The organism is Paraburkholderia kirstenboschensis (assembly GCF_904848585.1).
In the GTDB taxonomy this organism is placed as follows: Bacteria; Pseudomonadota; Gammaproteobacteria; order Burkholderiales; family Burkholderiaceae; genus Paraburkholderia; species Paraburkholderia kirstenboschensis.
Genome location: NZ_CAJHCR010000019.1, coordinates 57,672 through 115,342, shown reverse-complemented (window position 1 = coordinate 115,342; position 57,671 = coordinate 57,672). Strand labels below are relative to the sequence as shown.

45 protein-coding genes (2 of these 45 cut by a window edge) are annotated in these 57,671 nt (G+C 62.6%); 31 read left to right on the top strand and 14 right to left on the bottom strand.

Annotated features, from left to right (window positions below; all coding sequences use genetic code 11):
• The 5 genes from JMY24_RS32100 to JMY24_RS32080 all read left to right on the top strand — a co-directional run.
• On the top strand, positions 1 to 37 hold the end of the coding sequence (locus JMY24_RS32100) for an efflux transporter outer membrane subunit (RefSeq protein WP_128598060.1). It extends 1,472 nt beyond the left edge of the window; 37 of the gene's 1,509 nt are visible here — the last part of the coding sequence; its start codon lies off the left edge, out of view; it ends in the stop codon at positions 35 to 37.
• A gap of 331 nt (positions 38 to 368) precedes the next feature.
• Positions 369 to 2,759, top strand: coding sequence for a HAMP domain-containing protein (locus JMY24_RS32095; RefSeq protein ID WP_128598059.1), 2,391 nt, complete (start codon positions 369 to 371; stop codon positions 2,757 to 2,759).
• 43 nt (positions 2,760 to 2,802) lie between these two features.
• Positions 2,803 to 3,537, top strand: a complete 735-nt coding sequence (locus tag JMY24_RS32090; RefSeq protein ID WP_128598058.1) for a methyl-accepting chemotaxis protein — start codon at positions 2,803 to 2,805, stop codon at positions 3,535 to 3,537.
• On the top strand, positions 3,534 to 4,073 hold the full coding sequence (locus JMY24_RS32085; protein ID WP_201703563.1) for a hypothetical protein: 540 nt from the start codon (positions 3,534 to 3,536) through the stop codon (positions 4,071 to 4,073). Before JMY24_RS32090 ends, JMY24_RS32085 begins: the two co-directional genes overlap by 4 nt.
• A gap of 28 nt (positions 4,074 to 4,101) precedes the next feature.
• Entirely contained in the window at positions 4,102 to 4,467 is a 366-nt protein-coding gene (locus tag JMY24_RS32080) for a response regulator (RefSeq protein ID WP_020068625.1), read from the top strand.
• Positions 4,468 to 5,130: 663 nt separating this feature from the next.
• On the opposite strand, the gene JMY24_RS32075 is transcribed toward JMY24_RS32080, so the two are convergent.
• Positions 5,131 to 5,889, bottom strand: a complete 759-nt coding sequence (locus tag JMY24_RS32075; protein WP_128598057.1) for an SDR family oxidoreductase — start codon at positions 5,887 to 5,889, stop codon at positions 5,131 to 5,133.
• 85 nt (positions 5,890 to 5,974) lie between these two features.
• The gene (locus tag JMY24_RS32070; RefSeq protein WP_128598056.1) at positions 5,975 to 6,937 is read right to left on the bottom strand and encodes a GlxA family transcriptional regulator; all 963 of its coding nucleotides are present in this window, start codon (positions 6,935 to 6,937) and stop codon (positions 5,975 to 5,977) included.
• Between the two features lie 402 nt (positions 6,938 to 7,339).
• Between JMY24_RS32070 and JMY24_RS32065 the strand changes: the two genes are divergently transcribed.
• From JMY24_RS32065 to JMY24_RS32050, 4 genes are all read left to right on the top strand, one after another.
• Positions 7,340 to 8,278: a LysR family transcriptional regulator gene (locus JMY24_RS32065; RefSeq protein ID WP_128598055.1), complete on the top strand. Its 939-nt coding sequence runs from the start codon at positions 7,340 to 7,342 to the stop codon at positions 8,276 to 8,278.
• A 118-nt stretch (positions 8,279 to 8,396) separates the two neighbouring features.
• Complete coding sequence (locus JMY24_RS32060; protein ID WP_128598054.1) at positions 8,397 to 9,590, top strand: CaiB/BaiF CoA transferase family protein; 1,194 nt, start codon at positions 8,397 to 8,399, stop codon at positions 9,588 to 9,590.
• A complete protein-coding gene (locus tag JMY24_RS32055; protein WP_201703562.1) occupies positions 9,587 to 10,552 on the top strand; it encodes a hydroxymethylglutaryl-CoA lyase in 966 nt (321 codons plus the stop codon). Before JMY24_RS32060 ends, JMY24_RS32055 begins: the two co-directional genes overlap by 4 nt.
• A gap of 59 nt (positions 10,553 to 10,611) precedes the next feature.
• Positions 10,612 to 11,943: an MFS transporter gene (locus tag JMY24_RS32050; protein WP_128584041.1), complete on the top strand. Its 1,332-nt coding sequence runs from the start codon at positions 10,612 to 10,614 to the stop codon at positions 11,941 to 11,943.
• Positions 11,944 to 12,269: 326 nt separating this feature from the next.
• Here the strand turns inward: JMY24_RS32050 and JMY24_RS32045 are convergent, their stop codons facing one another.
• Entirely contained in the window at positions 12,270 to 12,995 is a 726-nt protein-coding gene (locus JMY24_RS32045) for a GntR family transcriptional regulator (RefSeq protein WP_128598053.1), read from the bottom strand.
• A 161-nt stretch (positions 12,996 to 13,156) separates the two neighbouring features.
• Here JMY24_RS32045 and JMY24_RS32040 point away from each other — a divergent pair, with 161 nt between their 5' ends.
• The 4 genes from JMY24_RS32040 to JMY24_RS32025 all read left to right on the top strand — a co-directional run bounded on the left by JMY24_RS32040 (position 13,157) and on the right by JMY24_RS32025 (position 19,787).
• Positions 13,157 to 14,377: a pyridoxal-phosphate-dependent aminotransferase family protein gene (locus JMY24_RS32040; RefSeq protein WP_201703560.1), complete on the top strand. Its 1,221-nt coding sequence runs from the start codon at positions 13,157 to 13,159 to the stop codon at positions 14,375 to 14,377.
• A 243-nt stretch (positions 14,378 to 14,620) separates the two neighbouring features.
• On the top strand, positions 14,621 to 15,907 hold the full coding sequence (locus tag JMY24_RS32035; RefSeq protein ID WP_128598051.1) for an MFS transporter: 1,287 nt from the start codon (positions 14,621 to 14,623) through the stop codon (positions 15,905 to 15,907).
• Between the two features lie 3 nt (positions 15,908 to 15,910).
• A complete protein-coding gene (locus JMY24_RS32030) occupies positions 15,911 to 16,696 on the top strand; it encodes a 2-keto-4-pentenoate hydratase (RefSeq protein ID WP_128598050.1) in 786 nt (261 codons plus the stop codon).
• A 70-nt stretch (positions 16,697 to 16,766) separates the two neighbouring features.
• Positions 16,767 to 19,787, top strand: coding sequence for an FAD-binding and (Fe-S)-binding domain-containing protein (locus tag JMY24_RS32025; RefSeq protein WP_128598049.1), 3,021 nt, complete (start codon positions 16,767 to 16,769; stop codon positions 19,785 to 19,787).
• 5 nt (positions 19,788 to 19,792) lie between these two features.
• On the opposite strand, the gene JMY24_RS32020 is transcribed toward JMY24_RS32025, so the two are convergent.
• Positions 19,793 to 20,710, bottom strand: coding sequence for an AraC family transcriptional regulator (locus tag JMY24_RS32020; RefSeq protein WP_201703558.1), 918 nt, complete (start codon positions 20,708 to 20,710; stop codon positions 19,793 to 19,795).
• 166 nt (positions 20,711 to 20,876) lie between these two features.
• On the opposite strand from JMY24_RS32020, the gene JMY24_RS32015 reads away from it, so the two are divergent.
• From JMY24_RS32015 to JMY24_RS32000, 4 genes are all read left to right on the top strand, one after another.
• Entirely contained in the window at positions 20,877 to 21,773 is an 897-nt protein-coding gene (locus JMY24_RS32015; protein ID WP_128598048.1) for a DMT family transporter, read from the top strand.
• Positions 21,774 to 22,051: 278 nt separating this feature from the next.
• Positions 22,052 to 24,235: an NHL repeat-containing protein gene (locus tag JMY24_RS32010; protein WP_413231285.1), complete on the top strand. Its 2,184-nt coding sequence runs from the start codon at positions 22,052 to 22,054 to the stop codon at positions 24,233 to 24,235.
• A gap of 110 nt (positions 24,236 to 24,345) precedes the next feature.
• Complete coding sequence (locus tag JMY24_RS32005; protein WP_020068608.1) at positions 24,346 to 24,603, top strand: hypothetical protein; 258 nt, start codon at positions 24,346 to 24,348, stop codon at positions 24,601 to 24,603.
• Positions 24,604 to 24,771: 168 nt separating this feature from the next.
• Positions 24,772 to 25,371: a LysE family translocator gene (locus JMY24_RS32000; protein ID WP_128584034.1), complete on the top strand. Its 600-nt coding sequence runs from the start codon at positions 24,772 to 24,774 to the stop codon at positions 25,369 to 25,371.
• Between the two features lie 21 nt (positions 25,372 to 25,392).
• Here JMY24_RS32000 and JMY24_RS31995 read toward each other — a convergent pair whose 3' ends face one another.
• The 7 genes from JMY24_RS31995 to JMY24_RS31965 all read right to left on the bottom strand — a co-directional run bounded on the left by JMY24_RS31995 (position 25,393) and on the right by JMY24_RS31965 (position 33,933).
• Positions 25,393 to 26,616 carry a winged helix-turn-helix domain-containing protein gene (locus JMY24_RS31995; RefSeq protein WP_128598047.1) on the bottom strand — a complete coding sequence of 408 codons (1,224 nt, stop codon included), beginning with the start codon at positions 26,614 to 26,616 and terminating at the stop codon, positions 25,393 to 25,395.
• A 365-nt stretch (positions 26,617 to 26,981) separates the two neighbouring features.
• The gene (locus JMY24_RS31990) at positions 26,982 to 27,257 is read right to left on the bottom strand and encodes a hypothetical protein (RefSeq protein ID WP_128598046.1); all 276 of its coding nucleotides are present in this window, start codon (positions 27,255 to 27,257) and stop codon (positions 26,982 to 26,984) included.
• A gap of 280 nt (positions 27,258 to 27,537) precedes the next feature.
• Positions 27,538 to 29,253 (bottom strand): FAD-dependent oxidoreductase, encoded by a 1,716-nt coding sequence (locus JMY24_RS31985; RefSeq protein ID WP_128584031.1) that lies wholly within the window; start codon positions 29,251 to 29,253, stop codon positions 27,538 to 27,540.
• Between the two features lie 87 nt (positions 29,254 to 29,340).
• The gene (locus tag JMY24_RS31980; protein WP_128598045.1) at positions 29,341 to 30,333 is read right to left on the bottom strand and encodes a DedA family protein/thiosulfate sulfurtransferase GlpE; all 993 of its coding nucleotides are present in this window, start codon (positions 30,331 to 30,333) and stop codon (positions 29,341 to 29,343) included.
• A 336-nt stretch (positions 30,334 to 30,669) separates the two neighbouring features.
• Positions 30,670 to 30,921: a hypothetical protein gene (locus JMY24_RS31975; protein ID WP_027779988.1), complete on the bottom strand. Its 252-nt coding sequence runs from the start codon at positions 30,919 to 30,921 to the stop codon at positions 30,670 to 30,672.
• A gap of 389 nt (positions 30,922 to 31,310) precedes the next feature.
• On the bottom strand, positions 31,311 to 31,913 hold the full coding sequence (locus JMY24_RS31970; protein WP_128598044.1) for a DinB family protein: 603 nt from the start codon (positions 31,911 to 31,913) through the stop codon (positions 31,311 to 31,313).
• A 313-nt stretch (positions 31,914 to 32,226) separates the two neighbouring features.
• Positions 32,227 to 33,933 carry a methyl-accepting chemotaxis protein gene (locus JMY24_RS31965; RefSeq protein WP_201703556.1) on the bottom strand — a complete coding sequence of 569 codons (1,707 nt, stop codon included), beginning with the start codon at positions 33,931 to 33,933 and terminating at the stop codon, positions 32,227 to 32,229.
• A 292-nt stretch (positions 33,934 to 34,225) separates the two neighbouring features.
• Here JMY24_RS31965 and JMY24_RS31960 point away from each other — a divergent pair, with 292 nt between their 5' ends.
• Positions 34,226 to 37,750, top strand: coding sequence for a response regulator (locus JMY24_RS31960; RefSeq protein WP_128598041.1), 3,525 nt, complete (start codon positions 34,226 to 34,228; stop codon positions 37,748 to 37,750).
• A gap of 19 nt (positions 37,751 to 37,769) precedes the next feature.
• Here the strand turns inward: JMY24_RS31960 and JMY24_RS31955 are convergent, their stop codons facing one another.
• Positions 37,770 to 38,171 (bottom strand): RidA family protein, encoded by a 402-nt coding sequence (locus JMY24_RS31955; RefSeq protein ID WP_027779984.1) that lies wholly within the window; start codon positions 38,169 to 38,171, stop codon positions 37,770 to 37,772.
• 102 nt (positions 38,172 to 38,273) lie between these two features.
• Positions 38,274 to 39,674, bottom strand: coding sequence for a GntP family permease (locus JMY24_RS31950; RefSeq protein WP_128598040.1), 1,401 nt, complete (start codon positions 39,672 to 39,674; stop codon positions 38,274 to 38,276).
• Between the two features lie 325 nt (positions 39,675 to 39,999).
• On the opposite strand from JMY24_RS31950, the gene JMY24_RS31945 reads away from it, so the two are divergent.
• The 10 genes from JMY24_RS31945 (at position 40,000) to JMY24_RS31900 (ending at position 51,335) form a co-directional block, all read left to right on the top strand.
• A complete protein-coding gene (locus tag JMY24_RS31945; protein WP_201703554.1) occupies positions 40,000 to 41,475 on the top strand; it encodes a sigma-54 interaction domain-containing protein in 1,476 nt (491 codons plus the stop codon).
• 87 nt (positions 41,476 to 41,562) lie between these two features.
• Positions 41,563 to 41,823 carry a hypothetical protein gene (locus JMY24_RS31940; protein WP_128598038.1) on the top strand — a complete coding sequence of 87 codons (261 nt, stop codon included), beginning with the start codon at positions 41,563 to 41,565 and terminating at the stop codon, positions 41,821 to 41,823.
• Between the two features lie 539 nt (positions 41,824 to 42,362).
• Positions 42,363 to 42,566: a hypothetical protein gene (locus JMY24_RS31935; protein WP_128584024.1), complete on the top strand. Its 204-nt coding sequence runs from the start codon at positions 42,363 to 42,365 to the stop codon at positions 42,564 to 42,566.
• A 78-nt stretch (positions 42,567 to 42,644) separates the two neighbouring features.
• The gene (locus JMY24_RS31930) at positions 42,645 to 43,844 is read left to right on the top strand and encodes a serine hydrolase domain-containing protein (protein WP_128598037.1); all 1,200 of its coding nucleotides are present in this window, start codon (positions 42,645 to 42,647) and stop codon (positions 43,842 to 43,844) included.
• A 127-nt stretch (positions 43,845 to 43,971) separates the two neighbouring features.
• Positions 43,972 to 44,262: an H-NS histone family protein gene (locus tag JMY24_RS31925; RefSeq protein ID WP_128598036.1), complete on the top strand. Its 291-nt coding sequence runs from the start codon at positions 43,972 to 43,974 to the stop codon at positions 44,260 to 44,262.
• Between the two features lie 613 nt (positions 44,263 to 44,875).
• A complete protein-coding gene (fae, locus tag JMY24_RS31920) occupies positions 44,876 to 45,400 on the top strand; it encodes a formaldehyde-activating enzyme (RefSeq protein WP_114199733.1) in 525 nt (174 codons plus the stop codon).
• A 52-nt stretch (positions 45,401 to 45,452) separates the two neighbouring features.
• Complete coding sequence (locus tag JMY24_RS31915; protein WP_201703552.1) at positions 45,453 to 46,490, top strand: aldo/keto reductase; 1,038 nt, start codon at positions 45,453 to 45,455, stop codon at positions 46,488 to 46,490.
• Positions 46,487 to 47,926 carry an NAD-dependent succinate-semialdehyde dehydrogenase gene (locus JMY24_RS31910; protein ID WP_128598035.1) on the top strand — a complete coding sequence of 480 codons (1,440 nt, stop codon included), beginning with the start codon at positions 46,487 to 46,489 and terminating at the stop codon, positions 47,924 to 47,926. The genes JMY24_RS31915 and JMY24_RS31910 overlap by 4 nt, the downstream gene beginning before the upstream one ends.
• A gap of 72 nt (positions 47,927 to 47,998) precedes the next feature.
• Complete coding sequence (locus JMY24_RS31905; RefSeq protein WP_201703551.1) at positions 47,999 to 49,381, top strand: MFS transporter; 1,383 nt, start codon at positions 47,999 to 48,001, stop codon at positions 49,379 to 49,381.
• A 352-nt stretch (positions 49,382 to 49,733) separates the two neighbouring features.
• On the top strand, positions 49,734 to 51,335 hold the full coding sequence (locus JMY24_RS31900) for a peptide chain release factor 3 (RefSeq protein WP_020068586.1): 1,602 nt from the start codon (positions 49,734 to 49,736) through the stop codon (positions 51,333 to 51,335).
• A 131-nt stretch (positions 51,336 to 51,466) separates the two neighbouring features.
• On the opposite strand, the gene JMY24_RS31895 is transcribed toward JMY24_RS31900, so the two are convergent.
• Positions 51,467 to 52,336 (bottom strand): LysR substrate-binding domain-containing protein, encoded by an 870-nt coding sequence (locus tag JMY24_RS31895; protein WP_128598034.1) that lies wholly within the window; start codon positions 52,334 to 52,336, stop codon positions 51,467 to 51,469.
• Positions 52,337 to 52,603: 267 nt separating this feature from the next.
• Between JMY24_RS31895 and JMY24_RS31890 the strand changes: the two genes are divergently transcribed.
• From JMY24_RS31890 to JMY24_RS31880, 3 genes are all read left to right on the top strand, one after another.
• Positions 52,604 to 55,051 (top strand): bifunctional acetate--CoA ligase family protein/GNAT family N-acetyltransferase, encoded by a 2,448-nt coding sequence (locus JMY24_RS31890; protein ID WP_201703549.1) that lies wholly within the window; start codon positions 52,604 to 52,606, stop codon positions 55,049 to 55,051.
• 251 nt (positions 55,052 to 55,302) lie between these two features.
• Complete coding sequence (locus tag JMY24_RS31885; protein WP_128598029.1) at positions 55,303 to 57,165, top strand: filamentous hemagglutinin N-terminal domain-containing protein; 1,863 nt, start codon at positions 55,303 to 55,305, stop codon at positions 57,163 to 57,165.
• 237 nt (positions 57,166 to 57,402) lie between these two features.
• Positions 57,403 to 57,671, top strand: partial view of a ShlB/FhaC/HecB family hemolysin secretion/activation protein gene (locus JMY24_RS31880; RefSeq protein ID WP_236597605.1) — the start only. Its footprint extends 1,411 nt past the window's final position; only the first 269 of its 1,680 coding nucleotides appear in the window; its start codon is at positions 57,403 to 57,405; its stop codon lies off the right edge, out of view.

The window sequence follows — 57,671 nt, the reverse complement described above, 5'->3', positions numbered from 1 at the left end:
GTACAAGGTGGTGGGCGGCGGATGGGAGGGCAGCTGAAATCACGCCAGCGCTGTCAGGTGAGAACATTCGGGAGGCGGGGAGGTGAGAATGTGCGTACCTGTGGCTGCACCTTTATCTTTGAGGTGAGGATATTCGGGAGCGCCGGACTCTACCTCGTGTTCCGAAAAGCAACGGACCCCCTGTAACGGCATAGCCGCCGAAAACTTGAGAAATAAAACTGCGGCTTCGAATGCGGAGAAAAGTTTGTAGTCATCGCTTAGTAACACGAGTCGGCAATACTCGGCAGCGCTGCAAGCAAAATCATGTCGCATATAAAACGCGCTGCTCCAAACGAGGGCAGACGCGAAGGCCAGAACCCGGGGTTCACATGACTATCCGTCATCGCATCACGCTATTGGTTGTTTTAATGTTCGTCGCGTTGTCGGCGATCGGCGGTTACGCCGTCTATCAAACGCGCGGCAGCGCAGCCGAAGTGCGCAAGGTCACCGAAGGCGTAGTGCCAAGCGCGCTTGCTTCCGCTGACCTCGTATCGCAAGTCAAGGACGTGCAGCTCGCTACCATGACGCTCGTCTACGCGCCCGACGGCGACGTTGTCGCGCAGGCGCAGGACGAACTCAAGAAGAAAAGAATCGCGCTCCAACAGGCGCTCGCGGTGCAAGCGAAAGACGCCGCGAGCCACGCGCAAAAAGGCCTTGTTTCGCAGGCCAGCGACAGTCTCGACAACTACTTCTCCGCGATTGCCGAGACGGCGAAAATGAAAGCCGACGGCAAGAATGAACTCGCGCAGGCGTATCTGTTTGCGAACGTCGCACAGTATCGAGATGAACTCGAGGGTATTGTCGAAACGCTGCGCGTGGAGAAGAACCGCGAGAAGGACGAAGCGATCACAGCGCTGAACGCGACACTGGCAACCACGACGACCGCCATTGCTGTCGTGACCGGCATCGCGATTATCTTGCTGACTTCGATCGGCGCTTTGCTCTACCGTCAGATCACGCGGCCACTCAGCCGCATGCAGGCCATGATGAGCGAGATCGCGTCCAGCCAGGACTTCACGCGCCGCGTGCCGGTGGGGCGGCTCGACGAGATCGGCCATTCGATTGTCGCCTTCAACGGCATGATCGAGAAGATCCAGCAAAGCTCTGCACAACTCAAACAGAAAACCGCCGACATTCAGGCGATGTTGCAGAACATGCAGCAGGGCATTCTGACGGTGATCGACGGCGCCGTGATCCACGCGGAGTACTCGGCGTATCTGGAAGACATCTTCGAGACGAAGGATATTGCAGGGCGCGGGCTCATGGATCTCGTGTTCGCGGATACCGATCTGGGCGCGGACGCATTGTCGCAAGTCGACGCCGCCGCGCATGCGTGCCTTGGCGAAGACTGCATCAACTTCGCGTTCAATCAGCATCTGCTGGTCGGCGAGATTTCGAAGCGCATGCCCGACGGTCGCGTGAAAATACTCGACCTGAGCTGGTCCGCAATTACCGACGAAGACGACACCATCGTCCGCTTGATGCTTTGTGTGCGCGACGTGACCGAATTGCGCAAGCTCGCTGCGGAAGCCAGCGAACAGCGCCGGCGTCTTGACATGATCGGCGAAATCCTCGCTGTCAGCGAAGAAAAGTTCCATCACTTCATCGAGAGTTCGGCCGGTTTTATCAGCGAGAACGAGCGCATCATCCGCAAGCACTCTGAGGCCGATCACGCCGCGATTGCCGAGCTGTTCCGCAATATGCACACCATCAAGGGCAATGCGCGCACATATAACCTGCAGCATCTGACCGATGTCGTTCACGAAACGGAGCAGAGCTATCACGAGTTGCGTCAGCCCGACGCGGATCGCTCGTGGGATCAGGAGCATCTGATGCGGGAGTTGACGCGTGTGCGCGAGGCTATCGAAAGTTACGCGATGATCAACGAGCAAAGCCTTGGCCGCAAAGGCAATGCGCAGCGAAACGACGCGGGCAGCGCGGGCCGCCACGTGATGGTCGACAAGGAAGAGATCCAGCGCATAGTGAGTCTGCTCGACAAGACGAATGCAAGCGACCTGCACGAACTTCAGGCGATGCAAGAGACACTGCGCCGCAATTTGCGCGCGCTCGGCAGCGAGAGCATTCGCGATGCGCTGTCCGGCGTGCTGGGCTCGCTGCCGTCGCTCGCAAGCGAATTGGGCAAGCCTGCGCCGTCCGTGCATATCGCCGACAACGGCTACCGGCTGCGTGGCAAGTCGGCTGGCACGCTGAACAACGTGTTCATGCATTTGCTGCGCAACTCGATGGATCACGGCATTGAATCCGCCGAAGCCCGCAGCGCGAAAGGCAAGACGCCGGCCGGCGCAATCTCGATCGAGGTCGGCGTGGATAGCGGCGCATTGCAGATCACGCTCAGCGACGACGGCCGCGGCCTCGCACTCGAACGCATTCGCGGCATTGCGATGGAGCGCGGCTGGATCAATCCCGACGAAACGCCGAGCGACGAAGCCATCGCCGAGTTGATTTTCCGTCCTGGCTTTTCCACTGCGGACACCGTCACGGCAGTGTCGGGCCGCGGCGTCGGCATGGATGCCGTGCGCGATTTCCTGAAACGCGAAAACGGCAGCATCGAACTGCGCTTCACCGACGATCACAAGGGCGCGGCGTTTCGCCAATTTCAAACCATCGTGTGTCTTCCGGACAGCGCCGCCGTCGACACGCTCGGCACCGAGTCGCGCAACGAAGACGGCGAAGTTCGCATCGACGCAGTGACGCGCTGAGCACTTTTGCGCCGCACGTCGCGGCGTCCTTCAAGGAATGGTTGTGATTCAACAGTATCTATTGGCGGCGCTGGCGGGCAGTGCCGCGACCGCGTTGCTCGGCGTCGTCGCGCATCGGCTTTACGTTACGCGGCTGACCGCAAGGCTGCGTGCGGATGCACAAGCACGGATCGATTCGCTCAGGGCCGGGCACGCCGCACTCGACGTGGCGGCACACGAGCACGAACGGGCCGCGCATGAGCTAGAAACGCAGACCGCCCAATTGCGCGCCGAATTGATGGAGCGATCGGCAAGCGTCGACGAATTGCGCGCGACGCTCAACAGCATTACCGAAGATAGGGCACAGTTGGCGCAGCAGGCGCGACAACTTGCCAGCGAAGCCGCGCGCCTGAAAAACTTGGGCGCCGCATTCGAGCGTTGGCACGAGCAAATGATTTCGCTGATGACGCAGAACCACGACATGCACGCGAAGAACCAGGAGCTGTCGTCCATCGTGCGGCATGTGGTCATCGTGTCGCTGAACGCGTCGATCGAAGCGGCGCGCGCGGGCCCCGCCGGCCGCGGCTTTGCAGTGGTGGCGGGCGAAGTGCGCTCGCTCGCCGCGCGTTCCGAGGAATTGTCGAAGAGCTACCGCGACAGCCTGCATCGCAACGACTTGACCACGACCTCCACGTTTCAGGACATTCAGGCAGGCGGCAAGATGATTGCGGCGTCGCTTGCCAGCGTGGAGTCGATGGCCAGTCAGTTTCATTCGAAGCTGGACGAGGTGCCCGCGTGATTACGGCCCACGCCAAGGAAAGCTTCGAGCGCATTTTTCGCAAGGCCGCGCAGGCGCGCTTGCCGTTGAGTCCGGACGACCAGTGCGACATCGTGCCGATCGCGCAAGCCGAGACCGGCGCGACACGTGACACACAGGTGGTCGTACTGACCATTTCGTCGATCGTATTCAGACTGCTGCTGATCCTTCATTTCGACGAGAACGACAGCACGCGCGCGTACTACCTGAAGGAAGCCGACGAGCGGCCGTTTCAGGACGCGTTTCTGGAAATCTGCAATCTGTGTTGCGGCGCGATGAATCAGGAACTGTTGCGCTACTTCCCGGACCTCGGCATGTCGACGCCCTACGTGCTGAGCGCGCATTGCCTGCCGCATCTGCATGAGTTGAAGCCGGGGCTGCTGTCTTCGTATTCGTTAATGCTCGGCGGTACCGCGCGGCTTGGGGCGACTCTATGCGTTTGCGCGTACGCGCCTCTCGACTTTATCGCGGACGCGAGCGCCATTGAAGAAACCAGCGGCGAGCTGGAACTGTTTTGATCTCTGACGGATTGATGAAGGGAAAGATATGTCGAAAATTCTGGTAGTGGATGACTCAGGCACGGTGCGCGACGAAGTGGCCGGCTTTCTGAAGAAGAACGGTCTCGACGTGGACACCGCGGTGGACGGCAAGGACGGCCTCGCGAAACTGAAGGCTAGTCCGGGCATCAAGCTCGTGATCAGCGACGTCAACATGCCGAATATGGACGGCCTCACGATGGTCGAAAAGATCCGCGGCGAACTCGCGAACAAGACCGTCAACGTCATCATGCTGACAACGGAAAGCAGCCCCGCGATGAAAGAGCGCGGCAAGGCGGCGGGTGTCAAAGGCTGGATCGTGAAGCCGTTTAAGGGCGACGCGGTTCTCGAGACGTTTCGCAAGCTCGCGAGTTGATGCACGAGCGCGAGGACAAAGGTGAGGCTTTTCGGGAGCAAGTCGGCGACAGGTCTAAACGCTCGGTTAGCTACGCTTGACGCTGTGAAAATGCGGAAAATTCGCTAGAAGTCCAGCCGGCGCGGTGGTGCAAGCAGGCTCCACGGCCCACGTCGCCGGCGTAGAGGTGAGGGAATTCGGGAGGACATCGGGCGTTGCATCTACCGTGAGCGGGCAGACCGAGGCCGCCTCACCGTTGCTGTAGTCGGACGATTTGCTGCTCAAGAGTCCTTTCGTATCGAATCGCGTATGACAGCGTCTTACCTGGGTATCCAGATCATTCGCGCATCCGAAAGGTGAGAGTTTTCGGGAATCGTCTGTTTGGGGGAAGCGGTGCCCCGCCCAGTATGGCTTTGCGGCCTGACCCTCAGTGCGAAAGGTGAGCGTTTTCGGGAGTGCGGAAAACGCTTGCACCTGCGAAGCGTTGATCACTTCGCGCCGAAGGTGAGATTTTTCGGGAGCGCGAGGTTCGCCTTCGCACTACCAGCGCGTAGCGAAGCAACGCGCGAAAAATCCCCGAATAAAGAGCATGATTCGCGCGATGACCCGTCGCAAAAGCACGAGAATCATCGCCGCGTACGCTCAAAGGTGAGGTTTTTCGGGAGCTACGATACCGGAGACGTGTCAGGCCGGCTTCGCAATTTCGCGGATATCGGCCACCGGTGTTTCACCGAATGCATCGCTAAATGCGTAGTCGAGCAATTGCGCCGCGCATTGCTCGGGCGTGGAAAGCTGACCGTTGCGCTTGAGGTCCTGGAACTTCTCAAGCATGGGGAACTGTTCTACGCCGGTGCCGCGAATCTCCGCTTGCATGTTCGTATCGATCACACCTGGCGCGAGACTGCAGATGCGCAGCGCGCGGTTCGCGTCGAGCGAGACAGCGCGCGCGTGATGATCGAGCGCCGCCTTCGTCGCACAGTAAATGCTCCAGCCGGGGTAAGCATTGCGCGCCGCGCCGCTCGAAATATGCATGATGCGCCGATCATTAGCGTCCGGACTTGCGGCGGTGAGCGCGCTTGCCAGCATGAGCGGCGTGGCCACGTTGAGGCTGACGGCAGTGGCGATGTCCACCACGTCTTGTCCTTCGATCGGACCGATTGGCTGCACCATGCCCGCGTTGTTGATCAGCAGGACCGTGTCTGCGCCGCTGACGAATGTGCGCAAAGCATCGGTCGCAATCCATTGAGCGACGCGTGCAGTATCGGCGAGTGCAAGTTCGGTTTCTTCGAGCAGTGCGGGAAAGCGCTGTTTGAGCGATGCATGACGCGAGCGCGATAAGCCGAGCACCGCGATATCGCGTGCGAGCAGTTGTTCAGCGAGCGCCGCGCCAAGGCCGCGAGTGTGTCCGGTGACGATCGCGCGAATCGGAGAAGAGGGGTTCATGTCGTTCCTTGAGCATTGGCTTGAGCAGGGCGTTATCTTCTCATGCATGTTTCTCGCGCGCAGCGGCGCGGCTCATGGACGGTATTCAGGTGGCCCGAAAGCGCTCGCGATATTGCATCGGCGTTGCGCCGATTCTTTTCATGAAGACGATCCGCATGCGGTCGGCCGTGCCGAAACCGCAATCGTAGGCGATCGTCTTTAGCGCAGCGCCGCTGCTTTCGAGCAGCTTGCGCGCTGCATCCACGCGGGCGCGCTCGACGAACTCATGCGGTGTCACGCCCGTTTCCTGCACGAACACGCGCGCAAAATTACGGGCGCTCATTGCCGCGACATCGGCGAGTTCTTTGACGGTAAAGCTTTCGTGGATGCGCTCCATTACATGCGCCTGGACTCTTGCGACCGGCGATGTTTCGTCGACCGGTGCGGTCAGGTACGGGCTGAATTGCGACTGGCCGCCTTGGCGCTGCGCGAACACGACAAGCCGCTTCGCCACTGCCAGCGCAATGTGCGAACCATGGTCTTCGGCGACGAGCGCGAGCGACAGATCGATGCCCGCAGTCACGCCCGCAGACGTGACCAGCTGGCCATCGCGCAAATAGATGCGGTCGTAATCGACGCGCGCTTTCGGGAACTGCGCAGCGAGTTGGGCCGCGTGTTGCCAATGTGTCGTGACGTTGCGTGCATCGAGCAGGCCCGCATGACCAAGCGCGAAAGCGCCGGTGCAAATGGAACCGTAACGTCCGCATTGAGGCGCGACGTTGGTCAACCAGTCGAGCAAGGGTGCAGCTGGCGGCTCGCCTTCCGGCAGCGCGGGGCCGCCCGCGACCAACGCGAGATCGAAAGGCTCGCGAGCTTGATCGAACGTGGCGTCGGCGATTAGCGTCATGCCGTTCGACGCGCGCAGCGGCGCTTGCTCCGCGCTCAGCAGTGTGACCTCATAGCGCTCTTTGGGCGTGACGAAGCGGTTCGCTTCCGAGAACACATCGACGGGCCCGGCGACGTCGAGCGCCTGCACGCCGGGAAAAATCGCTATCGCGACGGTGGGCATCGAATGATTCCTTTGACGATGGGCGAACTGCGAGAGCCATGGCAGCCGACGCCGTGCGATTGGCCGTGTTCGACCGTTCGCGGCGATTATCGCGGCAAGCGCGTTGATCAATCCTGGACTTGATCGAACGAACGGCGGAGCCGCATGAAATGCCCGGCGACCAGCATACCAAACGCGTTTTCGCGCTGCACGTCGAGCGGTTCCGTTCATTCGCGCAATCAAGGACTCAACTCATGGTCATGACTGAACGCATTCATGCTTCTCGAATCAGTGCCCGCGTTGTCGTTGCGAGATTTTCACACGACGGTGCTGGCTCGGCCTGGAAGGTTTGCAGTCCGGCGACGGCGGCCGTGCGGCTGCATATGGGATGATTAGCACTGACAGAACTCCCGGCGCCACGCCATGGTGATCAAGAACCTTCTTCGCAAGCTCGACCTCACGACGCTTCAACTATTCCTTGCCGTCTACGAGGAAGGCACGCTCACGCGCGCCGCGGAGCGCGAGGCGATTGCCGTCTCGGCTGCGAGCAAGCGCCTGCTCGAACTCGAGCAGGCGGTGGGCGCCACGCTGTTCCAACGCAACGCGCGCGGCATGACGCTTACGCCGGCCGGCGAAACGCTGCTGCATCACGCGCGGCGCGTGATGCGCGATATCGAGAACATCGGTATCGAACTAGCGGGCCACGCGAGCGGCGTGCGCGGTTACGTCCGGATGATGGCTAACCTGTCGGCGATCGTCGAGTTCTTGCCGGAAGATTTACGCGCGTTCCAGCTGGAGCACGAGCGTGTCAAGCTCGACCTGGAAGAGCGGCCGAGCGGTGGCGTGGTCGAAGCTGTGGACGACAGCCTGGCCGATCTCGGCATCTGTTCCGGCGACGCCGACACGCGCGATTTGCACGTCGAGCACTATCGGCATGATTCGCTCGTGCTTGTGATGCGCGACGATCATCCTTTGGCTACGCGCAAAAGCGTTGCTTTCGCCGAAACGCTCGACGGCGATCACGTCGGCCTGCACGCCGCGAGTTCCATCAACGCACGCACGCATATGGCCGCGCGCCAGGCCGGCAAGCCGTTGCGGCTGCGCATCCACGTGCCGGGCTTCGACGCCGTTTGCCGGATGGTGCAAGCCGGCATGGGCGTCGGCGTATTGCCGCAAAAGGTTTATCAACTCATGGGCCGTCCGCTTGGACTGGTTGGCGCGCCACTCGAAGACGAGTGGTCGGAACGCAGCCTCGTGCTGGTCGTGCGCGACGTCGACGCGTTGTCCCCGGTGAGCCGTCTGCTGTTCGATCATCTGCGTTCGGTCGAAGCATCGGACGGCGCGCCAACCACGGCGGCGTAATCCGCGCCGGGCGGGAGCGTTCGCCGTTCGCGAACGGTCGTTGGCGAATTGCGGTTGGACGCTGCCGCGGCATGCCTGCAAGCTGTCTCTCAACAGAAAACTGCTTTGGAGACAGCACATGAGTGGACCCCTTCAGGGTATCCGCGTCGTCGAGATCGGAACTCTCATTGCCGCGCCGTTCGCCGCGCGCCTCATGGCCGAGTTCGGCGCCGACGTGGTCAAGATCGAAGCGCCCGAAACCGGCGATCCGCTTCGCAAATGGCGCAAGCTCCATGAGGGCACCTCGCTCTGGTGGTATCTGCAGTCGCGCAACAAGAAATCGGTTTGCGTGAATCTCAAATCGGCGGATGGTGTCGAGATCGTGAAGCGGCTTGCAGCCGAGGCCGATGTCGTAATCGAAAATCTGCGTCCGGGCGCGCTCGAAAAGCTCGGCATCGGCTGGGACGTGCTGCACGCGATCAACCCCAAGCTCACGATGGTCCGTATCTCAGGCTATGGACAGTCGGGTCCGTATCGCGACAGGCCGGGCTTCGGCGCGATCGGCGAAGCGATGGGCGGCATCCGCTACACGACTGGCGAAGTGGACGGCGCGCCGGCGCGCGTCGGCGTGAGTCTCGGCGATTCGCTCGCGTCGCTGCATGGCGTGATCGGCGCGTTGATGTCCTTGCTTCGCGTGAAGACGGGACAGGGCGAGGGCCAGGTGGTCGATGTGTCGCTCGTTGAAAGCGTCTTCAATCTGATGGAGAGCCTCGTGCCCGAATACGACCTTCTCGGTCACGTTCGCGAGCGCAGCGGCGGCGCCTTGCCGGGCATTGCGCCGTCCAACACGTATCCCACCGAAGACGACGGCTACGTGGTGATTGCAGGCAACAGCGATCCGATTTTCCGTCGTCTCATGCAGGCGATCGGCCGCGCCGATCTCGCCGACGATCCGGCATTAGCTCGCAACGACGGCCGCGCCAGGCATTGCGCGATGCTGGACGAGGCCATCGCCGCATGGACCTCCCACCATTCCACCGACGACGTGCTGGCCGCGCTGGAACGCGCCGAAGTGCCCGCGGGACGCATCTATTCGGTCGCGGACATCGTGTCCGATCCGCACTACCAGGCGCGGGACATGTTGTTGCAGGCGCAACTGCCCGGCGGTGCATCGGTGAAGATGCCGGGCATCGTGCCGAAGCTGTCGGATACGCCAGGCGAGGTGCGCTGGCAAGGTCCCGCGCTTGGCGAACATACCGGCAGCGTGCTGAGCGAACTCGGATTTGCAACCGAAGAAATCGAGCGGCTGCGCCGCGAAGGAGCCGTGCAATGAGCCACGCATCGAACAGTGCGTTGAACACCAAAGCCGCCGACAAGCTGATCGTGCAGGAAGTCGCACCGCGCGACGGCTTGCAGATCGAACCCACATGGGTCGATACCGCCGACAAGATCGCGCTGATCAACGCGCTTTCTACGGCGGGCTTCACGCGCATCGAGGCGGGTTCGTTCGTATCGCCAAAAGCGATTCCGGCGTTGCGTGACGGCGAGGCGGTGTTTCAGCAGATCGAGCGCCAGGCGGGCGTGATCTATGTCGCGCTGGTGCCTAACCTCAAGGGCGCCGAGCGCGCGCTGGCTGCGAAGGCGGATGAACTGAACCTCGTGATGTCGGCAAGTCAGACACACAACCGCGCGAACATGCGCATGAGTTGCGAGTCGTCGCTGACGGCGTTTGGCGACATCGTGCGTCACGTGAAAGATTCGGGCGTATTGCTCAATGCCTCCGTGGCGACCGCGTTCGGCTGTCCGTTCGAAGGCACGATCGACGAGGACCGCGTGGTCGGCATTGTCGATACGTATCGCGAGATGGGCATCGAGGGGATCACGCTCGCGGATACGACCGGCATGGCGAATCCGCGCCAGGTGACGCGGCTCGTGACGCGAGTGCTTGAACGCGTGGCGCCTTCCGCGCTCACGCTCCACTTTCACAATACGCGCGGGCTTGGGCTCGCGAACGTGCTGGCTGCGTATGAAGCCGGCGCGCGCCGCTTCGACGCCGCGTTGGGCGGCCTCGGCGGTTGTCCGTTCGCGCCGGGTGCATCCGGCAACATTTGCACGGAAGACCTCGTGAATCTGTGCGACGAGATGGGCATCCCGACCGGCATCGATCTGGAGAAGCTGCTTGCGTTGTCGCGGGCACTGCCGGATCTGCTCGGGCATGACGTTCCCGGGCAGGTGGCGAAGGCCGGGCGCAACAGCGACCTGCATCCGGTGCCGGACTACGTGCTTCAAATCTAACCTTCCTTGATCCACTAAACGACCGGACGGCATCGCCGAATCCGGCATTGGAGACGAACATGAGTGACCTCGGCGCAATCGCAACAGGCGGCCGCGAGCAAAGCGCGGATGGCGCGGCGGCAATCATCCGCAAAGTGGCATGGCGGCTGATGCCGCTCATCATGATCTGCTATCTGTTTGCGTTTTTCGACCGCATCAATATCAGCTTCGCTAAGTTCCAGTTGCAAAGCGATCTCGGTTTGTCAGACACCGCGTATGGTCTTGGCGCGAGCCTGTTCGTGATTGGCTACGTATTGTTCGAAGTGCCAAGCAACCTGTTTCTGTATAAGGTTGGTGCGCGGCGCTGGATCGCACGGATCATGATTTCGTGGGGCCTCGCCACAGCGGCGATGGTTTTCGTCAATACCGAATGGCAGTTTTACGGGCTTCGGTTTCTGATCGGCGCAATGGAAGCGGGCTTCGCTCCCGGCGTGCTGTATTACCTCACGCTGTGGTTTCCGCCGAGCTATCGTGGGCGTATCACGTCGATGCTCTTTCTCGCGTCGGCGTTTTCGGGGCTGGTCGGTGCGCCGCTTGCGGGGCTCGTCATCGGGCATATGAACGGCGTGCTCGGCATGCCCGGATGGCACTGGCTGTTCCTGCTCGGTGGGCTGCCTTGCGTGCTGCTCGGTTATCTCGTACTGAAGCTGTTGAAGGATCGTATCGAGGATGCGAGCTGGCTGTCTCCCGCCGAGAAGTCGTTTCTGTCTGAGCAGATCGCGCAGCAAAGCCGTCATCCCGACACCGGGCATTCGCTGCTCGGAGCGATCAGGACGCCAGGCTTTCTCACGCTGGGGCTCGTCTACTTTCTGATTCAGGTTGCGTCGTATGGATTAAATTTCTGGGCGCCGCATCTGATTCGCGTAGCCGGCACGCACAATCCGACGCTGATTGGTTTGCTCACGGCGGTGCCTTATGTATGCGGTGCGATCTGCATGGTCGTGGTGGGGCGTCTGTCCGACGCAACCGGCGAGCGGCGAAAGTTCGTTTTCGGGCTGCTCGTAATGTCGGCAATCGGATTCTTTGCCGCGGGTTTCTTCGATAAGCAGACCGGCTTCCTGATCGTCGCATTGGCCGTGATGGGCGCAGGCGTGGTGGCGTCGATCCCGGCGTTCTGGGCACTGCCGCCCAAACTGGTGACAGGGGCCGGCGCGGCTGGCGGCATCGCGCTGATCAATACGCTGGGTCAGCTCGGGGGAATCGTGAGTCCCATCATGGTTGGGCGCGTGCGGGATCTGACTGGCAGTACTACGCCGGCGTTGTATGTGATCGGCACGATGAGTGTGATTTGTGCATTGATCGTGCTGCGTGGATTGCCGGAGTCGCTGCGGCGCAAGGATGGGGTGCGGTGAGGGGCGTTTTTCCCAGCGATGCTGTCTCGGGTTGACTGTTGCGGAGACGGCGCGGGATTGAGGTGTGCCATCAAGTACTTAATGGTGGTTTGCTGAGGTTGTCCACAGGGTTCTGAACAAAAACTGGGGATAAGTTTATCCTCGCGCACAAGTGCCGCAACATCTGTTCCGTTCGAATCCGATAACTGTGGACGTCGGGTTGGGTCGACTCACTGTTACGAACGCAGGTCAACCGATACAGGGCGATGTGCCTGAATTGCAGGTAGCGGCGCAAAAGGCTTCCCTACTTCGATCCAACACACTGGCGGGGTCGCCTCCTCACCCCCTCAAGCCTTCAACCCCGACCCCGCCGCCTCTTCCCTCGACTGCACCTGCAAGACCGCATCGCGCTTATCAAGCAGATGCTGCCGAAGAATCTGACTGAGCCTTTTCCCGTCCCGCGCCTCGAGTGCCTTCAACATTTCATCGTGGTCGTGAATGGCGCTGTCCCACTTCGGAATCTGAAAATTGGACCGGAAGCGCAGCGCCTGCAAGCGCCGGTTCACCGAGATATAAGTTTGCCGCAGCGCTGAATTTCGCGCGGCCTCATTGATCTTGTCGTGGATCGCCTGGTTCCGGCTGTAGTACCCAGCCAGGTCGTTTTGCGCGCGGCAAGCGAGCATTGCGTAATGCAACGCTTTGATCTCAGCGAGCTCCGCCGCCGTCATCCGTTCGGCCGCCAGTTCGCCCGAAAAAGCCTCGAGACCGCTCATCAGTTCGAACGTCTCGCGCAACTCGGCCTCCGACATCTTCCACACCGACGCGCCCCGGTTCGGCGAAATCTCGATCAGCCCCTCAGCGGCCAACACCTTGAGCGCCTCGCGCAGTGGCGTGCGCGAAATGCCGAGCGTTTCGCATAACTCGCGCTCGTTCAGCTTCTTGCCAGGCTCAAGTACGCCTTCGACGATAAACCGGCGAATGTGCTCCACGACCGTGTCGTGCAAACGCTGACGCTCCACTTTCGGCAACACGGCCGGCGTGGGCAAGCTTCCCTCAAATTCCGAATTTTGCATACAACTTCCTCGATGCGACATTGCTTTCGATTTTATCGGATCGCCACGCACAGCGAAATAGCACGGGTAAACACCTGTGCGCAAAGGCGATTTTCGTCCTTCACCCGTCCAAGTTCGTCTGATATAGTTTTTTGCATGCAAAATTCAATCGGAGGAGCGCAATGTTGAAGTTAGATTTTCATCCCGCCGGCCGTCACTTTCTGCAGATTCCGGGGCCGAGCCCCGTTCCCGACCGCATCCTCCGGGCGATGAGCTACCCGACCATCGACCACCGCGGGCCTGAGTTCGGCGAACTGGGTCTGAAGGTGCTCGACGGGATCAAGAAGATCTTCAAGACCCAGCATCCCGTGGTGATCTATCCGGCGTCCGGCACCGGCGCATGGGAAGCGGCGCTCTCGAACACGTTGAGCCCCGGCGATCACGTGCTGATGTTCGAGACCGGGCACTTCGCAACGCTCTGGAAAAAGATGGCGGAAAGCCTGGGGCTCAAGCCTGAGTTTCTTGGCTTGCCCGGCATCGAGGGCTGGCGGCGCGGCGTTCAGCCGCAAATGATCGAAGCGCGTCTGCGAGACGACACGCAGCACTCGATCAAGGCGGTGTGCGTCGTGCACAACGAAACGTCCACGGGCGTGACTTCGGATATCGCCGCCGTGCGACGCGCAATCGACGCCGCAGGCCACCCCGCGCTGTTGCTCGTCGACACGATTTCGGGCCTTGCCTGCGCCGATTATCGCCACGACGAGTGGGGCGTCGACGTCACCGTTTCAGGTTCACAGAAGGGCCTGATGCTGCCACCGGGCATCAGCTTCAACGCGATTTCGCCGAAAGCCGTGGCCGCCAGCAAGCATGCAAAGCTGCCTCGCAGTTTCTGGGACTGGAGCGAAATCGTCGAGATGAACAAGACGGGCTACTGGCCCTACACGCCGAACACGAACCTGCTGTATGGGCTTCATGAAGCGCTCGAAATGATTCTCGGCGAAGGGCTCGACAACGTCTTCGCGCGTCACGAGCGTCTTGCCGAGGCGACTCGCCGCGCAGTGCGCGCCTGGGGCCTTGAGATTCAGTGCGCCGATCCGGCTGTGTATAGCCCGGTGCTGACGGGCGTGATGATGCCCGACGGCGTCGATGCCGACGCGGTTCGCAAGCTCATCTACGAACGCTTCGACATGTCGCTCGGCACGGGTCTCGGCAAGATGAAAGGCCGCATGTTCCGCATCGGTCATCTGGGCGATTGCAACGACCTGATGCTGCTCGCGACGCTCGCCGGTTGCGAGATGGGCTTACGGCTCGCGGGCGTGCCGCTCAAGGAGAGCGGCTTGCCTGCCGCTATGGAGTGGTTGAGCGAGCCGACGCAAGCATCGGGTTTGAAGGCGGCAGCCTGAACGAAGCGGCAGAAAAGCTGCGCGGGCCGCCTAGCAACACCGGACGCACTCAACAAGCCGCAGCAACGCATCGAGAGAAGCAGACCGCAACGAAAGCAGGCATCAACGAAGTCAGTTCCATTACGAAGCCGCGCGCAGAACGCGGCCCTGAACAATGCGATGTCCCGGCGGCGCCTACCGCCGGGCGACGACCAAGCGCGTCATGTCAGGCGCGCCGTCGACACATGCAAATGGAGAGAGACGATGAAGCGGTTTCGTGTGACCAGTGCGACCAGTATCGTTCTAGTGATGCTCTGCATCATGTACTTCATCACCTACCTGGACCGCGTCAACGTCAGTACGGCGGCCGCGGGCTTCGGCAAGGAATTCCATCTTTCGCATACGGAAGTCGGCCTGGTGTTCTCGGCTTTCGCGTACCCGTATCTGCTGTTTCAGATTATCGGCGGCTGGGTGAGTGACCGTTTCGGCGCAAGACGCACGCTGCTTGCGTGCGGCGCGGTGTGGGGCATCGCGACGTTGTTGACCGGTTTCGCGGGCGGCCTGATCTCGCTGCTGGCAGCGCGCGTGCTGCTCGGATTCGGCGAAGGCGCAACGTTCCCCGCTGCGACATCGGCAATGGCGCGCTGGGTTGCGAAAGAAAAACGCGGCTTTGCGCAGGGCATCACGCACGCCGCGTCGCGCATCGGCAACGCGGTCGCGCCTGGCCTCATCGTGCTCGTCATGGCGAATTGGGGATGGCGCGAGTCGTTCTATATCTGCGGTGCCTTCAGTTTGTTGTGGGTTGTCGTGTGGGCACTGACGTTCACCGAGCATCCGAAAGATCACCCGCGTATCACGACTGAAGAGCTCGAAGTATTGCCCGCGCCGAAAGCGAAGTCGGCGGGCGTGCCTTGGGGCAAGCTGTTTCGCCGCATGGCGCCCGTTACGATCGTGTACTTCTGCTACGGCTGGACATTGTGGCTCTTCCTGAGCTGGATTCCGCAATACTTCCTGCACAGCTATCACCTGGAACTGAAGAAGTCGGCGATCTTCGCTTCGGCGGTTTTCCTCGCCGGCGTGGTCGGCGATACGCTCGGCGGCATCGTGACCGACTTCATCTATACGCGCACCGGCAGCCTGAAGCGCGCACGCAGCTGGATGGTGTCGGTGTGCATGCTGTTCTGCCTGTTGTCGCTGATTCCGCTGATGTTCACGCACAACGTGTATCTGTCGATGGCGTGTCTCGCGTCGGGCTTCTTCTTCGCCGAGATGACGATTGGACCGATGTGGGCAATCCCGATGGACATCGCCCCGGAAGCCTCGGGCACGGCGAGCGGCATGATGAACACAGGCTCGGCGCTCGCGGCGATCATCTCGCCCGTGATGGGCGGCTTCCTGATCGACTACTTCGGCAGCTGGGAGTTGCCGTTCGTCGGCAGTATGCTGTTGATGGCGATTGGTGTCGTGCTTGCGTTCCGCATGCAACCGGAGAGCAAGTTCGCAGGCGATCCCGCGGACAAGGGGCAGGTCTCGCCCCGCATGGGCGTATAAGCGATGCTCAGGTCCTCTCACGCCGACGCCATGAAGCTGACCACCTCGCCTCTAAGCCGCTTACTTGCCGATGCGCGCCGCGATCATGCGACGCTCGCCAACCTTCCGCTCAATAACACGCCGGCCGACGCCGACGCGGCGTATGCGGTCCAGCATGAGATCCTGGCCATTGCTGGCACGCGCGTTGGCGGCTGGAAGATCGGCGCCAAGTCGGACAGCGGGCCGATCCAGGGCGCGCCGTTGCCGGACGTCGACCGGTATCCCGACGGCGCCACAGTGCCGCGCGCGGCTTTCGCGCCGTTGGGCCTGGAGCTGGAGATCGCGTTTCGTTTCGGCCGCTGCTTCGAGCCCTCCACAACGCCTTATAGCGACGCCGAAGTGCATGCGGCAATCGGTTCGTTCGGCGCGACGATCGAAATCGTCGCGAGCCGTTTCGCCGTCTGGCCCGACGTCGACAAGCTCGCGCAACTCGCGGACTTGCAGAACCACGGCGCGCTGGTCGTCGGCGAATTCATGCCGTATGACGAGAGCTTCCCGTTTGCCTCGCCCGCGCTGCGTTTCGACTTCAACGGACGCGATATCGTGGAATTGACGCCCGCCAATCCCGCAGGCGATCCGCGCCGATTGCTCACGTGGCTCGTCAATCACGCGACGTCGCGTGGCATCAGCGTGACGCCCGAAATGGTCGTGACAACCGGTTCGTACACCGGCATGTTCTTCCCACGAAGCGCGGGCACGGCGCACGGACGCATCGAAGGACTGCCGTCGGTAAGCGTCACGTTGTATTGACCGTTCCGGCGCTCGCGGCGGTTTGCTGCGCTTAGCCGCGTTTTCTGCGTATTGCAACAACACCGACGTTATGACGAATCCCACTTCCGCTTTGCTGGTCAAGCCGATTCATCTCGTGCCGTCCGCGGCGCGCCTGATGACGCCGCTCGCGCAACATCTGCGTAAATCGTTGCGTGGGGACGTGCTGTTCGATGCAGCAAGCCGCGGACGTTATGCGACCGATGCCTCGATCTATCAGATCATGCCCGTCGGCGTCGTCGTGCCGCGGGACCAGGACGATCTGCGCATCGCACTTGAAATTGCGCGCAGCGAAAAAGTGCCGCTGCTCGCGCGCGGCGCGGGCACGAGTCAATGCGGACAAACGGTCGGAGAAGCGCTCGTGATCGACACGAGCAAATGGCTGAACAATATCGTCGACTTCGATGCAGAGGCGCGCACGGTTACGGTGGAGCCGGGCGTCGTGCTCGATCATCTGAACGCGTGGCTCAAGCCGCACGGTCTCTGGTTTCCGGTGGATGTGTCGACAGCGGCGCAATGCACGATCGGCGGCATGGCGGGCAATAATTCGTGCGGCTCGCGCTCGATTGAATACGGCAACATGGTGCACAACGTCGAAGCCATCGACGCGATTCTCGCAGACGGCACCGAAGCGCGTTTCGCTTCGTTGCGCGATGCGCCGCAAGGCGCTCGTTTGCAGCAGATATTCGAAGGCGTTAAGCAGATCGCGCAGCGGGAGCGCGACGAAATCGTGGCGCGCGTGCCGAAAGTGTTGCGCCGCGTGGCCGGCTACAACATCGACCTGTTCGACTGCCAGAATCCGCGCGCTTATACCGACGACGGCGTGGCGAACCTCGCGCATTTGCTGGTCGGCTCGGAAGGCACGCTCGCATTCAGCCGTCAGTTGACGCTGAAGCTCGCGCCGTTGCCCGCGCATAAAACGCTGGGCGTGGTCAACTTTCCGACCTTCTGGCAGTCGATGGATCTGACCCAGCACATCGTCAAGCTGAAGCCGGTCGCGGTGGAACTGGTCGACCGCACAATGATCGATCTGGCGATGAGCAACCCCGCGTTTCGTCCAGTGGTCGAAAAGGCGCTGGTCGGCGAGCCGCAAGCGGTGCTGCTCGTGGAATTCGCTGGCGAATCGCGCGACGCGCAACTCGAGTCGCTCAGGCAGCTTGGCGAATTGATGGCCGACCTCGGGTTGCCTGGCTCGGTGGTAGAAATGCCGGACATGAACGCGCAAAAGGCGCTGTGGGAAGTGCGCAAGGCCGGACTCAACATCATGATGAGCATGAAGGGCGACGGCAAGCCGGTGTCTTTCATCGAAGACTGCGCGGTGCCGCTCGAACATCTCGCCGAGTACACAAGCCAGTTGACGGAGGTGTTTCATCGGCATGGCACGGAGGGCACCTGGTATGCGCATGCGAGCGTCGGCACGCTGCACGTGCGGCCGATTCTCGACATGCGCCGCGACGGCGCGGTGAAAATGCGCGCGATTGCCGAGGAAGCCGCGGCGCTAGTGCGCAAATACAAGGGCGCTTATTCCGGGGAACACGGTGACGGCCTGTGCCGCGGAGAATGGGTCGCGTGGCAATACGGTCCCAAACTCAACCAGGCGTTCAGCGAAATCAAGGCGCTGTTCGATCCGGATAACCGCTTCAATCCCGACAAGATGGTGCGTCCGCCGAAAATGGACGACGCGCGCTATTTCCGTTTCGCGCCCGGCTATCAGGAACGGCCCTTTGAACCGGCGCTCGACTGGTCCGCATGGAATGTCGGACGCGATCCGCTGACGGGCCGCGAAACGGCGCCGGGCAGCGGCAACGACCTCGCAGGCGGTCTCGCGAAGGCCGTCGAGATGTGCAACAACAACGGCCACTGCCGAAAATTCGATGCAGGCACGATGTGCCCGAGCTATCGCGTGACGAAAGACGAACAGCATGTCACGCGCGGGCGCGCGAACACCTTGCGGCTCGCAATCTCCGGTCAGCTAGGCGAGGCCGGCCTCGCGAGCGACGAAGTCAAGGACACGCTCGATCTCTGCGTGTCATGCAAGGGCTGCAAGCGCGATTGCCCGACGGGCGTCGATATGGCGAAGTTCAAGATCGAGGCGCGCGCCGCGCGCGTCAAGCGACATGGTCTGACGCTGCGCGACAAGCTCGTCGCCTTCATGCCGCGCTACGCTGCAACCGCGAGCCGCATGCCGGGCTTGATCGCGCTTGCCGACAATGTGCCGCTCGTGTCGGCGTTGTTCAAGCGCGCGATCGGTTTCGCGAGCGAACGGAGCTTGCCGCGCTTCAGAAAGTCGTTTCTGTCGAGCGCAAGGCCCACTGTGAACGCGCATGGCGCCGCGCTAAAAGAGGTGCTGTTGTTCGTCGACACCTTCAATAACAACATGGAGCCCGACAACGCCAGGGCCGCGCAGAAGGTACTGGTGGCGGCGGGCTACACCGTGCACTTCAACATGCGCGAAGGCGAGCGGCCGGTCTGCTGCGGCCGCACGTTCCTCGCGGCGGGCCTCGTTGACGAAGCGAAGCACGAAGCGAGGCGGATGCTCGATCTCTTCAAGCCTTTCGTAGAGCGCGGCGTGCCGGTTGTCGGTCTGGAGCCGTCGTGCCTGCTGTCGTTGCGCGACGAGTTTTTGCACTACGGCTTCGGCGACGAAGCGCAGCGGCTCGCCAAACAGGCGTTCCTCTTCGAAGAATTTCTGGTGCGTGAGGAAAAAGCCGGGCGCCTGAAGCTTGCGTTGAAGCCCTTGGACACGCCGCAGGCACTAGTGCATGGCCATTGTCACCAGAAGGCGTTCGACGCCTTTACGCCTGTTCAAACCGTTTTGAAATGGATTCCTGAGTTGAAGGTATCGACGGTGGAATCGTCGTGCTGCGGAATGGCCGGCAGCTTCGGCTACGAAGCGGAGCACTATGCGACATCGCAGGCCATGGCCGAGTTGTCGCTATTGCCGGCGGTGCGCAAGATCGACGGCAATACCGTCATGGTCGCCGACGGTACGAGTTGCCGTCATCAGATTCACGACGGCGCGGGTGTGGCGGCCATTCATGTGGCCCGTGTGCTCGCGATGGCGCTGCAATGACGCGCTCAGGCCGGGACAGCCTGCCGATACGCGGTAGGCGACACGCCCACGCCTTCGCGGAAACGGTGGCTGAAGTGGCTCGCGTTTGCATATCCGCATAGTGCGGCGATCTGCAGAAGCGGCAGAGCAGTGGTGCGCAACAGCGTGCGCGCGCGTTCGAGCCGCTGCTGCGCGATCCACGCAGCGGGCGGCATTCCAAACGACGTGCGGAACATGCGCGCAAGGTGAAACTCCGACAGCGCCGCTACGCCTGCAAGTTCGCCGAGCGTGAGCGGCTCTGCAAGATGGCTCTCGATGTAGTCGCGCAGACGCCGTCGGGTCGCAACCGACAAACCGCCCTTTAGCGCCAGGCCGGTGCGGCGCACGCCTTGCGAGCGCAACAGGAGGCTCAGCACTTCATGCGCGGTTTCGTTGGTGCGCAGCAAACCGTCCGCATCGTCCCAATGCTCGTTCGCGAGCGACTGACACAAACTGGCAATGTGTGCGTCTTCGAAATACGTGCGATCGGCGAGCGTCAACTCGCGCGGCTCGCGGTCCAGTTCCTGCACAGCACGTTGCGTGAAGTGCTCGGGCAGGAAATAGAGGTGCATGAAATGCATATGGCCGCGCACCCACCAGCGCGATTCATGATCGCCGGGCAATGCGCATAGCCGCGACGGCGCGCCGTAACGCCCAGGCATTTTCTGCCGCTCGGTGCGATAGCCGCCATCCAGATAGCACGAGAGCGTGTGGTGGCCCGGGCGCTCGTAGACTGTCTCGGCGACCTCTGTGTCGCGCGTCCACACGGCAATCGCCAGACCGTCGCCGAGCCACGCAAAGCGGTCCAGGTTCGCGTTCGAACTGCCGAGCGTGTGACACACCGACTGAATGCCAAATGGCGTTTCAGTAGCGTCATTCACAGGGACGGGCGGACTCGGATTCACGGAACTGGTGTCATTCTTGCGGGCTATAGGCGTGAGTATACGGCCGGCGGCGCCCCGGGATATATGCCCTCGCGGTTCGCCGCCGAAAATGCGCAATCCTGGACAAGTCCGGGCGCCTGCGTTGCCGCATAGTCGGACTCCCGTATCCGCTGTTGCAGGCTTGACCATGAATCTGTCGCTTTATGCCGTTACCGTTCTGATCTGGGGCACCACCTGGATCGCGATCAAATGGCAGTTGGGCGAGGTGCCGCCGCCGGTTTCGATCGCTTGGCGTTTCTGGATCGCCGCACTGGTGCTGTTCGCGCTGTTGCGCATCATGCGCCGGCCGATGTGGCCGCCGCGCGCCGCATGGCGATTTTTGTTTGCGCAAGGGCTCGCGCTGTTTTGCGTCAACTTCCTGTGCTTCTACTACGCCGAACAGGTTGTGCCGAGCGGCCTCGTTGCCGTGGTGTTCTCCACCGCGCCGCTTCTCAACTCGATCAACGGGCGGCTTTTCATGGGGCGTCCGCTGCAGCCATCGGCGATTGCGGGCGCGATGCTCGGCCTCGTCGGCATTGTCTGTCTCTTCGTTCAGCAGATGAGCGGGCATCTAGGCGACCACGCCGCATGGCTCGGGCTTGGCATCGCGTTTCTCGGCACGTTGTGCTTTTCGGCTGGCAATCTGTTGTCGAGCCGCATGCAGTCGATGGGGTTGCACCCGTTCGCGACCAATAGCTGGGCGATGCTGATCGGCGCGAGCGTGCTGACAGTAGGAAGCGCGCTCGCCGGCTTCCCGTTCGCTATCGAACCGTCCACGCGTTATCTCGGCGCGCTGGCGTATCTCGCGGTGTTTGGCTCGGTGATCGGCTTTACCGCATACCTGATGCTAGTCGGTCGCATCGGGCCCGAGCGCGCGGCCTATTCGACCGTGCTGTTTCCGATCGTGGCGTTGGCGGTGTCGACGGTATTCGAAGGCTATCAGTGGTCCGCATTGGCCGTGGTTGGATTGCTGCTGGTGGTAGCCGGCAATCTGGTTGCGTTTGATATGACGCGGCGCATTTTCGGGCGACGCAGCCACGCCTGATGAACGCGGGGTTTATGCGCACAAAGTTGCGCCTTTGCGGAAATGGAATTCACAAACAGGATTTGAAGAAAACCACATCGACGATATATTGCCGCGGCGTGACGACACTGACCGTTTCTGTCGCATAAAGCAGCGAGGCCGCAGAAGAACTGGCGTCCCACACGCTCTTATGCGTGCAGGATATTTATTTTTTCAAAGATTTATAGCCAATTTTTTATCAATTAATTCACGTGTTTTCTATGCGAGGATAAAAGCGTCACTTGCAAGGGAACACTGTCGTGAAATTCCTCTCGCGCCTCGGCGCGGCATTCATTTTTTGCCATAGCCTTCTTCCGCTTACTGCATACGGGCAGTCGCAGCTCACCTACACCACCTCGTGGATCGGCAATAGTTTCGGTTTCGGCGACGGCAAGTGGGTGCAGCAAGATATCCAGGCAATTGCGGTGGGCGCCGACGGTACTGTTTTCACGAACGCGCCGTGGGACGAGAGCGGCAGTGAGATCGCCGCGTATCGCGGGGGCGACAAGGTCGCCGTCGCCGGATTCACGCACGGGTGGGGCGCTGCGGGCGGCGATGCCGTCGCGGTCAACCACACCTATCTGTACGCGGCAATGTCGATTGGTAGCGAGAACAACAAGCTGGTCGGCGCGGACTATCCGCCAGCGGGCCAGGAGTGGTTCGGCATCACGCGCCGTACGCTGACGAATCTCTCGGCGGGCGTGCCGTTCAGTGCCGGCGTCGGTAATAGCGCGAACGCAACGAAAAACAGCTTCCTGCCCGTCGATACAGTAGCAACCGGTACCGACGCGGCCATCCGCGGACTTGCCGCCACCGACAGCGAACTATATCTCTGCGACACCTACGCGAACCGCATTGTCGTTTTGAACGCCAATACGATGCAGCCATTGCGCTCGTGGAGCGTGAGCTCGCCAGGACGTATCGCGATCGACACCGATTCGACGCTCTGGGTGATAAGCGGCATATCGTCCGGAAGCCTAACTATCTTGCACTTCACCGCAGACGGCACAGCGCTCGCCGGCACCTTGCCGTTGCCCGCCGGCGCAGTTCCGGCCGACATCATCGTCACGCCAGCGGGGCAAATTCTCGTCGCGGATAATGGGCCGTCGCAGCAGATTCTCGTCTTCAACAAGGACGCCAAAGGTCAACCGCGAGCGGCCGCACCGGTCGGCACGCGCAACGGTATTTTTCATGCAGTCAAGGGCGTGCCGGGCAACTGGCGCTTCAACGGCATGACGGGAATCGCGCTCGATCCGGCGGGCAATCTATATGTCGCGCAAAACGGTGAAGGGCCGCGGCCGGCGGGCTCTGCATCTGTCGGTCAAGGTGCGGTGCTCGAAAGCTATGTGTTCAACTCGCATGCGTTGAACTGGCGGCTGTACGGCCTGACGTTCGTGGACAGCGCCGCCTTCGATCCGGCCACGCCGGCTTCGGTGTACACCGGTTCGAAGCGCTTCACGCTCGACTACAACCAGCCTGTCGGCCGCGAATGGTCGTACGCGGGGTTCACGCTGAATCGCTTCGATTATCCCGACGACCCCACGTTTCACCAGCCGCGCGGCGTGCGCGGCGAGCCGATGGTGCGCAGGATCAACGGCCGGCCGTTTCTCTATACGCTCGATCCAGGCGCGCATTATCTGAACGTATACCGTTTCGACGCCGAGCATGGCGAGACGGCGATTCCGTCGGGACTGCTCGCGCAAAATCCGCTGCCGGGCACGTGGCCTTCGGGCCAGCCGGGCTATGGCGAATGGCTGTGGCGCGATGTCAACGGTAACGGCGTTGTGGACGTCAGCGAGATAAGCAGCAATCCGTCGACCGGCAGCACGGTGGGCAACGGCTTCTGGTGGGTGGACGCGCCGGGCAATGTCTGGCTCGCCACACCGCTGAGCGGCATTCGCGAGATGCCTTTGCAGGGGCTGGATTCAGCGGGCAATCCGATCTACACCTACGCGAGTTCCAAAATGTTTGCGATGCCGCAGCCGTTCACCCGGCTGGCCCGGCTAATCTACATGGCTGAATCCGACACCATGTATCTGTCCGGTTTTACCAGCGCCATTCCGTGGGACGCGACGCATTGGAAAGAGGCCGGCCCCGTGCTCGCGCGTTACGACAACTGGAGTTCGGGCACGCCCACGCAGCAGTACGCGGTCTCGCTGCCGTGGAACACGCAGAGCAATCCGCAGACAACCGCGGTCGGCGTCGCGGTGGCCGGCGACTATATCTTCGTGGCCGAGTTGTACACGGCTAAGGTCGATGTCTACGACGCGCGCACAGGTCAGCCGGTCGGCTATATGACGCCGGGCGCGAGCGTGGGCAACACCGGCGGATGGGTGGATGTCTATCTCGGCATCAGCGCGGCGAGACGCGACAACGGCGAGTACGTGATACTGGTTGAAGACGACGCGCGCGCAAAAATCCTGATGTATCGGTGGACGCCTTAATCCGGGTCGTGCCCGCGCCGATCACGAATAGACGGCAACCCGCGATGGGTATATAACAACGTGAAAGGATCGCTCGTTTACCGACGCTTCAAACGGAGAGACGCTTCATCATGACGCAAGACGTAACGCCTACGCCGCCCACGGGCGACCGGCCCAATCTGGAAAACCTCGACGCAGCGCTCAGTCACGTGGATCAACAGGTGTCGTCCGGCAGCATTGCGTCGGGTGCTGCAAAGGGCATTCTGTACAGCCTGATCGAAACGCTGGGCACGTTTGTCGGCGATCCGGATTTGCCCGAACACGCGCGTTCGGGGTATGAAGGGCTGCTTGAAGCTGCGCGGGAACTGCGGGCGAAGCTGGAACACTGAACGGTGGCCGCGCCTTTACGGTCGGGATTAGCGATTAGCGATTAATGCTTGGTCTTTAACGGCTAACCGTTGGCGACAGCGGTCCCTCATGGCGTTTCGGCGCCACGTGCTGGCCAGGTCGCCGTCTGTGATAAAAAGGCGCACTGTTCTCAACATTGCGCCTTTTTCATGTTCTCTGCGTCCGCTACCGCGTTGTTGGCCGTCGGCATTGTCGTCGTGCTGATCACGCCGGGGCCTACAAATACGTTGCTTGCGTCGGCAGGTTTGCGCCAGGGCCTGCAGCGGTCGTTGCCGCTTATCGCCGCTGAACTCGCCGGCTACCTGGTTTCTATTTCCGTCTGGGGACGTTTTCTGGCGCAAGCCGCGCATGCGCTGCCGTGGCTGCCCGCGTTGCTGCGTGTGGCGGCGGGTTTGTACATCGCGTGGCTGGCCGTCGATATGTGGCGCGCGGCCGTCGCGCTACCGGACTCCACGCAGCGCGCGAGCGGCATGCGCACGTTGTTCATTGCGACGCTGCTCAATCCCAAAGCCTTGCTGTTCGCGGGCACCATTTTTCCGGCCGCTGCTTTCGCGCATTGGCCCGCTTATCTCTCGGCCATGCTGATCTTTGCGTGCCTGCTCGTGCCGATTGCGCTCGCGTGGATCGCTTTTGGCGCGGCGCTGGGCAGCGGCAAGCTGCGTTGGCTCGATCCGGCGAAGATTCAGCGCGGCGCGTCGATCCTGCTCGGCGTCTTTTCGCTGTCGCTTGCGTGGTCGGCGTTGCATTGACTGCGCAGGACGGCGGCGCGCTTACTCTTCGACGCACTCATTCACGCTCAATGCTTCCTGCCATTCCGGCGCGGCGGACGTGATTTGCAGTTGCGGCGTGCCGTGCCAATCCGCGCACCGTTGCAACGCGCGCCGCAGGTCGCCGGCGAGGCGGGCGCTCGGACGCACGCCCGCTTCCATATGCACGGACTTCAGCTCGAAAATGCCCTGCGCGCGGTGCGCCTTCGCATCGACGCGGCCTACCAGCCGCCCGCGGCTCAGCAGCGGCAGCACGAAGTAACCGTATTTGCGCTTCGCCGCCGGCGTATAGCACTCGATCGCATAGTCGAAGTCGAATAGCGCGGCGGCGCGTTTGCGGTCCCACACCACAGGGTCGAACGGCGAGAGTACCGTCGTCACCGTCGAGGCGAGCTTGCCGCTCGCGGCGTCGTCGAGCATGGGCGCGAGGTCGCGATGCACGAACGTGTCCTGCTTCCAGCCAACCACTTGCACGGGAATCAATTCGCCGCGGTCCGCAAGCGCATGAAGCTCGTCACGATACGGGCGCCGCGGCAGACGGTAATAGTCCGCCACCCAGTCGGCCCGCGCGATGCCGAGGGCCCGGCAAGTGCGGCGCAGCAGTTCATCGGTGACGATATGCGGCGATGGCAGATCGCGTGCGTCGTTCCAGTCCGGCAAGACGCGTTCGGTCACATCGTAGACGCGCTGAAAATTGCGCCGCTCGGCCACCATGAGTTGTCCGATGGCGAAGAGCACTTCCAGATGACGCTTTTCCGGTTTCCAGTCCCACCAGCCGTTGCCCTTGCCCGACTCGCGAGCGAAATCCGCCGAACGTACCGGGCCCGTGGCGCGAATGTGCGCCAGCAGCTTCTCAATGTCGTCGCGATGCTTGTTGTGCCAGTCGGCCGCGTACTTCCAGCCTATGTCGCTCGGGTCCAGCATGCGATGACGCATCAGGCCGTAGTCTTCGATCGGCACGAAACACGCTTCATGCGACCAGTATTCGAACAGCTTGCCTTCGGCGAGATGTTCGTCGAGCCATTGCTGCGCATAGGCGCCGAGCCGGCTGAAGAGCACGACATAAGGGCTGCGCGCGACAACGTGAATCGTGTCGATCTGCAATTGCGCCATGCGGCGGATCGCGTCGAGCACGTCGGCTTTCACGGCCTTGCGGCGCGGCGGTGTCAGCAGACCTTGTGCGGCCAGATGCAGCGTGCGGGCGGCGGAAAGCGGAAGAGTCTTCACGCGGAGGTTGTTCAGTGAGTGACTGCGATGAGAAGGCGCGAGCCTGGCCTGAATCAGCAGACGCTACTGTAGCGTGAATGCAGCGCAGCGGTTGATGCCGGCGCGCTGCGCGTAGAGATGGTGCACGGGACGAAATTCCGGGTGAGCCGTGGATTGGCCGTGGCTGAGCGGGAGGTGGCCGGCAAATGAGCGGCGGTTGGACGAGGGTGTTGGCAAGTGAGCGGCAGGGGAAGCGGCGAATGAGCCGCCTAAAACCGCCTATTGCCGACACCTGAGCGGCCGCGCCAGGACGCGCCACGTCGCCGACACGACAACCAGGGAGGCGCCGCCCGTACTTTTGCCTCCGCGACACGGGCGCTGAAAACCTACCAGCCGCGCTCGTGATGCTTGTCCCAGCCGCGATGACGGCCATGATCGTGATGCCAACGGCGCTCCCGGTAGTAGTCGTCGCGGTAGCCGTAGCCGTAGACGGGCTGGGGTGCATAGACGACCGGAGGCGGGGCGTACATCACGGGTGGCGCGGCGTATATGGGGCCCGGCGTATTGACGAACACGCCGACGTCGACGCGAGCAGAAGCGGCAGTCGATGCGCAGGCGGCGACAAGTCCGAAGGCGGCGAAGAAGATCGCGCGTTTGTTCATGCTTCTCTCCTGTGTCCCAGCAAGACGATTGCTGTTTCCAACGATCGGCCATTCACTGTCGAATGGCTGACGTGGATCTTACGAGACAGAAAGAAAAGCAGGTGCAACGAGTTGAAGGCGTGTGTAACAGAGCATTACCCGACAGCTTGGTTGGTAGCTTGGTTGGTAGCTTGGTTGGCAGTTTGGCTATGGGCCGCCGTGTCGATGCGGCGGCCCTCGCCGAAGCCCAAGCCCAAGCCCAAGCCCAAGCCCAAGCCCAAGCCCAAGCCCAAGCCCAAGCTCAAGCCACCGATGCGACCGCTTCGTCCGCTGAAACCGCCAGTATCTGGTGAATTTGCGCGACCACTGCCGCGCCTTCGCCGACCGCCGCCGCCACGCGCTTCGTCGAGCCCGCGCGCGCGTCGCCGATCGCGTATACGCCTTTAACGGTCGTTGCGAGATCGCATGCCGACGCGCCGTCCGCACTGGTGCCCGTCAGCACGAAGCCCTTTTCGTCGAGTTCGACGCCGCAAGTGCGCAGCCAGTCGGTGTTCGGGTCCGCCCCGGTGAAGAGGAACAGATGCCGCGTGTCGATGTGGTCGGTGCCATCGGGCAAGGGCTTTTTCAGAGCGACCGACGCAAGCCCGCTTTCGTCCGCGACGAGCTGGCCGATCTCCGAATTCGGATGCACGACGACGTTCGGCAGCGAGCGGATGCGGTCGATCAGATAGCGCGACATAGTGGCTTCGAAGCCGCTACGCCGGATCAGCACGTGGACCTTCGCTGCATGCGTCGCCAGATAGACGATCGCCTGGCCGGCCGAATTGCCGCCGCCCACGAGCACGACTTCCTGCCGTTTGCACAGCTTCGCCTCGACGGGCGACGCCCAGTAGTAGACGCCTCGTCCGTCGAAACGGTCGAGCCCTTCGAGCGCGGGGCGCCGGTACACTGCACCGCTCGCGATCACGATCGTGCGCGCGCTGATATGACCGCCGCACTTCAGTTCGAGCCGGTACGGCGCCTCGCCGCAATGCAGCGCCTTTACGTGGACCGGAATCGCCACGTGCGCGCCGAATTTCTGCGCCTGCACGAACGCGCGTCCGGCCAACGCCTGACCCGAAATGCCGGTCGGAAAACCGAGGTAGTTTTCGATTCGGGAGCTCGCACCGGCCTGGCCGCCCGGCGCGCGGCTATCGAGCACGATCACCGAGAGTCCTTCGGACGCCGCATACACGGCGGTGGCGAGCCCGGCCGGTCCCGCGCCCACGATCGCGACGTCATAGACCAGCGAGGCGTCCAGATCGGGCAGCAAGCCGAGCGAGGTCGCCAGTTCCGGCATGCTCGGATGACGCAGCACCGAGCCGTCCGGACAGATGACGAGCGGCATGTCTTCCTGCTGCGCGCCGAATTGCTCGACGAGACGCAACGCGTCCTCGTCGCATTCGTCGATCGTGGAATGCGGATGACCGTTGCGCGACAGAAAGCCTTGCAACATCACGAGGCGCGCGTCGGTGCTGCTGCCGATCAGGATCGGCCCGCCCGCGCCTTTTTCGATCAGCGACACGCGCCGCAGAATCAGCGCGCGCATGATGCGCTCGCCCAGTTCGGCTTCTGCCACGAGCAGTGCGCGCAGTTTTTCCGGCGGAATCAGCAACGCTCGCACCGGGCTAAGCGCCATGCCGTTGACGAGCGCGTGGCGTCCCGACAATTGACCGACTTCGGCGAGGAAGTGCCCCGGCCCGTGTTCGCCGATCACGACTTCACGGCCAATGCCGTCGCGTTGATAAATCTTCACGCGCCCTTCGAGCAGCACGAACATGCCAGGACCGGTGTGGCCGGTCTCGAACAGCAGTTCGCCCGCTTCCCAGTGGCTCGGTTCGCCGAACCGGCGCACGCGATCAATCTCCGCCGCGGTGAGCGCGGGGAACATCTGATGCATGCGCGTGGACAGATTCGAAAACGGCGCGTCGGCGACTACCGCTTCGGATTGTACTTCGGGTTCTGAAACGGAAAGCATTGAGCCGCTCCTTCGGTGTTCATTGATTGACTGAACGAAGGCGCAACGGCGCGCGCGCGAAAGCGCGCAAGCGGATGCGCCGCGGCGTTAAACCGCTTTCGGCGCGATGTGCTCGACCGAGGCCTCAGGCGGCGGCATGCCGGGCAAAGCCTCGACGGGCCTGCCGGAGTCGCGCCAGGCTTCCATGCCGCCGCGCAACGGCAGCACGTCGTTAAAGCCTGCTTCGTTCAACTGCTTGGCCATCCATGCGGCCGAAATTTCATTGGGACACGAACAGTAAATCACCAGCTTCTGGTCGCGCGGATACGTGGCGACGATCTGATCGAGTTGCCGCTCGTCGGCGAATTGCGAGCCCGGAATCACAAACGGATCGAGCTTGCGCTTCTCGTGCGAACGGATGTCGAACAGCACCGGCGTCTGGCCCGCTGCGACCAGCGTGGCGAGCTCCTCGACTTCTATGCGAGCGGACGCGAGCTTGTTGATCAACTGACGACGGCGAATCCAGCGATACGCCGCATACAACAGCAGCAGCCCGACGGCAACGGCACCCGCCGTGCGGCCGAGGCGCCCCGCGGCGGCGAACACCATGTCGATCTGACGCGCGAACAACGCGCCGACGATAAGCCCCGTGCCCGACCACAGTGCGGCACCGATGCTGTCGTAGGTGAGAAACGTGCGATAACGCGTGCCCATTGCGCCCGCCATCGGAATAGACACGATCGACAGGCCGGGAACGAACTTGGCGACGGCCAGCACGCGCACGCCCCAACGCCCGAAGAACCGCTCGGTTTTCTTAACGCACGTGTCACGCGACAGCGACAGACGGCAGATGGTTTTCAGTGTGTTGCCGCCGTACAAACGGCCCGCCAGATACCACGCGCTGTCGCCGATCAGCGTCGCGAATATGGACAGCACGAGTACCGGCAGCAGTTGCGTGCCGACCGAGCCGGGATGCATGGCGGCCATTGCGCCGAACAACACGAGCGACGGCATGGCCGGTACCGGCAGGCCGATAGAGGCCGCCAGCACGTTGGCAAAAATGAGCGCCGGTCCGTATTGCTCGACGAGATCATGTAGCATCGACTTACATCCGCGGCCTTTTCAGGCACGGCGCGCAGTAGGGAAGCAAAGGAGAATGGAGCGATTATGGACCATTTTCAAGGCGTGCAAAGCCCTTGAAATACCCCGGTTATTCGGGGGTTGGAAGCGTTACCGCCGCACCCTTGGTCCGCGAGCCGTGCGCGCTGCAAATATGAACTCAGCGCGACCCGCACAAAATGAAAGACGATTGAAGCTCGCGCAGCCTGAAACGAGGTGGCGCGCGAAGATTCCGGTAACGGTGCGCGGCACCTGCAGTGCTGCGCACTCTGCTGCTCACGCGGCGATCACGCCAATGCGCTGCGCCGCGCGATTGCGTTATTGACGATGATTGTGCTGCTCGCCCGGCAACTCGGCGCCGTGCGCGCGAATGGCCGCAATCAGCTCGGCCGGCGTGATTTCATAGCGTACTTCCCGATGTATGCCGGGCTTGCGCTCATCGACCTCGACCAGAAGGATGCCTTTGCCGTCTTCTGTCGACTCGAGGCGCAGCGAACGCAGTTCGCGCCCGGTTGCGTCGTCGTATTCGGTGAGCAGGGCCATAGACCCGGAGGACCCGGTAGTGCGCATCGAAGTTGTCCTTAATCCGTTGTTGATCGAACCATTGTACGGGCAGCATGACGCGCCGTCTGTCGCGCAATGTTCACGCTTGGGTTATTGACCAATGCGCGCGCCTGCTTGCCAGAACGCCGCGGTGCGCCTGAGCCCGCGGGCCGCGAGCCGGGTACATCAGTGGCGTTCAGCTATGACAATGAGTTTAACGCGACTCGTCCCGATGACGGTTGCATTTTTCGTGCCCCGTGGCGGTGCAGTTCTTCTTCGAGACTGTCATGCTGGTGACGCGCGGCATGGTTAGGCAACGCGAGAGTGGACGCACAGACCATCGGCAAAAACGCCCGAAGCAATGCTCGATACGATGCGCTCGCCATGCCGCATGCAATGCCCTGCCGGTGGCCCCGCTACAACGGCCCGTTGCGGGTTTCGCGCATGCGCTCCAGTTCCAGCATCTCCGAGGCGCGCAGCGGCGCGTCGCCGTCGAGAAAAAACTCGTCGAGTTGTGGCGGCGCCGCGGCGGTGCCGCTCAACATCGCATGAACTTGTCCGCGATGATGGATCTGATGCACGAAGAGATGAGGCAGCACGCGGCCGATGCTCTCCCGTTGAATGCCAACTGACGCACCGCGGTCGATCTCCACCTCGCGGTGCAAATCGGTGCCCGTCAGCGACTCGCAAAAGGCCAGCAGGTCGCGATCGCTTTGCGCCTGGGCATCCCATAGTTGCGTCGCGCGTGGATAGGGCAGTTCGTCGTCGAAAATCGTGAGGCCCTGGCCGCCGCCGATCAGCGCGTCGTAGTAGTACCGGTCAACCAGCAAGATGTGATTCAACGTGAGTTGCAACGAAGGAAAGAAGCTCACCCTGCGCGCGGCGAATGCTTCGTCGGTCAAGCTCAGGCACGCGCGGTAGAGGCGCAGGTTCGACCATGCGTTGTTGCGCGCCATGGCAGTTAAATGCAAAGACAACGGATCGTGCGAAGCGGCGCCTCGCGAGTTGGAATCGATCATCTGTGCCTCCGTCGAAACCAAGCGGCATAAATCTGCGAGCAAGAAGGCGCGCATCGATGCGCCGCGCTCCAACAGCATAGATCGCGCGAAAAAAAACGGCCCGTCTGTTTGAGACGGGCCGCTGAACGCCGTTGTTACTCGGGTCAGTCTGTCCATACATCCATTGGGCAGCGACGCTTGCATGGTGAGGCGTCAATATCTCGCTGTCGAGGTAGGAGTAATGCCGATCTATCGGATCAATGCGGGATCAACGCGGGATCAACGCGGGATCAACGCGGGATCAACGCGGGATCAATGCGGGTTCGATCCGGCATCAATGGGCAACCAACGCCGCCTCGTCATGCTCCGCATCGTGAGCATCGCGCTGCGCATGCTGAAGCGTCACTGTAGATGCTGGCTCGTGCGCGGCATTGGCTGGCACGCGTTGACGCGTGCCAGCAACAACGCGCGATGCAGGCGCCGTATCCGCAACGGTGAAGAGACGCACTGCCTCGCTCAGCACATCGGCCTGCGCGGCGAGACGCTGTGCCGTGGCCGCCGCCTGCTCGACGAGCGCGGCGTTCTGCTGGGTCGCGCCATCGAGATGCGAAACGGCCTGGTTGACCTGGCGAATGCCCTCGGCCTGTTCGCTGCTCGCGTTCGCCACTTCCACGATGATCGACGACACCCGCTCGACCGCTTCGTCGATTGCGCGCATTTGAGACGTGGTGCGCGCAACCAGGTCGGTGCCCGCCGCGACTTCCGCCGCGCTTGCCTCGACCACGGACTTGATTTCCTTCGACGACGCTGCGCAACGTTGCGCGAGCATTCGCACCTCGCTCGCGACCACCGCGAAGGAGCGGCCTGCTTCGCCCGCGCGCGCCGCTTCGACGGCGGCGTTCAGCGCCAGAATGTTGGTCTGAAAAGCGATGCCGTCGATCACACCGTTAATGTCGGCGATACGCCGCGATGCGGCCGTGATGCCCGCCATGGTCTGCTCGACCTGGCCTGCGATCTTGCCGCCTTCGGCCGCAGCGGCCTGCGCGTCTTTCGCGAGGTCGAGCGCGCGCACGCTGGCGTCGGCGTTCGCTTGCACGGTGGTGGTCAGCTCTTCCATCGTGGCGGCGGTTTCTTCGAGCGAGGCGGCCTGCAGTTCCGTACGGCGAGCGAGGTCCACGTTGCCGCTCGAAATCTCCCGTGCGTTATCGAGCATGCCGTTGATCTGCTCGCGCACGTCATAGACGATCGCGGCCAGGTTGGCCTTCAACTGATTCAATGCTTGCAGCACATCGCCCAGGTCGTCGTGACGCGCGACCTCCAGATCGACGGTCAGATCGCCCGCGGCGAGCCGGGTCGCAAAGCCGCGCATGTCGCGCACCGGCGCAGCCACATGCCGCGCCAGCAGACGCCATGAAACGAGACTGACGGCACTGGCCACGCCGAACGCGATCCAGAACGGCGTGGGCGGCGTGCCTTGCCATGCCGCGAGGCCGGCCGCAGCAAGTGCGAGCGGCGTGAGCGCATAGCCGGCCGCGGCGCGTGTCGCCACGGGCAGACGCGTCAGCGCTTGCAGCCGGCCAGGCAATCCTGTGCGCACGACCACGCCGCGACGCAGCTTCACCCCACGCGCCTCGCCCGCGCGCATGCGGGAGTACAACGCTTCGGCAGCGCGCGCGGCGTCGCGCGCCGGCTTCACACGCACACTGAGATAGCCCACCACGGCGCCTTTTTTGACCACCGGCGTGACGTTCGCATGGACCCAATAGTGGTCGCCGTTCTTGCGGCGGTTCTTGACGAGCGCAGTCCACGGACGTCCATCGCGAATCGTTGCCCACATGTCTGCGAACGCTTCGCGCGGCATGTCCGGGTGGCGGATCAGATTGTGCGGCTGGCCGACGAGCTCTTCATGTGTATAGCCCGACACGGCGATGAAAGCCGGGTTGCAATATTCGATGCGGCCGGTCAGGTCGGTCGCGGAAACAAGCATTTGCGACGAGGGGAATTCGTACTCTTGCCCGGTGACAGGCTGGTTATTGCGCATGACTTTCCTTGCTGATGCTCACCCCGCACAGTGCGCGGTCTTACATTGTTGCAAGGAATATCGGCATGAAGTCCGGGTGCCTTGAGGGTTTCCCACTAATCCACTCAGGTTTATGCCCCATGACGCCGTTAATGCAGTGTTCGGGAACGCCTTGGCAGCGGGTCGCGTTAAAGGTGCCGGATGCATCGCGCGACACCGTCAAAGCGACTACACTGCGCCGATATAGGCCAGCAGACGCAGTTCGCCAAAGATCGCAGTGGTCTGCCTGCGCGAACCGCACGCACGTGATCCGATGCAGAAAATCCTTGATCGTACTCAAGAGTCACTCGGGCAGGCATTCGCGTCGCTCGCGAAGACGGCGAAGCGCCAGCAGCGGGTATATCTGGCGACAATCGGCTCATTGATGCTGATGGTGGCTGTTTTTGCGCTGGTAATCGCGGTCGTGGCGGCGTTCAAGCAGCTGGAATATCGCCGCACGTTCACGTCGCAGAATGCAACCGACCTGTCGCTGCTGCTGCATCGAGAAGAGTCATTCCTGCGGCGCGCCGAATTTACCCTCGACTATTACTACGGCGCCACTGACGTGCGACGCGCGCCCGAGGCGGTGGAGCAGTCGATCGCGCAGACGGGCGCGGCGCGCGGCAAGGTGGATAGAGTCGACGCGGAGTTCGACATCGTCATTGGGCAGTCCGCTCGCGCCGCGTGGGGCACGCAACTCGGCGACAAACTGGGGCGGCTTTACGAATCGGCGCAATCCACCCTCGTCACGCAGCAGGCGTTCGAACTCGAACAGAGGGCGACGCTGATCGGCGTCGATGAAGACTACGCCGTGATTCTGCCTTCGCTGCCGGGTTCCGCGACCGGTCCGAACAGCGGGGCGGCGCGCTCCGCCACGTCGGCTCAGCAAGCGGCGCTCGCCGGTGTGCTGAGGGAGACGATCGAGCGCGAACTGCAGTCGCAAACGGGCAAGCGCGTGCCGGGCAAGGGTGAGCGCCTGTGGGTCGGACCATATCGCGATCCCCTGCAAAACACGCCGGTGATCTCGGCGGTAAGCGCGTATTACGAGGGCGACAAGCCTGTCACGCTGATCAGCGCGAGCATTCCGCTCACTGTGCTCGCCGCGCGCATCGCGCCGCCCGGCAGCGCGGGCGCGACATTGCTCATGGCACCCGATCGCCGCATTCTCGTGTCTTCCGCTGCACTCGACGCGCAAACCGGCGCGATGCTGCAACACGCAGTGGCCACGACTCCGCCTCACGTCTTTCACTATGACCGCGAAGGCGCGATCTTTTACGAGCCGCTCATGCCGGGCTTCGGCTCGCTCGTCGGCTACGTGCCTTGGGGCGGGTTGGCCGCGGCGCTGGGCTGGCAACTTGCCGTAATCGGCAGCCTTGCGTTAGTGGTCATGCTGGCCATTGCGTTGACCGCGCGTTTGTTCGGTCTGCGGCTCTTGCGCAACGCGTTTGCCGAGACTTCGCACGCGCTGGAAAGCGATACCCTCAACCACATTCTGGTAAGCGCGACGCCGATCGGACTGTGCATCGTGCGGCGAAGCGACTATTCGATATTGACGGCGAACGCGCTCGCCACCGAACTGCTGCAAATCGAGCCCGGTACAAGGCGGCTGCCCCCGCATATCGCCGCCGAGTTTCTCGCTCAGGCACCGGAGCAAGCTTCGGCCGCCGCGTTCGCACGGATTGCCGCTTTTGTCGCGCCGGCGCAGCCGCCATCTCAGCCTGCGGCTCCAATGCCCGCGAATGCGCAGGCAGCCGCGGCGCCAGAATCCGGCGCTGCGCCTGCGCAATTCCTGCAATTCACCTACGCGCCCGCTCGTTATGCAGGCGACAACGTGTTGTTCTGCGCGATTCTCGATGTGACGGCGCAGCACGCGCTCGAACAACAGTTGCGGCACGCGCAACAGGCGTCTGAAGCGATGATGCGCGCACGCACCAACTTCTTTGCCGCGATGAGCCACGAGATTCGCACGCCTCTGAATGCGCTGCTCGGCAATCTCGAACTCTTCGCGCGCACGCCGGGGCTCGAAGTGCATGCGCAGCGGCTCGCCGCGCTGAATGTGGCGGGCGATGCGCTGCGCCGCGTCGTCAACGATATTCTCGACTTTTCCAAGATCGATGCCGGCGAAATGCTTCTGGTGCGCGAACCGTTTCCTCTGCTCGATACGTTCGAGAGCATTGCGCTTTCCTATGCGGCTATGGCGGGCGATCGCCCTATCCGTTTCTATTCATTGCCTTCGCCGGCGCTCGACCGGACGGTTGTCGGCGACCGCATGCGGATCGCGCAGGTCATCAACAATCTGTTGAGCAACGCGTTCAAGTTCACGTCAAGCGGCAAGATCATGCTGCAAGCTGACCTTATCGACGATGCGCAAGGCCGCCCGGTCCTCAATTGCCGCGTCTCGGATTCCGGGCCGGGCATGAGCCAGGAGCTGGTCACGCGGCTTTTCAAGCCGTTCGTGCAAGGCGAGGCCGGTGCGTCGCGCGGCGCGGAAAGTACCGGTCTCGGACTCGTGATCTGTGCGCGCCTCTGTCAGTTGATGGGCGGCACGATTTCAGCCGAGAGCGTGGTGGGCGTCGGCAGTGTATTCAATGTCTCGATTCCGCTCGCCGCCCCGCCGGATGAGAAGCCGGCGCCCGTGGTGGAAAAGCGCGGAATGCTGCTCGCGCTGTGTCAGGATTCCCAGGTCGCCGCACTGCTGGGCCGCTGGCTCGAGCACTTTGGCTGGAGCGCGCATGTGGTACCTGCGCTCGCTGGCGCGCGGGCGTGGCTGCAAGCGAACCGCCCAAAGGCGCTGATCGTTTCGGGCGCATACGACCTGGATGTCATTGCCTCGCTGCGAGCGTTGCAGCCGGTGCCTGCTGTCTGGGTGACGCGAGCGGGCCCGCGACTACCGCAAACGCGCGGGGACGGCGTGTTCGAAGTGACGGAATTCAGCGGAACTGCAGTCCGGGCTGCCATCGAGTTGGCAATCGATGGCACACCCGTCGCGGCGGCCTCCGAGGTACCCGCGACCCCGGCACGCGCCGGCTCGACGACAGCGTCCGCGGCGGTGCCTTTGCTGACGACGCTGCCGGCGTTGCAAGGCCTCACCATCCTCGTCGCCGAAGACAATCCGCTGATTCAAACCTTGATCGCGGAACAGCTTGCCACGCTCGGATGCGCGCCGAGCATCGCCGGTGACGGCAAACAGGCGCTCGGCTTGTTTGAACGGACGCGTTTCGACGTCGTACTGACCGACATCCACATGCCGGCCATGGACGGCTACGAGTTCCTCGCCGCGCTGCGCAAGCTGGACGCCGACGTGCCGGTGCTTGCCTTCAGCGCGGTGGCCGAAAATCAGGAAGCGCAAAGCTGGCATGAGCAGGGTTTCAGCGGCTACGTGTCGAAGCCCGCTTCGTTGGGCGAACTTCAGGCTTCCTTGCTCGCGGTAGCGCCTGCCGCGCAGGAGAGGGCCGCACCGGCTGCCGCTCCTGCGTCCGTTGTGCCAACAGAGGCCGCACTCGCCGCAGACGAGAAAGCGCGTTATACCGCCATGCTCAAGGAGCACTTGAAAAACGATCTGCCGCGGCTACTCGCCATCGTCGATGAAGAAGACCGGCAGGCGTTAGCCGGCTGGGCGCATAGCGCGAGCGGCGCGTTCGTGATCGTGCAGGAGCCGAGGTTCGTCGAAGAATGCAGGCAGTTGCAGCGGCTGTGCAACGACAGTGAAAGCTGGACGACCGAAATGGACGAGCGCGCCGTGTCGTTGCACGAGGCTCTGTGCGATCACTACGGCGTCGACGAAGCGTCCACGCATTGACCGTGCGCACCGTTGCGGATTAGCCGGGCCGTCGTGCGATGAAGTCGATTTCCACCAACGCGTCGCGCGCCAAAGCGGTCACGCCGATGCAGGTTCGCGCCGGCAGCGCGTCGGCGGGAAAGTACACGCGGTAAATTTCGTTCATCGCGGCGTAGTCGCGCTTGAACTCGGTCAGGAAAATGCGTGCGGCGACCACGTGTTGCAAGCCGAGATCGAGACCCTTCAGAACCAGCACGAGGTTGTCCATCACGCGTCTGGTTTGCGCGACTACGCCTTCGGGAAGCGGTGCGGCGTCGTCGGTGGGCGAGGTCGGCATCTGGCCCGTGAGGAAAACCCAGCCGTCGGCTTCAGTGGCGTGGGAAAACGGGCCGACCGGCGTAGGGGCGCCGGGGATCATCCAGAATGCGGGGGTTGAACTCATGGGGGGCGCCGGTCGTGGCTTCGAGTGTCGGGCTGACAAGATAACCGATCAAAACTCACGATGCCGGCGAGGCGGCCGGCATCGTCCCCTGCAAGCTCGCGCTTAAACGAGCCCGGTCGTGTAATAAACGGCGATCACGAAGAATACAGCCAGCGTCTTGATTACCGTCACCGCGAAGATGTCGCGATAGGACTGACGGTGCGTCAATCCGGTCACCGCGAGCAGCGTGATGACCGCGCCGTTGTGCGGCAGCGTGTCCATGCCGCCGCTTGCCATTGCGACCACGCGGTGCAGCACTTCCATCGGAATATGCGCGGCCTCCGCGCCCTTGATGAACACGTCCGACATGGCCGCGAGCGCGATGCTCATGCCGCCGGACGCAGAGCCCGTAATGCCCGCCAGCGAACTGACCGACACGGCTGCATTGACGAGCGGGTTCGGAATGCTTTTCAGCGCGTCGCTGACCACGAGGAAGCCGGGCAATGCGGCAATGACACCGCCGAAGCCATACTCGGAAGCCGTGTTCAGCGACGCCAGCAGCGCGCCCGCCACCGCGGCCTTGGTGCCGATCGCAAAGCGCTCGCGCACCCGGCCAAACGCCGTCAGCACGACCATGACGATGCCGAGCAGCAGCGCGCCTTCGACAGCCCAGATCGCTACGACCGTCTTGATCGTCGTGGTGACCGGCGTGTGAACGCCCGGCAGGATATCCGGCGCGACGGTGTACGAAGTGCCGTACGCCGTGGGAATCCAGCGAGTCAGCACGAAGTTCGCGACGCCGACCAGCACCAGCGGCGCGACTGCGAGCAACGGATGCGGCAGCTGCTTCGACTCGACGCGCTCCGGCTCATTGACGAGTTCCGTGCCATAGCCTTCGCCGGTTGCCATCGCGGCGCGGCGGCGCCATTCGAGATAGCTCAGGCCGACCACGATAATGAACAGCGAACCAATCACGCCGAGCGCGGGTGCGGCCCACGAGGTCGTCTTGAAGAACGTCGTCGGAATGATGTTCTGGATTTGCGGCGTGCCCGGCAGCGAATCCATCGTGAACGAGAACGCGCCCAGTGCGATGGCACCAGGCATCAGGCGCTTCGGAATATTGCTCTGGCGATACAGCTCGGCGGCGAACGGATAGACCGCGAACACCACCACGAACAGCGACACGCCGCCGTAGGTAAGCAGTGCGCACACAGCGACGATCACGGCGTTCGCGCGCGAGCGGCCAATGTAGCGAATCGCGGCGGCCACGATCGACTCCGAGAAACCGGACAGTTCGATGACCTTGCCGAACACGGCGCCCAACAGGAATACAGGGAAGTAGAGCTTGACGAAGCCGACCATCTTCTCCATGAAGATGCCGGTGAAAACCGGTGCGACGGCGGCCGGATCGACCAGAAGGACAGCGCCGAGTGCGGCGATCGGGGCGAACAGAATAACGCTGTAGCCGCGATACGCGGCGAACATCAGAAACGCCAGCGCGGCAAGTACGATGACAAAGGACATTGAGTCTCCAGAAGCTTGGTTTGTTCTACGTTTACGCCGTCTCAGCTAGCCACGGCATGGCGCCCGCGAACGCAGGTTCCGTGCCATGCGGCCGACAACGGCTCGCGCGCTGATGCGCCGGGCCAAAGCGGACAAAACCAGGAGACGTGTCGCCGCAGATTGTACCTAAACGTCTCCAAACGGGGACACGAATCGCACCACAGACACCGGCGTCACGGCCCGAACCTTTGCAGTGCAGGCTTGTCGGCGATCTCTCGATTGAGATAAGCTTGTCCACGAATTGAGACAAGCGACAAGTACAACGATAGCCGGAGACAGCGACAACATGATGAACGACTGGGCGGGGCTTCCCGCCACCTACAGCGACGTCCTGCGCCGCGCAATGGAATCGCTCTTCCGCACTTTCGAGAACTTCAGCGAAGGCACGTTCATTGTCGACGCCGAAGCGCGCGTCGTCTGGATCAACAAGCGTTATGCGGCGCGGTTCGGCTTTGCGGATCCCGAGCAGGCGATCGGCCGAGATTGCGAAGCGGTGATTCCAAACAGCCTGATGCGCGAAGTCGTCAAGACGGGCAAGCCCATTTTGCTCGACATTCTGGAAACGGATCGCGAGCCGCTCGTGGTCACGCGTCTGCCGCTGAAAGACGACGCAGGCGAAACCGTAGGCGCCGTCGGTTTCGCGCTGTTTGACGAACTGAAGGCGCTCACGCCGCTTTTTTCGCACTATTCGCGCGTGCAGGAAGAATTGATCGCGACGCGCCAGTCGCTTGCGCAGGCGCGCCGGGCCAAGTACACATTTGGCAGTTTTGTGGGCACGAGCGCGGCCAGTCTGGAAGTCAAGCGCCAGGCTCGCCGTGCGGCGCAACTCGAATCGCCGGTTCTTTTGCTGGGCGAGACCGGCACCGGCAAGGAACTGCTCGCACATGCGATCCACGGTGGCTCGGCGCGCGCGAACCAGCCGCTCGTGACGGTGAACGTGGCGGCGATTCCGGACACGTTGCTCGAGGTCGAGTTCTTCGGCGCGGCGCCCGGCGCGTACACCGGCGCGGATCGCAAGGGCCGCGTCGGCAAGTTCGAACTGGCGAACGGCGGCACGCTTTTCCTCGACGAAATCGGCGATATGCCGCTGCCCTTGCAGGGCAAGCTGCTGCGAGTATTGCAGGACAAGGAGTTCGAGCCGCTCGGTTCAAACCGGATCGTGCGCGCCGACGTGCGGATCATCGCGGCGACCTCCGCCGATTTGCCCGCGCTCGTGGCGGCGGGACGTTTCCGCGCGGACCTGTTCTATCGCCTGAACGTATTGACGATCCACGCACCGCCCTTGCGCGAGCGCGCTTCCGACATCGAAGCGCTCGCATACGCAATGCTCGAGGACCTGTCGACGCAGGCGCGCGGCGGCAGTCACTACGAGTTGCAGGACGACGCATTGCGCCTGCTGTGCGCCTACGCATGGCCGGGCAACGTGCGCGAGTTGCGCAATACGCTTGAGCGGGCCGTGATGCTGTCCGACAGCGAACGGATCGACGCACGTGCGCTCGCGCCGTTCGTCGGTTCGGGACAGAGCGGCGGGCTCAGCGCGATACAGCGCGTGCCGGACGCCCAGCCGCCGGCTGATGGCGAAGCGGGAAATGCGGCGACGGGACCGTCGTCGTGGAACGAGGCAATGGCGGCGTTCGAGAAGCGTTTTCTCAGCGATGCATTGCGCGCCAACGGCGGGCGTGTGATCGACGCCGCCGCGCAGATCGGCATGGGGCGCGCAACGCTATACAAAAAGATTGCGGCGCACGGCATCGAGATTTGACGACGTCGGCCGTCACTGGGTCACGCAGCGCAATTGGCGCGTGGCACAATCGCGTGATCCAAAAACAAGACGTGATCGGGGTTTCACATGAACCGCAGCTTCTCATTCTTCGCGCACCGTGCCTGCATGATGCTGGCCGTCGCAGCGAGCACGGCACTGGGTGGTTGCAGCAGCAGCGCGCCGCTGTTTTTGCCGGACGGCCGCGCCACCACACTCGTTGAATGTCCGGCGGGCTCCGACTCCTGCGCGCAGCAGGCTGCCGCAAGCTGCGGCGGCGCATTCGACACGGTTCGCCAGTCCACGAACAATGGAACGCTCAACCTGATCTACGCCTGCCGCGCAAAGTGACAGCTTCGCGGCCGCGCTATTGCGGGTGCGGCCCGGCAGTGTTCGACAGCCTTCGGTCCGCAATTTCTGCACGGGCTGTGTAGCCCAATTCGCACGCCGGTCGCGCATAATTCCCTGCTCAAATGCATTCCGCCTTCAAGCGGCTAACTATTACGCGCAGGGCGCTTTTTCAAAAGTGCACGACCGTCATAAATATATGCGTCTAATGCCTGAAGGCGAAACGCATGTCCATGCGTCACGCATATTAATTGGCGATGTTGGTTTTTATTCTTAATGGATCGACATCCATAAAAACTCACGGTATTTTTTTGCACTGAAGCGAAGTCAGTGCGCCAGGTAACGGAACGTGAAATCCCGCGGCAGTATTCTGTTTTCAGAGGTTCGCCAGCGCATGCGACCAGCAGCTTTTGCCGAATGAAGAGACCGCAAGGCAGAAGCGAGGAAGAAGTTGCCGACTAACGGAAATCGACGTTAGGAACGGAACAGTTGTGCTTTTCATTGCGTTTCGAATTAAGTCAACGAGTATCCCGGGGAAAAGAATGAATCATCACCAACTCGAAAAAGACATCCAACATCTCGAGCACGTCATTTCGCACATTTCCGCCGAAGACCGCATACCGCTGTCGTATTGGCGTAATCGCATCGATTCGGTTTCCGGCTCGGTTCGCATGCCGACACAGGCCAACCGCATCAAACGACTTAATGCCGCACTCGCGGCGTTGGAGGAGCGCCAGAAAGCCTGACCCGCACTGTGCGCTCTAAACTCGCTGCCACCTCGTAATCTTCAATCGACGACGCTTAAGCCAGGACACACCATCGACATGCAACCAGCTGGATTTTCGTCAGCCCGGCTGACAGCCCTGACGAGCACCTTGCAGGGTTACGTGGAACGGGGCGATGTAGCCGGTGTGGTGGCGCTAGTCTGGCGCCGCGGTGAAACCGGCTACTTCGAGGCCCTCGGTCTGCGCGACGAAGCCGCGCAACTGCCTATGGAACGCGACACGCTGTTCCGCATTGCGTCGATGACCAAGCCAGTGACGAGCGCCGCCATTCTCATGCTGATCGAAGAGGATAAGCTCGCGCTCGACGCGCCCATCGCGCAGTGGTTGCCTGAGCTGTTGGCGCCGCGCGTGTTGCGCGATCCCGGCGGCCCGCTCGATGAGACCGATCCTGTGCGTACGCCGCTTACCGTGCTGGATCTCTTGACGCATCGCGCGGGCTTCGCTTACCACTTCACCGCGACCGGCCCGTTGGCACAATCCTACGCGGCGGCGTTCAACGGCGTCGATGGACACGGCGACGCGAACGCGTGGCTCGCGCGCATTGCCCAATTGCCGCTGATGTTTCAGCCCGGCTCGCGCTGGCACTACGGCATCGCCACCGATGTGCTCGGCGCGCTGATCGCGAGAGTGAGCGGCATGCCGCTGGGGGAGTTCTTCCGCACGCGCATTTTCGAGCCGCTGGGCATGCGCGACACCGCGTTCTGGGTGCCCAAGCCGCAGCTTGCGCGCCTCGCTACCGCATACGGCGTCGATCCGGAGACGCGGCGGCGCGTGGTCGAAGATCATGCGTCGGCGAGCCGCTGGGCGAATCCGGCGCGCTTTCAGAGCGGCGGTGGCGGGCTCGTCTCCACCGCTCAGGACTATCTGCAGTTCGCGCAGCTGCTTTTGCGGCGTGGACGTGTCGGCGACGTGCGCTTGCTGTCGCATCGCTCGGTCGATCTGATGCGCTCGAATTTTCTGACTCGCGATCAACGCCGACTCCCGGCGTTCGGTCATGTGATGTGGGCGGGCCAAGGGTTCGGCCTCGGCTTGTCGATCGTCGACGATCCGGCGCAGCAACTGCCGCAAGGCTATCGTTCAACCGGCTCTTTCGGCTGGCCCGGCGCTTTTGGCACAAGCTGGTTCGCCGATCCGGTCGAGGACCTGATCGGCATCATGCTGATCCAGCGCCGTTCGATCGAGCCGTTTCCCATGGCAATCGACTTCGAGCGCCGCGTGTACGATGCAATTGACGATTGAGTGCGCGTGCTTCGGCGATGAGCGACCGCACTTTTAGCGCCGGACAATGAAGGGCTCTCTATCCGGCGCATTATTTGTCTGATAGCGTCCGCACTTCGGTTCGCCACAATCAACGGGAGCATTCGCGATGGCCTCATACAAGCAGTTGACCGCTCAGCTCGAGAAGCTTCACAAGGAAGTTGCGGCGGCTCGCGACAAGGAGGTCGCGCAAGCGATCGCCGACATCAAACAGAAGATCGCCGAGTACGACCTGACCGCCGAGGAGCTCGGTTTCGCGAACACACGCACCGTGGCGCGCAAAGCCCCATCGGTCGCGAAGTATCGCAACCCGAAAACCGGCGAGACCTGGAGCGGCCGCGGGCGCTCGCCTGCCTGGCTCGCGGGCAAGAATCGCGACCGCTTTCTGATCGAAGTGTAGGGTGGCGTCGCGGTGCGATTCACGGGCGTCGTGTAGTTCGCATCGCTGAAGTGATGTTGCGTCCGCTCTTTTCTGCACCGCTACCAGGTCCCGAAAACGCTCACCTTTAGATTGAATCTGGAATCCGCACAGTGGACCGGGACCTGCGGTCTACATACTTCGGCTTTGTTTCGGTGAGCCTGGTTTCTTCGCCACGCGCACCGGACCCGAGGTGAGTGCCATGAAGGGGTGGCGCCTCACCGACATGTCCAAAACCCGCGCTGGCCTTTGCTGGCGGGCGTTCCCAGGCTGTACGAAGAATCGTTCACGGCTACACGAACGTGGCTCTGCGTTCGTTCGGGAGACGACGGTGCGCAACCAACGCCGCGTCGTTGGTGCAAGAAGCTCTTCGCACGTGCTCACCTTTCGCCGTTCTGCACGGCGCGACATCGCAAGTCCCGAAAACCCTCACCTTTGCGTGCGTCGCGCTTTGCGCGAACTCACCGCCTTCTCCATGCCGTCCGGACAAACCCGGAGTTGAGTTCGCCTCATACCCCGGATCAAAACTCATCGATACATGGTCGCGGATGCCGAACGCCACAATCGGTCATCCACTCAACTCGACGGAAAGACCATGAGCGTATCGACGGACAAACAACTTTTCATCGGCGAAGGATTCGAAGGACCTGGCGTGAACCTCGCGCATATCAACGTGCTGGTCGGCCCGCGTAACGGTCCGGCGGGCCAGGCGTTTGCCACCGCGTTGGCGACACCTTCCGCGGGTCACGCACCGTTCGTCGTGATCGCGCGTCCGGGCGTGCCGACCAAGCCTTTGACGCTCTACGTGAACAAGGCGCAGATCGGCAGCGACTTCCATGGCAACGCAACCTGGGGCGCGTCGCAAGCCGGCATTGCGAAGGCGGTGGCCGAGTCGTTGGAGAACGGCACGCTGCCTCCGGAAGCGGAGAACGATTGGGTTGTCGTGTCCGCGAACTGGGTCAATCCCGCGACCGACGATCTCGACGCCGTCTTCGAAAACAACTACCGCGCGTGCAGGAACGCGATCCTCGCGGCGATGAAAGGCCTGCCGCATCGCGACGAAGTGTTCGCCGCCGCGCGCGACGTCTCGAACCCGTTCTACACCCCCAAACAACGCTGATCGCGGCGTGGATTGAAAGCAGCCGTATCCAATCTGCAAGGAGACACGTTTCATGGAATACATTCGCCTCGGCCAATCCGGCCTGAAGGTTTCGCGTCTGTGCCTGGGCACGATGAACATGGGCACGCCCCAATGGAAGCCCTGGATTTTCGATGAAGCGCGCAGCGAGCCGATCGTTCGCCATGCGCTCGAAGCCGGCGTCAATTTCATCGACCTCGCCGATTTCTATTCGACGGGCGTCGGCGAAGAAGTCGTCGGCCGCATTCTGAAGCGCCTTGCGCGCCGCGAGGAGATTGTCGTGACGACCAAAGTCGGCTACGACATGGGCGCATACCAGAACGCGGGTGGTCATTCGCGCAAGCACATCATGGACGGCATCGACGGGTCGCTCACGCGCCTCGGGATGGATTACGTCGACATCTATATGCTGCATTTTTTCGACGTGAATACGCCGGTCGAGGAAACCATGGGCGCGCTGAACGACATCGTGCGTGCGGGCAAGGCGCGCTATATCGGCGTGTCCACCATGTACACGTGGCAGTTCGCGAAGATCATGCAGGTTTGCGAGCGCAACGGCTGGCATAAACCGATCAACATGCAGTTGCAGTTGAACCTCGCGTATCGCGAGGAAGAGCGCGAGATGATTCCGTATTGCCAGGATCAGGGCGTCGGCGTGTCCGTGTTCAGTCCGCTTGCGCGCGGGTTGCTAACAAGCGACGCCAACTCCACGCGTAATCAGACCGACTTCTTCACCGCGCAAATGTATGGCGATGATGTGTCGCGCGAGATTGCGGCGTCGGTGGCGCGCGTGGCCGCCCGGCGCGGCGTGTCCGCGGCGCAGATCGCGCAGGCGTGGGTGCTCAGGCACGAAGGCGTGTCGAGCATGCTGGTCGGCGCGGATACGCCGGCGCAGTTCGACAGCGCGATCGCCGCGCTCGGCACGGCGCTGTCCGACGAAGAGATCTTCGAGCTAGAACGCAACTACACGCCGTGCGATCTGATCAACGACTACACCGCAGGCAAGCGCATCGCGCGCGAGCCGAGGCTTGCGCAAGGCGGGTTCGTCGAGAAGCTGGAGAAAGCGGCATGAACGAATTTCTCCGGACAGGGCATTACATCGGCGGCGAGTGGTACGAAAGCGCGAGCACTTATCCCGTGCTCAATCCCGCGACAGGCGAAGTCATCGCGCAAGTGGCCAAAGGCGGCGCGGCTGAGGCGACACAAGCCATTGCCGCCGCGGAACGGGCGTTTCCCGCGTGGCGAGCATTGACGGCTAAAGAGCGCGGCGCGCGCGTCAAGCGTTGGGGCGAGTTGATGCTCGAGCATCGCGATGCGCTTGCCGAGCTCTTGACTCGCGAACAAGGCAAGCCGCTGGCCGAAGCGCGCGGCGAAGTCGGTTATGCGGCAAGCTTCTTCGAATGGTTCGCCGAGGGAGCGAAGCGCGCATATGGCGACGTGATTCCGAGCCCGAATCCGAACGCGAAGATCATCGTGACGCGCGAACCGGTCGGCGTGGTCGCGGCCATCACGCCTTGGAATTTCCCGCTCGCGATGATCACGCGCAAGGCCGGTCCCGCGCTGGCGGCCGGTTGCACGATGGTGCTCAAGCCCTCCGAGGAAACGCCATTGTCGGCATTTGCACTGGCCGTGCTGGCAGACAAGGCGGGCATTCCTCCCGGCGTGTTCAACGTGGTCTCCGGCGATGCCGTCGCAATAGGCGGCGCGCTCACCGAATCCGATGTAGTGCGCAAGCTCTCGTTCACGGGTTCCACGCGCGTGGGCAAGCTGCTCGCCAAGCAGTCGGCAGATACGTTGAAGAAGCTCTCGCTGGAGTTGGGCGGCAACGCGCCGTTCATCGTGTTCGACGACGCCGATCTCGACGCCGCCGTGCAAGGCGCGATGGCATCCAAGTTCCGCAACACGGGACAAACGTGCGTGTGCGTCAATCGCTTCTACGTGCAGGACGGCATTTACGATGCGTTCACGCTGGCGCTCGCGCAGGCGGCGCGCAAGATGCGCGTGGGCAACGCGTTGCAAGGCGACGTCGAACAAGGGCCGCTGATCAATCAGGCCGCGCTGGCGAAGGTGGAAGCGCATGTGGCCGACGCGTTGCAAAAGGGCGCGAAGGTGTTGACCGGCGCAAAGCCGCACGCGCTTGGCGGCACGTTTTATGAGCCGACGGTTCTTGTCGACGCATCCAGCTCAATGCTGATTGCGCAGGAAGAGACCTTCGGACCGGTCGCCGCGTGTTTTCGTTTCAAGACCGAGGACGAAGCCGTCGCCGCCGCCAACGCGACGCCGTTCGGGCTATCGGCGTACTTTTATACGCGCGATCTGGCGCGAGCATGGCGCGTGGGCGAGGCGCTCGAAAGCGGCATGGTCGGCATCAACGAAGGGATTCTGTCCACCGAAGTCGCGCCGTTTGGCGGCGTCAAACAATCGGGCCTCGGCCGCGAAGGATCGAAGTACGGGCTCGATGAATATACCGAACTCAAATACATGATGATGGGCGGGCTCGGACGCTGATCGTCAGATTTCATACGGGCGGGAACGCACGACGTTGCCCGCCTAAAAAAGCCAATAAATCAAGGAGACAGCGTGAGTAATCAGGATGTCCAGGCGAGCCCTCTCGGCCTCGCCCCCACTTTCGCGGCTGCGGCACCGTCCGCGAACCGTCCCATTTCCATCGACGACGTGCCGTTGAACGCGTTCCACGTGAAGATTGCCGGCCTCACGTTCGGGGCGCACTTCACCGAAGGTTTCGCGCTCGGCACGATCGGCTACGCGCTGGCCGCGATGAATCGTCAAATGCCGCTCGACGCATTCTGGATGGGCATGATCGGCAGTTCCGCGCTAATGGGCATTTTTTTCGGGAGCCTGATGTTCGGCTGGCTGTCGGATCGGCTCGGGCGGCAAAAAATCTTTCTGATGAGCTTTGTCATCATTACCGTGGCCGCGTTTGCGCAGTTCTATGTGCACTCGCCTTTCGAACTCTGCTTGCTGCGCGTATTGATCGGCTTCGGCATGGGCGGCGATTTCGCGGTGGGACACGCGATTCTCGCGGAATTCTCGCCGCGTAAGCATCGCGGAACATTGCTCGGGTCGTTCAGCGTCGTGTGGACTATCGGTTACGTGGTGGCGAACGTGCTGGGCATGCATTACGCCGACGCCTCGCCCGATGCATGGCGCTGGCTGCTCGCGTCGGCGGGCGTTCCGGCGCTGATCGTGCTGGTGTTGCGCATGGGCACGCCCGAGTCGCCGCGCTGGCTGCTCGGCAAGGGCAGGATTGCGGAGGCCAGGTCAGTCGTGCTCAAGCACTTCGGCGAGAACGTCACGCTCGACGGCGCTCACGACCAGCACGCGCAAACGGCAGGCGGGTTCATGCGTCTCTTCGAGAAAGACCTGATTCGCCGGACTGTCTTCAACTGCGCGTTTTTCGTTTGCCTCGTGATTCCATACTTCGCGGTTTACACATTCTTGCCGACCATCCTGAAGGCGATTCATCTGAACAACGATTCAGGCGCGGATTTGCTGCTGAACGGCTTTCTCGTGCTTGGCGCGCTGATCGGCATCTGGCTCACCATTAAGCTGCCGCGGCGCGTTTTCTTGATCGGCTCGTTCGCGGTGACGTGCGTGTCGCTGATCGCACTGAGCCTGCTGCCGGAATCGGCGGCGCTCGCCATGATCGTCGCGTTCGGCATTTTCACGTTGACCATGTCGGCATTCTCAAATCTGGTCGGCGTGTTCCCGCCCGAGTGTTTTCCCACCGAAGTGCGCGCCTGCGGCGTCGGACTGGCCATTGCTTGCAGCCGTCTCGGCTCCGCAGTCGGTACGTTTCTGTTGCCGCTCGGCATCGCCACGCTCGGCTTTCACATCACGATGTTCGTGCTCGCGGCCGTGCTGCTCGTCGGCATGATCGTTTCGATTGCCTGGGCGCCGGAGACCAGGCATTTGACGCTGAACGAAGCGAGCGGCGGCTAAAAGACCGAAGTGTGTAACCCGGCGGCGGCGCGGTTCCGGGATCAAAGGCAGCCGCTCCGCCGTCCGGCGAACCGTTCTAACCGTTGCGCCGGCCGCCCGCCCCTCGCGGGCGGCTTTCCCACGTCCGCCGTCCCGGCGTGTATCATTCGTTCCCTGCGCTGTTCTGCGCTGGCGATTATCCGTATTGTCGAACGCTCGTTCCCGACCTGTTTTCCGACGCGGCCCGGTTGCCATAGTGATGCGGGTTCCCGGCCCGACTCCCGCAGCTCGACGCCGCCGCGCCACGCGCGGCAGCCCGGAGGCCACAAGCTTCCGAAGACCGCCGAACCCCTATCCGTGACCGCCAGACCTGATGTCAGTCTCCGAACTTAAACGCCGCCGCACCTTTGCGGTCATTTCCCACCCGGACGCGGGCAAAACCACGCTGACCGAAAAGCTGCTGCTGTTTTCGGGCGCGATTCAGATCGCGGGCACCGTGAAGGGTCGCAAGAGCAATCGCTATGCGACTTCCGACTGGATGGAAATCGAAAAGCAGCGCGGCATTTCCGTCGCAAGTTCGGTGATGCAGTTCGAGTACGGCGACGCCGTTATTAATCTGCTCGACACGCCGGGCCACGAAGACTTCTCCGAAGACACCTACCGCGTGCTGACGGCGGTGGATGCGGCCGTGATGGTGATCGACGGCGCGAACGGTGTCGAAGCGCAGACGCTCAAGCTGCTCGAAGTTTGCCGCAGCCGCAAGACGCCTATCGTCACCTTCATCAACAAGCTCGACCGTGAAGTGCGCGAGCCGCTCGAACTGCTCGATGAAATCGAGCAGCATCTCGGTGTCGCGGCGGTGCCGTTCACGTGGCCGATCGGCATGGGCAAGGAATTCCAGGGCGTCTACGACATCCAGCGCGACCAGGTTCGTGTGTTCCGCGCCGGTCAGGACACGGCCGGCGGCGCGGTTGAAACGCTGCAAGCGTTGAGCGACGAAGAAGGCGAGCGCCGTTTCGGCCATAGCTGGACCAAGGCAAAGGAAGAGATCGACCTGATTACCGGCGCGACCCCCGATTTCGACCGCGAGCAGTTTCTTGCCGGTCAGCAGTCGCCGGTGTTGTTCGGCTCGGCAATCAACAACTTTGGCGTAAAGGAAATTCTCGACGCGCTGGTCGACCTGGCGCCGCCGCCGTCGATGCGCATGACGGTGCAGCGTCCCGTGATGCCGGACGAGCCCAAATTCACCGGCGTCGTTTTCAAGGTGCAGGCGAACATGGATCTGGCGCACCGCGACCGCGTGGCGTTCATTCGTGTGTGCTCGGGGCGTTTCGAGCGCGGCATGGCGGTGAAGGTGACGCGTTCGAACAAGACTTTTCGCGCGAATAACGTTGTGACGTTCCTGTCGCAGCGGCGCGAGACGGTGAGTGAGGCGTATCCGGGCGACATTATCGGTATTCCCAATCACGGCACGCTGAGCCTCGGCGATACGTTGACCGAAGGCGAGGCGCTCCAGTTCGTCGGGCTTCCGTTCTTCGCGCCGGAGATTTTCCAGACCGTCGAAGTGGTCGACCCGATGCGCGCAAAGCAACTCGGCGAGGCGCTCAAGCAGCTTGGCGAGGAAGGCGCGATTCAGGTGTTCCGTCCCGAAGTGGGCGGTTTGATGATTCTGGGCGCGGTCGGCCAACTGCAGTTCGAAGTCGTGTCGCACCGACTGTCGACCGAATACAAGGTCGACGTGCGCATGGCGCCCGCGCGTTACCGCATGTCCCGCTGGGTGACGTGCGACGACCCCGCGGAACTGCGCCGCTTCACCGACTCATACGCCGCACGCATCGCGCTCGATGCGTCCGACGCGCCCACATATCTGGCCTCGCATGTGTCGGAGATCGAAGTTGCGCAGAAGGCATGGCCGAAAATCGTGTTCAACGAGTTGCGCGAGCATTCGGGCGCGCCGTTCAAGAAGGCAATGTGACGAGTTGACGCCCTCAGTCCGCTAGCGCATCTGGCTGGCGGCGTCTGCCGGGATCAGAGAAAGCCGCGTGCCATGCACGCGGCTTTTTTATTTGAGGCTCGCGCTCGGCTCGCCGGCAGGCGGAATGGCCGCTAGCCCATTTTTAGCACTTGCTCTCGCAGCCACCCCGCGAACGCCTGCACATATTCCAGGGCGGCGTGCTGCGGCGCGACGTCGAGCCAGTAGCCGAACGGGCCGGCCACTTCGACATCGGAGAACTGCGCGAGGCTGCCGTCCGCCAGTTCCTCGACGATCATATTTCTGTCGACGATAGCCAGACCCGCGCCCTTGCGCGCGGCGCGGATCGCCTGTTCGAGCGTCGAGAATTCAATGCCGTTATCCGCATAACGCGCGGGCAGCCCCGCCGTGGCGAGCCAGTTCGGCCACAGGTCCAGCCTCGCGTCGTTGTGCAGCACGTGCAGCGCGGGCATGTGTTCAAGCAGCCTGTCGAGCGGCTCGCCGAGCAGCATCGGCGCGCCCACCAGCGCATGGCGCTCGGTCATCAGCAATTCGGAGTGTGCGTCGGGCAAAGCGTGACGGCCGAAGCGGATCGTGCAGTGGCAGTCCGCAGTCGGCTCTGTGCGAATCGACAATTCGACATCGGGCATCTCGTCAGCGAGCGAACCTAGCCGCGGCGAGAACCATTGCGTCGCGAAAGTAGGCGGTACGGCCACCACGAGACGCCGCCGGCCCTTTGCCGCGGTGATTTGCCGGAAACCGCGCTCGATGGTGTCGAACGCGTCCGACAGGCAAGGCAGGAATTGCAGCCCCACGGGCGTCAGGCGAATGCCTTTGTGATCGCGCTCGAACAGCTTCGCGCCGAGCGATTCCTCGAGCAGCTTGATTTGCCGGCTGACGGCGCCTTGCGTCACGCATAGTGCGCTCGCCGCGCGGTTAAAGCTCATGTGGCGCGCTGTTTCCTCGAAAAAGCGCAACGCGATGAGCGATGGCAAGCGTCGCATACCTCACCTTCTGTCTCTTGGATCGTGCGGGGCAGTGCGGCCGATATGAAGGCGCGCGGATCGCCTGCAATTGTCGCACTGAAGCGCTGTATTTTGCCTGCGCGCGCTAAAAAAATCCCGATGCGCGGTGGCGCCGATCAACGTTCGATTGACATGGCTCCGGCTCATGCGCGAGAAGCGCCGCGCGATGGCCGCGCTTCGCCTATGCTGAGGAACACGCGCGCGTCGACGCCCGAGCGGCGCGCCATTTTCATCTGCGGAGCGCCTGTGACCGTTCGCAATCTCGACGCGTTATTCCGACCAAAATCTGTCGCTGTGATCGGCGCCTCGGAACGGCCGGGCAGCACCGGCGCGATGGTGTGGTCGCGCGTGCTGGAAGGCGGCTTCGAGGGCCCGCTGTGGCCAGTCAATCCGAAATACGGAACGCTGAGCGGGCATCCGGTAATCGGCGATGTCGGCGACTTGCCGCAAGCGCCCACCGTGGCACTGATCTGCACGCCGGCGACGACCTGGCCTTCCATCATTCATAAGCTCGGCGGTTTAGGGACGCGCGCGGCGATCATTGTCGGCGAGACCCGTTGCGACGACGACAGGCTCGCGCTGCGGCATGCGCTCGCGGCGGCGCGGCCGCATCTGTTGCGGATCGTTGGACCGGGCAGTCTGGGCGTAGTGACGCCGGCGCTGCGCGCGCACCTCGGCGCGCCGTCATGCTCTGTGAAGGCGGGTGGCGTGGCGTGGGTCTCGCAGTCGAACGCGCTGACCAATGCGGTGCTCGGCTGGGCGCATGCGCGCGGCCTCGGTTTTTCGCACGCGGTCGCGCTCGGCGGCGAGGCGGATGTGGATGCGGGCGACGTACTCGACTATCTGGCGAGCGACCCGGGCACGCGCGCGATTCTGCTCGAACTCGACAGCGTGCGGGCGGCGCGCAAGTTCATGTCGGCGGCTCGCGCGGCGGCGCGCAACAAGCCGGTGCTTGCTCTGCGCTCGGGCCGCGATGATCCCGCGGACGCGCTTTACACCGCCGCATTTCGCCGCGCCGGCATGGTACGCGTCGACGCGCTCGACGACCTGCTCGACGAAATCGAAACGCTCGGCGTGGGCCGCGTGGCGGCGGGTGCGACCGCGACGCTGATCACCAGCGACCGCGGCCTCGCGACGCTTGCGTGCGACGCGTTCGCCGCCGCTGGCGATACGCTCGCGCCGTGGCCGGAGCAAGCGTCGCAGGCGCTACAGCAGGCGCTGCCGCACGCGGTCGGCGGCAATCCGCTGCAACTCGGCGACAACGCACGTCCCGAGCACTTCGGCACGGCGCTCAAGCTGCTCGCCGAGCATCGCAGCACCGGCACGGCGTTCGTCGTGCATGCCTCGACGCATGGCGCGCCGGTCGGCGAGGTGGCGCAGGCGCTGATTGCGAATCAGCGGTTCGCGTATCGCGGTCTGCTCGCATGCTTCTTTGGCGGGCTCGACGCCGCTACGCGCGACGCGTTGCATGCGCAAGGAATTCCGGTTCACACGACGCCGCAGCGGCTCGCCCGCGCGTTCGCGCGCCTTGTCGATTACCGGATGGGACGCGAATTGCTGATGCAGACGCCTGAGGGCTTGCCGGCCGAAGTCCCCGACGCGATCGACGCCGCGCAGGCACAAGCTCGGGCCGCGCTCGCCGCGGGCGAGCGCGAATTAACCGGTGAAGCTGCAGCGGATTTGCTGAGACGTTTCGGGCTCGCAATAGAAACAGCGCAGACAGCGGATACAGCGGGCGTCGACAAGCGTTCCGACGCGGCGCCCGCTTCGCGCGAATCCGACTGCACAGAAACCGACGCGGCGTCTGCGCCCAAGCCGGTAGTCGAGATCGCCGTGGAGCTTCATGACGACGACAACTTCGGTCCGGTGTTCAGCTTCACGGCTCCTTCCGCCGATGGCGTTTCCGAGCCGCTGCGCCTCTACGGCTTGCCGCCGCTCAATCCGACGCTCGCCCGCGACATCGTCACGCGTTCGCCGTATGCGCGGCTCATCGCGCCGGAGCCTGCGTTGGCCGCATTGACGGCGCTCTCGCAAGCCGTCTGCGAGGTCAGGGAGATCGTTGGTCTCGCGCTTACGCTGCGCGTGTATCGCGATCATGTGACGGTTGTCGCACCTACGCTGAGCATCGCGCCGACGCGCAGCCGCCTCGCGATCATGCCGTATCCGCGCCGCTTCGAGGAGACGCTCGACTGGCAAGGTGCGCGTATAACAGTGCGGCCGATCCGCCCTGAAGACGAGGCCGCGCATCACGACCTCGTCGAAGCGATGACGCCCGAGGATTTGCGGCTGCGGTTTTTCGGTGCCGTAGGCAGCTTCGATCATTCTCAGCTCGCGCGCATGACGCAGATCGACTACGACCGTGAAATGGCGCTGATTGCGACGGTGCAAAGCGACGAGGGTCTCTCGCGCACGCTCGGCGTGGTGCGCGCGGTGGCGGACCCGGATAACGAAACCGCGGAATTCGCGGTTGCCATTCGCTCGGATCAGAAAGGGCGGCGGCTCGGCCGGTTGCTGACAGACCGCATCATCCGGTATGCGCGTGCACGCGGCACGCATTGGCTCGTCGGCGAGGCGCTGCGTGAGAACACTGCAATGATCGCGCTCGCCAGATCGAGCGGCTTCACGATCACGCCGACGGAAGACCCGAGTGTGGTGGGTTTCCGGATGGCGCTGGATGAGCCTCGCGCCGATTGATGGGGCGATCGAGACGGTCCAGTTGACCGGCGTTCTTAGTGCTTCCCAATGTGCTTAGGAATGCGTCGTTGTCTTCATACGCGTGTGGAACGAACGCGGCTGCTTTCGGAAGTTTCCACACCAATATAAACGAAGGCTTTCATAGAATCTTACGGCCAGGTTACCTCCTGGCTCCGGGTGGGAACACGTAGTACCAGGCGAACTGCCGCTCGGAGGACATCCGTAGTTAGTTCTCTTAACAGGTCAACAAAATGAAGCATAAGAAACGTACCCGTGCGAATCACCCGGGAACGGCGGCACGGGTTGGTCGTAACACACTGATGCCCGCAATGCTGGCGGCGACAATGAGCTGCACTAGTGCCGTCTGGGCTGTCGAAGGCGGCGTCGTGGCGGCAGGCAGCGGCACCATCAACACGCAGGGCAGCAAGACGACAATCTCGCAAGCAAGCGACAAGATGATCGTCAACTGGAAGAACTTCGATATCGGCAAGAACCAGGCGGTCAACGTCAGTCAGCCGGGCGCGACCTCCGCATTGCTGAACCGGGTTACTACGGCAAGCCCCACGCAGATCGACGGCGCGCTGACGGCAAACGGCAGAGTGTTCGTAGTCAACCCGGCCGGCGTCGTATTTGGCAAAAGTGCAAAGGTGGACGTGGGCAGCCTGGTGGCTTCGGCGCTGGACGTCACCGACCAGCAATTCATGGACGGCGGCAAGCAAGGCCTCAACGGCAGCAGATACCTCAACCTCTATTCTCGCGGCGCAGAGGGCAAGGTGACGAACAACGGCCAACTGACCGCCAAGGAGTCCGTGATCCTGTTGGGCAGGCAAGCGATCAATCAAGGCTCGATAAAAGCCAAAGACGTGACACTCGGCGCGGCTGATGGCGTAGCGATGTCCATGAATGATTCGGGCTTTACGGTCATGCTCGGCCGCGCCGCACAGAACGCCCTGGCAGCCAACTACGGTGTGATAGCCGCGCAAGGCGGCAACGCGACACTGTCTGCGGCGGCCACCGGCGCCATGCTCGCCACGGTTGTTCAAAACACAGGGGTTATCGAGGCAACCCGTGCGTCTTCGGGCGAAGGTGGCGTCGTCACACTTGGGTCCGAACTGGACGGGAAGATCAGCGCGGGTGGTCAACTGACGGCTGACAAGCGTATCGAAATCATGTCGTCTCCGACGAATTACAGCGATTCGCCCTTCGACCGGTCTACCATGCCTTTCAGCGGCGATTACGCAAGCATCGGCCACGACGTCACCGTGGAGTCGGGCGCGAAGCTGAACGCCGCAAATGGCCTGGTCCACGTTGCTACTTTGGGCGGCGATGTCATCAACAACGGCCGGATCAATGCTGGCGGTGTTTATCTGGAATCTTCCGAGGGCGCCGTTGCAACGAACGGCAGAATCGATGCCAATACGGTGAAACTGGAAGGCGGCAACGTTGACATCAACGCGCCGATCCGCGCGATGGATAGCGTAGATGTACACGCCGGCAAAATGATCCAGAGAGCCAATGTGAGCGCAAGTAACGGCTCGATCAAACTGGTGTCGGCTGGCGATCTCATCCAGGCCGATGGCGTCAACACCACGGCCGGCACTAACGTTACGCTGAAGTCGGTAGCGTTGGCGAATCCGTACACTCAGCCAATGGCCGGTGGCCAAATTCATGTAGCCAACGTCACCGCCAAAACGATCAACATCGATGGTGGCGACGTCACGCTGGCGGGCAAGCTGAAGGCAGACGGCGACATCTCGGTTCAGTCCGGATTGTCAGCTACTCGATGCGAGGCGGAGCAGTTGTGCATTCAGTCAGTGCAAGGCGGACATCTGGTTCAAACCGGCGTTGCGATCAGCCGCAGCGGCAACGTCGCAATGAAAGCCAGCAGTAGCATTTCGCAGCAGGCCGGCTCCCTGACGAAAGCTGGTAACGACGTCACGCTTGGCGCGTTCGACGTTCAGACCGGCCGCGTTCAGGCGCACAACCGGATCGTTGTGGAAGCACACGTTGCGCGCTTGGGTGGCAAGCTGACGGCTAGCGAGATCAGCCTGCCGGACAACACGCTTAACACCGACGGCAACATCCGCATCAAGCCGAAGGCTACTGATCTATAAACGCTCGCAGGAATGACGGCGCAATGGCGTCGTCACTCGTTACGGCAACGGGGGGCACGAGGGCACGCAGGCATGGCTGGGCCTTTCGTCACTGCGTCGCTGTCCCCGATCTGCTTTCCCCTTCAATGCGCCGGCGCGGCTCTCATGAGCCTCGGCCAGTGTGCATTTTCTATCCATCGCATTGTGAAAGCCGCTAACCGATCCCGGTCCTTACGCAGTCGTCCTGCTCTCGCATGGTTGCCGTTATTTGGCGCGACCGCATGGCATGCGTCCGCGCAAGCCAACGAACCGATCAACGCTGGCGCACTGCTTCGACAGAATGCCGAACTCGCGCGCGGAGTCGGAACCGAGCCGGGCGTCGACCGGACGGCTCCGGCACAGCTAGCAACATCGCCCGGCACAGGGCCGGAGAGCGGCGGCGACATTTCATTTCTGGTAAAAGGCTTCGATTTCGGCGGCGCGCTGTCCGAGGAGGAACAACAACGCGTCGATGAATTTCTCGCGTC

Coding starts and splice junctions, on each gene's coding strand:
- JMY24_RS32095 (WP_128598059.1), top strand. CDS start 369: ATGACTATCCGTCATCGCATCACGCTATTGGTTGTTTTAATGTTCGTC.
- JMY24_RS32080 (WP_020068625.1), top strand. CDS start 4,102: ATGTCGAAAATTCTGGTAGTGGATGACTCAGGCACGGTGCGCGACGAA.
- JMY24_RS32075 (WP_128598057.1), bottom strand. CDS start 5,889: ATGAACCCCTCTTCTCCGATTCGCGCGATCGTCACCGGACACACTCGC.
- JMY24_RS32070 (WP_128598056.1), bottom strand. CDS start 6,937: ATGCCCACCGTCGCGATAGCGATTTTTCCCGGCGTGCAGGCGCTCGAC.
- JMY24_RS32065 (WP_128598055.1), top strand. CDS start 7,340: ATGGTGATCAAGAACCTTCTTCGCAAGCTCGACCTCACGACGCTTCAA.
- JMY24_RS32060 (WP_128598054.1), top strand. CDS start 8,397: ATGAGTGGACCCCTTCAGGGTATCCGCGTCGTCGAGATCGGAACTCTC.
- JMY24_RS32055 (WP_201703562.1), top strand. CDS start 9,587: ATGAGCCACGCATCGAACAGTGCGTTGAACACCAAAGCCGCCGACAAG.
- JMY24_RS32050 (WP_128584041.1), top strand. CDS start 10,612: ATGAGTGACCTCGGCGCAATCGCAACAGGCGGCCGCGAGCAAAGCGCG.
- JMY24_RS32045 (WP_128598053.1), bottom strand. CDS start 12,995: ATGCAAAATTCGGAATTTGAGGGAAGCTTGCCCACGCCGGCCGTGTTG.
- JMY24_RS32040 (WP_201703560.1), top strand. CDS start 13,157: ATGTTGAAGTTAGATTTTCATCCCGCCGGCCGTCACTTTCTGCAGATT.
- JMY24_RS32035 (WP_128598051.1), top strand. CDS start 14,621: ATGAAGCGGTTTCGTGTGACCAGTGCGACCAGTATCGTTCTAGTGATG.
- JMY24_RS32030 (WP_128598050.1), top strand. CDS start 15,911: ATGCTCAGGTCCTCTCACGCCGACGCCATGAAGCTGACCACCTCGCCT.
- JMY24_RS32025 (WP_128598049.1), top strand. CDS start 16,767: ATGACGAATCCCACTTCCGCTTTGCTGGTCAAGCCGATTCATCTCGTG.
- JMY24_RS32015 (WP_128598048.1), top strand. CDS start 20,877: ATGAATCTGTCGCTTTATGCCGTTACCGTTCTGATCTGGGGCACCACC.
- JMY24_RS32005 (WP_020068608.1), top strand. CDS start 24,346: ATGACGCAAGACGTAACGCCTACGCCGCCCACGGGCGACCGGCCCAAT.
- JMY24_RS32000 (WP_128584034.1), top strand. CDS start 24,772: ATGTTCTCTGCGTCCGCTACCGCGTTGTTGGCCGTCGGCATTGTCGTC.
- JMY24_RS31990 (WP_128598046.1), bottom strand. CDS start 27,257: ATGAACAAACGCGCGATCTTCTTCGCCGCCTTCGGACTTGTCGCCGCC.
- JMY24_RS31985 (WP_128584031.1), bottom strand. CDS start 29,253: ATGCTTTCCGTTTCAGAACCCGAAGTACAATCCGAAGCGGTAGTCGCC.
- JMY24_RS31980 (WP_128598045.1), bottom strand. CDS start 30,333: ATGCTACATGATCTCGTCGAGCAATACGGACCGGCGCTCATTTTTGCC.
- JMY24_RS31975 (WP_027779988.1), bottom strand. CDS start 30,921: ATGCGCACTACCGGGTCCTCCGGGTCTATGGCCCTGCTCACCGAATAC.
- JMY24_RS31970 (WP_128598044.1), bottom strand. CDS start 31,913: ATGATCGATTCCAACTCGCGAGGCGCCGCTTCGCACGATCCGTTGTCT.
- JMY24_RS31965 (WP_201703556.1), bottom strand. CDS start 33,933: ATGCGCAATAACCAGCCTGTCACCGGGCAAGAGTACGAATTCCCCTCG.
- JMY24_RS31960 (WP_128598041.1), top strand. CDS start 34,226: ATGCAGAAAATCCTTGATCGTACTCAAGAGTCACTCGGGCAGGCATTC.
- JMY24_RS31955 (WP_027779984.1), bottom strand. CDS start 38,171: ATGAGTTCAACCCCCGCATTCTGGATGATCCCCGGCGCCCCTACGCCG.
- JMY24_RS31950 (WP_128598040.1), bottom strand. CDS start 39,674: ATGTCCTTTGTCATCGTACTTGCCGCGCTGGCGTTTCTGATGTTCGCC.
- JMY24_RS31945 (WP_201703554.1), top strand. CDS start 40,000: ATGATGAACGACTGGGCGGGGCTTCCCGCCACCTACAGCGACGTCCTG.
- JMY24_RS31940 (WP_128598038.1), top strand. CDS start 41,563: ATGAACCGCAGCTTCTCATTCTTCGCGCACCGTGCCTGCATGATGCTG.
- JMY24_RS31935 (WP_128584024.1), top strand. CDS start 42,363: ATGAATCATCACCAACTCGAAAAAGACATCCAACATCTCGAGCACGTC.
- JMY24_RS31930 (WP_128598037.1), top strand. CDS start 42,645: ATGCAACCAGCTGGATTTTCGTCAGCCCGGCTGACAGCCCTGACGAGC.
- JMY24_RS31925 (WP_128598036.1), top strand. CDS start 43,972: ATGGCCTCATACAAGCAGTTGACCGCTCAGCTCGAGAAGCTTCACAAG.
- fae (WP_114199733.1), top strand. CDS start 44,876: ATGAGCGTATCGACGGACAAACAACTTTTCATCGGCGAAGGATTCGAA.
- JMY24_RS31915 (WP_201703552.1), top strand. CDS start 45,453: ATGGAATACATTCGCCTCGGCCAATCCGGCCTGAAGGTTTCGCGTCTG.
- JMY24_RS31910 (WP_128598035.1), top strand. CDS start 46,487: ATGAACGAATTTCTCCGGACAGGGCATTACATCGGCGGCGAGTGGTAC.
- JMY24_RS31900 (WP_020068586.1), top strand. CDS start 49,734: ATGTCAGTCTCCGAACTTAAACGCCGCCGCACCTTTGCGGTCATTTCC.
- JMY24_RS31895 (WP_128598034.1), bottom strand. CDS start 52,336: ATGCGACGCTTGCCATCGCTCATCGCGTTGCGCTTTTTCGAGGAAACA.
- JMY24_RS31885 (WP_128598029.1), top strand. CDS start 55,303: ATGAAGCATAAGAAACGTACCCGTGCGAATCACCCGGGAACGGCGGCA.